Raw genomic sequence first — 57671 nt, 5'->3', positions numbered from 1 at the left:
ACTTTCGAAATCGATAAAACCGCAGAAGACATCCATTCTCAAATCGAAAATATCCTCATCGAAAAACTCGGCGAAACAGGAAAGAAAATCCACACTGCTAGGTCAAGAAATGACCAAGTTTTGACGGATATTAAATTATATCTAATTGACGAAATCAGAGAAATCACAGAACTGACAGATTCATTTTTTCAAATCCTGAAAGACAAAGCCAATCTTCACAAAGACGTTTTGTTGCCTGGTTACACGCATTTGCAGGTGGCTATGCCGTCGTCTTTCGGATTGTGGTTTGGTGCGTATGCAGAATCTTTGGTGGATGATTTGGAATTGCTTTTTGCGACGAAGAATATCATTAATAAAAATCCACTAGGTTCGGCTGCCGGCTACGGTTCGTCTTTCCCTATTGACAGAGAAAGTACGACTTACAAACTCGGTTTCAGAACTTTGAATCATAATGTAGTTTATGCCCAAATGACACGAGGGAAATCGGAAAAATTGTTGGCAAATTCATTATCGGTTTTGGCTGGAACTTTAAGCAAATTCTCTTACGATGTTTGTCTTTATTTAAGTCAGAACTTCGATTTCATAAGTTTTCCGAAAGAATTCACAACTGGAAGTAGCATTATGCCACACAAGAAAAATCCGGATATTTTCGAATTGGTGAGAGCGAGATGCAACCGACTTCAGGCTTTGCCAAATGAATTGATTTTGGTGACGAATAATCTGCCCTCAGGCTATCACAGAGATTTGCAATTGACAAAAGAAATCCTTTTCACAGCCATCGATTCTTTGAAAGAATGTCTTGAAATCCTGATTTACACGCTTCCAAACATCGAAGTGAAAGACAATATTCTGGATGATGAAAAGTACAAATACATCTTCAGCGTAGAAAAAATCAACGAAGAAGTGAAGAATGGAAAATCATTCCGAGATGCTTATATCCAAATCGGTCAGGAAATAGAAAATGGTTTGTTTGAATATGATTATAAAGAACTCAATCACTCTCATCAAGGCAGTTTGGGAAACCTTTGCCTCGACGAAATCGAATATCAATTCAATAAAGTCAGAGATAAATTGTTGGGTTGAAAAATATCGCAAAGGCGCAAGATTTAATTAAACTTGATGTTTGAAGTCGCAAAGTTTTAATTTGATTGGAATGATGTAAATCGAAGGTTTTCTTTTGCGACTTTCAGCAGTTTGTTATTAAATAATTTTGCGACTTTGCGATAGAAATATATTTTTAATCCAGTTTAAACTTGGTAGATTTTTTCACTTCAGCCAAAACAATAGAACTGTGATATTGCCCAATGTGAGGACTGTTTGAAATCACATTCACAGTAAAGTGATTGTAGGAATAAATGTCGTTGGCTAAGATTTTTAATTGATAATCATATTCGCCGGAAAGACTGATAATTTCCTGGACTTCATCATATTTTGAGATATAATTTTCGAAATCTTTGAGCGTGTTTTGAGACTGTTCTTTGAGACGAACATTGCAATAAACAACAATATTAATTCCGAGTTTTTCACGGTTGAGCAGGGCGACATATTTTTCTACAACGCCACTTTTTTCAAGGTTTTTGATACGCTCATAGGTCGGCGTGAAAGTCAGTCCGATTTTTTCGGAGATTTCCTTTACCGATAGCGTAGAATCTTCTTGTAGAAGCGAGAGAATTAATTTGTCTTTTTTGTCCAAACTCATAATATTAAGTGTCTGATAGCACTTTGCTTTTGGCGATTGGCTTAAAAAGCAACGCTTTAATAGTTAAAAATATATGTTTAAGTAGTTTCAAGTACTTGTCAATCTTTCAAAAGTAAAGAAAATATTTGATTATAGAAATTTTAAGCACAGAAGTTCATTGATTTAAATACTCACAATAATTTATTCATACATTTTTGTCAATCTGAGGTTTTCGAAGACTGAAATTACAGAGTGGAAAGCCAACAGCAAAAAGCAAATTGCTATCAGCTAATAATTACAAAAAAGTATGAATAAGATTTCATCATATCGAAAATATTGGTATCTTTGGACCCAATGAATCTGGTACAGAATTTAGCGACATTAGTGTTTGGCAAATTTGCCGACAACAACAATATTTTTTATATTTAACGAAGTCTTTTAGGCTTCGTTTTTTTTATTTAAAAATTTCAGATATGATTAAGCTTGCACGCGTCTCCACGGAGAGTATAGAAAAAATTTTACAGGAAGCACAGCAGTTTGCAGATGGTAAAGTCAGCAAAATTAAAGGTGATGTTTTCGCCGCGAACCTCTTTTTTGAGAATAGTACAAGAACCAAAACAAGCTTTGAAGTAGCGGAGAAGAAACTCGGTCTTCAGGTTATTGATTTTGAAGCTGATAAAAGCTCCATAGCAAAAGGTGAAACGATGCTTGATACGATTAAAACTTTGGAAGCTATCGGCGTGGAAGTAGCAGTTATCAGACATTCTGAAAAAAGATATTACGACCAGCTTCAAGATGCAAAACTAAGTATCGTAAATGCGGGCGACGGCGTTGGAAGTCACCCTTCACAGGCGCTTTTGGACGCTTTGACCATCATTCAGGAATTTGGAAAGATTGAAGGTTTGAAAATTGGAATCGTAGGTGATGTGAAACACAGCCGAGTTGCCAATTCAGGTGCAGGATTGTTCAGAAGAATGGGCGCGAAAGTCTATTTCTCTGGCCCAGAATTCTGGTTTGACGAAGGAATGTTGGTCAACGGAACCTATATGCAGTTCGACGATTTGGTGAAAGAAGTGGATGTTTTGATGTTGTTGAGAATCCAGCACGAACGTCACGAGAGAACTTTCAATTTCAAGTCGGAAGATTATCTTAAGAAATTCGGTTTGACCAAGGAAAGAGAAAAGAAAATGAAGCCAAACGCCATCATTATGCATCCGGCACCAATCAACAGAGGTGTGGAGATTGATTCGGAATTGGTGGAATGTGAAAGGTCCAGAATCTTCAAACAAATGCAGAACGGCGTTTTTGCAAGAATGGCGATTCTTAAATTTGACCTTGAGAATAAAGGTTTCGAGTTTGTCGACTCCCAAAATTAAAAATTAATTCACGCTTTTCGGGCGTGTTTTTTTTGAGTAAAAAAGACCGATGTCAGAAGTCTGATGACCGATGACAAAAATGAAATAAATATTAGTGAAACCTCGGACTTCGGACTTCCGTCTTCCGACTTAAAAGTAAAAATGAAAAAGAAATTAATATTAGAATCCGGAGAAGTATTCAATGGGGTAGGATTCGGAGCAGCGCAGGAAACTGCCGGCGAAGTGGTTTTCAACACAGGAATGACGGGTTATCAGGAATTGATTTCCGACCCAAGCTATTGCGGGCAAATTGTTTGTATGACGTATCCTTTGATAGGAAATTACGGCATCAATCGCGACGATTACGAAAGCATCGAACCGGCAATCAAAGGTTTGATTGTGAAAGAATTGTGTGATTTGCCTTCCAATTTCCGAACTCAAATGACTTTGGACGAACTTTTCAAAAAGAAAAATCTCTCCGGAATCTCAGGAATTGACACCAGAAGACTGACGAGAATTCTTCGTAACAAAGGTGTGGTGAAAGGAAAAATCGTAAACGCTGAAACTGATGATAATCAAACGGTTGAAGAGCTTAAACAAACCACTTTCCCAATCAACCAAGTAGAATCTGTTTCCACAAAAACTTCCTACGCAAGTCCAGGAAGAGGCTTCAAAGTGGTGTTGGTAGATTTCGGTTCCAAGTTGGGAATCATCCGCGAATTGTCTCAGAGAAATTGCGACATCATCGTCGTTTCTCAAGACACGACAGCAGAAGAGATTTTGCTAATGGACCCAGACGGCATAATGCTTTCCAACGGTCCCGGCGACCCGGAAGATGTGAAAGGTGCCTCAGAATTGATTAATGGATTGCTTGGAAAAGTTCCGATTTTTGGGATTTGTTTGGGTCATCAGTTAATTGGTTTGGCTTGTGGCGCAAAAACTTACAAACTTAAATTCGGGCACAGAGGTGGCAATCATCCGGTTTTGGATTTAGAAAAAAATAAAGTGGCAATCACTTCTCAGAATCACGGTTATGCAATCGACCAGGAATCTTTGAAGAATACGGACTTAATCGAAACACACATCGCCTTGAACGACAGAACCAACGAAGGTCTGAAACATAAAATCCATCCTTGTTTCTCAGTTCAATATCACCCGGAAGCAAGTCCAGGTCCAGAAGATGCGAATTATCTATTTGATGATTTTATTGAATTAATGGAGAAGTTTAAAGTTCAGAAATCTGTTTTCTAATAAAATAAAAGTAGTAGTGGAAAAATACAATTTAATAGGAGAAAATTACAACCAAACCAGAAAAGCTGACCCTTTTTTGACTGAAAGAATTTTTCATTTATTAAATTTAAAAAATGACGATAAAATTTTAGATATCGGTTGTGGAACAGGAAATTACACAATAGCACTTTCCGAAAAAGGACTTGATTTTATAGGAATTGAACCATCCGAAAAAATGCTTAACGAAGCGAAATCTAAAAGCGAAAATGTAAACTGGGTTTTAGGAAATGCTGAACATCTTCCATTTGAAAACAAAAGTTTCGACAGCGCAATCGCCACTTTAACCATTCACCATTGGAAAAATTTAGAAAATGGTTTCAGCGAAGTTTTCAGGATTTTGAAAAATGAAGGTCAGTTTTTAATCTTCACTTCAACTTCTGAGCAAATGAAAAATTATTGGCTCAACCATTATTTTCCAGAAATGATGAAAAAATCCATTGCACAAATGCCAAGTTTTGAAACCATTAAAAATAATCTGCAAAATACAGGTTTTGAAATCAAAAATATTGAAAAATATAATATCAAAGATGATTTGCAAGACCGGTTTTTATACATCGGAAAAAATAATCCTAAAATTTATTTCGATGCAAATATTAGGAAAGGAATTTCATCTTTTGCAGATTTGGCGAATAAAAATGAAATAGAAGAAGGATTAAAATTGTTGGAAACGGATTTGATAAAAGGAGATTTTTATAACGTAAGAAGCAATTTTAAAGAAAATAGAGGAGATTATATTTTCGTAGTAGCAAAAAAGAAAGTTCCGTAGGAACGAACAATTTTCCAAGGTTGGAATTCATTCCAGCCTAAAAGTTAAAATTCTAATAATAAGTCAAGAGTAAAAGAAAATGAAAAGAACAGACATAAAAACAATTTTAGTAATCGGATCAGGTCCCATCATCATTGGCCAGGCGGCGGAATTTGATTATTCGGGGACACAAGCTTGTCTTTCCTTGAGAGAGGAAGGTTACAGCGTGATTCTTATCAATTCCAATCCGGCGACAATAATGACGGACAAGGAGATTGCCGACAAAGTTTATATCGAACCGATTTCTCTGGAATTTGTTTCCAGAATCATCAGAAAAGAACGTCCGGATGCCTTGTTGCCAACTTTAGGTGGACAAACCGGACTTAATATGGCGGTTGAATTACAGAAATCCGGAATCTTGGAAGAATGTAAGGTGGAAGTTCTAGGAACCAAATTAGACGCCATCAACCAAGCCGAGGACAGAGACCTTTTCCGCGAATTAATGCACGAATTGAATGAGCCGGTTCCTAATTCCGACATCGTAACAACTGTTGAAGGCGCAATTGATTTTGCTAATAGAATCGGTTATCCGGTAATTGTTCGTCCCGCTTTTACAATGGGTGGAACAGGCGGTGGAATTGCCGCAACCGAACCCGAGCTCCGTGAAATTGCTGAATTGGGATTGAAATATTCTCCAGTAACGCAATGTCTGATAGAGAAATCCATCGCAGGTTTCAAAGAAATCGAATACGAAGTGATGCGTGACAAAAACGACAACGCCATCGTGGTTTGTAATATGGAAAACATCGACCCGGTTGGTGTTCACACAGGAGATTCCATCGTTGTTGCGCCTTCGCAGACACTTTCTGACAGAGAATATCAGATGCTGAGAAATGCATCACTCAAAATCATCCGAGCATTGGGAATCGAAGGTGGTTGTAATGTTCAGCTCGCTCTCGACCCGCATTCTTACCAATATTATATCATCGAAGTAAATCCAAGAGTTTCGCGTTCATCGGCTTTGGCGAGTAAGGCAACTGGTTATCCGATTGCGAAAATTGCTGCGAAAATTGCTGTTGGATTGACATTGGACGAAATCAAAAATCCTGTAACCGGAACGTCTTACGCCTGTTTCGAGCCAGCTTTGGATTATGTGGTGACCAAGTTTCCAAGATTCCCTTTCGATAAGTTTGAAACGGCTGACAGAAGATTGTCGACGCAAATGAAAGCAACAGGCGAAGTAATGGCCATCGGAAGAAATTTCGAGGAGTCTTTGCACAAAGCCATCCGTTCTTTGGAAACCGGACTTCGCCATTTGGGTTTAAAAACAAAACAGGCTTTAGCACTTACCGACGAGGAAATCGAGAGAAGAATCCGCGTTTGTGATGACGAGAGATTGTTCATCATCGGCGATGCTTTGAGAAGAGGTTATGATTGGGAACAGATTGTTGAATGGAGCAAAATCGATAAATTCTTCATCTGGAAAATCAAAAAATTAATTGATTTCGAAAAAACAATTGCAGATAACAAGTTTGAGAAGGAAACGCTTATCGAAGCCAAGAAATTAGGTTTTGCTGACCTTAATATCGCTCATCTTTGGGAAACGACGCAACGTGAAGTTTTTAATTTCAGAAAAGAAAACGGTGTGATGCCAGTTTACAAAATGGTGGATACGTGCGCCGCAGAATTTGAATCTGAAACGCCATATTTCTACGGAACTTACGAAGAGGAAAATGAAAGCGTGGTTTCTGACAAGGAAAAAATTATCGTTCTAGGTTCTGGTCCAATCAGAATCGGGCAAGGTGTTGAGTTTGATTACGCAACGGTTCATTCGGTTTGGGCGATTCAGCAGATGGGTTACGAGGCGATTATCATTAATAATAATCCGGAGACTGTTTCCACAGACTTCTCGATTGCAGACAAATTATACTTCGAACCTTTGGCGGAAGAAGACGTGATGAACATCATCGAACTCGAGAAACCAAAAGGTGTTGTGGTTCAGTTTGGCGGACAAACCGCTATTAATTTAGCAGATAAATTATCGGCTCACGGCGTTCAAATCTTGGGAACTTCATTGGAAGATTTAGACAGAGCGGAGAACAGAGATAAATTCGAGAAAGCACTTCAGGAATTAGGAATCCCTCAACCATTGGGGAAAACTTCGACTTCAAAAGAAGAAGCGATTGTGATTGCCAACGAAATTGGTTATCCGGTTTTGGTGCGTCCAAGTTATGTTTTGGGTGGACGTGCGATGGAAATCGTTTATACTGAAAAGGAACTTTCGCATTATATGGAAAATGCGGTGGAAGCCAGTCCCGACCAACCGGTTTTGATTGACCGATATTTGACGGGCCAAGAAGTAGAAGTGGATGCGATTTGTGACGGCGAAACAGTTGTCATTCCAGGAATTATGGAACACATCGAAAGAGCTGGTGTCCATTCCGGAGATTCAATCGCGGTTTATCCGCCACAACATTTGACGGAAACTCAAATCAAAACATTAGAAGATTACACGATAAGATTAGCTAAAGGCTTGAATGTGATTGGATTAATGAACATCCAATACGTGATTTCCAAAGGTGAGGTTTTTGTTATCGAAGTGAATCCGCGTTCGTCCAGAACCGTTCCTTTCTTATCAAAAATAACGGATGTTCCAATGGCGAATCTCGCAACGAAAGCAATTTTGGGAGCAAAGCTGAAAGACCTTGGTTACACCTCAGGATTGATTCCGAACAAAGAAGGCATTTTCGTAAAAGTTCCGGTTTTCTCTTTCAGCAAATTGACGAAAGTGGATATTTCTCTCGGACCAGAAATGAAATCTACTGGAGAAGTAATGGGCAAAGATTCAACCTTCGAAAAAGCCTTGTACAAAGGATTAATCGGTGCGGGAAGAAAAGTTCCGACGCACGGTTCCATCTTGTTCACAGTGGCTGACCAGGACAAAGAAGAAGCGTCTGAAATTGCAAGAAGATTTCATACGATTGGTTTCAGAATCTGGGCTACGGAAGGAACGGCGAAGTATTTCGAGGAAAAAGGAATTCAGACAAAAATCGGTTACAAGATTGGAGAGGAAGATGTCAATTTGATTGATTTGATTCAAAAAGGAAAAGTCCAATACGTTGTGAATACGACCACCAAAGGAAAACAAGCCGAAAGAGACGGTTTCCAAATCAGAAGAATGTCAGTTGAAAATGGTGTTCCTTGTTTAACGTCAATGGATACGGTTGAAGCGATTTTGAAGGTGATTGAGAGTATGACTTTTAAAATGGAAGCGATGTAATTTCCAAATGAAATAAATTTATAAACGCATCTTAATTTTTAAGGTGCGTTTTTTGTTTTAATGCTTATCTTTAATTCAAATAAATCATCAAAAAATGAAAGCAACAAACATTTTAATTTTAGCCATTTCGGCATTATCAATTTTTTCCTGCAAGTCCGTTCACGACAGATTGCAAACGGGAACCATTGTGAGAGATTGTACGGGAACTTACGTCAGAGTCGCAGAAAACGAGGATTACTTGGTCTGTAACGCAGATATTTTGGCAGCGAAAAAAGACGGCGGAAAAGTATCAGTAGTTTACGATTACACAAAAGAATGCGCAGAAAGGGACGGCAAAATAATGTGTATGATGTACCACGAAAACAAAGGAATGATACGAGTCAAAAGCATTAAATAAAATCATAATCCCTCATAAATTCATAGTTTTGAGGGATTTATTTTTAATTCATTTTAAAATATGGTTCGTTGAAATATTTGCTGGGTTTGATATAGATGATCTGCGTTTCCGCATCAAAGATCCAGTTAAACCTCTTAATCAAATCTGCTCCGAAATAACTGGTTGTCTGATTTTTAATGTCTCCGGTAAAAAATCCGGCGGATACATTTTTCAAAATAATATCATCAATAAGCGTCAATGAAGGCAAAATTCCTTGCTTAGTTGTAACGCTTTTTCCTTGAGAATTTTTCAAAGTTTTTTCACCTGTGACTTTCAGATTTTCATTCAGTTTTTTTGAATCTGCAAATTGATTACTGTAAAGCAAACCTCCGGGATAACCGGATTGTAAAAGAAAATTGGTTTCGTAAGTTTCATTATTAATCAAATTTTCACAAGCCAAAAAAATCTGACCTTGCTTATTGTAAGTGAAAGAAACCTGCTTGTAATCATTTACATCAGGCAATTGATCATAGAGGACAAATTGGTTTTTATCATAATCGATTTTATAAGTTTTCCCTTTGAAGATTCCGATTCCGATTTTTCCGTCTGCTTCCTGACCGGTCAACTCATTATCAAAAAAGCGTATGTTTTTAAATTCTCTCTTTCCGATTTTCACAGAATTGTTCTCACTGGTGCCATTTTTGTCAAAATTTAAACTCTTCGCAGGTCGCATTCTCTCAGGCGAAATAGAAGCGTCTTCCATCGCAATTTGAAACATCAGATCCAAAGAATCTTTGTCATTGACCAGCGTTTTTACAATAATGTTATTGTACTTTGTAATTCTAAAAGGAATGACTTCTTGAGCACTAACAGAATTAATGAAAAGAATAGAACATAAAAGGAAATAGATTTTTTTCAAGGTGCTTAGTTTTCATAGGTTATTAATTTCAAATTTAGTGAAATTTTAGTTCCCAAATATTAATTATTATTCCATTGTTTCCTCCCGATATTTAATGAAAATAGACTGGAAATCTTCTAGGTTAGTTTTGTCAGATTTGGTGATTTTTCCGTCCTTATAGATAGAATATGCGTTTTTGGCACTGATGTCTTTATTCTTAAAATCGAAATAGATTCCATTCTGTATTTTTCCGGAAATGTCTGTTTCCAAATAAGCTAAAGCCTTCGGCTCGAATTTGTCTGCATAGTTTCCATAGAAAAGTCTCAGCAATGCATCTTCCTGACTGAAAAAATCGCTGATATTTTCGAAAATCGCATCCAGATCAGCCAGATCGCTTTGAACATCCAATCTGTAAAAAACCTTGAAGGTCTTATCGGGATTGTCATTACCAAACAGTTGATAATTGGTGGTCAACATATTACTAGTGATGATTCCATTTGAAATTGAACGTGCTATCTGTGTTTTTTTGGGTAAATGGTCAAGGTCAAAATCAATATTTTCTACAATGATCGCAGGTTTGTCTTTGTAGAAGAAAGTTCGGACTTGTTTTTTGTTCTTTAACTGGATTTTGATCACCGAATTTTCATCTGCAGCATTGATAATTCGGATTTCGTCCTTTGTTTTGGAAATCATCAAAGCATTACCGTAATTTACGGCGGCCATCCCTACAACAATGCTGTCCAGTTCGCTGTCTTTGTATTTTTTATAAACTGTTCCGCCATCGATTTTATTTTCTGTAAAACCTAAAGGGTCACCCACTTGGCCAAAGGCGTAAAGAGAGCAGGTTATTAATGCAAATGAAGACAGGATTTTTTTCATTTTTTAGTATTTATAATTATTGAAGATAAGAATTAATCTTTTCCCACTAATTACGAAAATCATAGTTTTACTTCGTCAAAAGATTGATACTCACAGTCGCCAACTCAGAATCCGGAAATTTTTTGAATAGATTAATGTCTGGTTCCAAACCAGATTCCTTGCAAATCCTGTGGAAAACATCTACTTCTACAATGTATTGGTCAGAAAATCCGTGCGTTGCATCGTAAGCAGTTGATGCTGTTAAACCAAGATTTTTTGACGTAATTTCCGGAGAAAGTGTGTGAAGCTCAATCAAAAGCAATCCAAATTTCTCAACATAAGGTGTCCATTTTTTCAAATGATTCAAAAGATTTTCTTCGACATCACGATTGGACAATCGTTTTCCTCGGAACGCAAATGCACCAGTCGAAGTGCTGATTCTTTGGCTGTCAGTTTCAAAAACATCTTCCCAAATTCGGTTATGGTCGAGGAATGTTCTGATATTCAGCAAATCTCCCAATTCAATATTGTAGTCGGATTCCAAATCTTCGGCAAGTTGTTTCGGATTTCCAATGTCTCCCCAAATCACTTTTGCCCAAATGTCATTTTTGATGAGATTGGCGCGAGTTACTTTCAACGATGCTGGATTGTAATCCGCGCCAACCAAAAATAACGGATGTTCTTCCAAATATTTTCCGCGCAAAGTCTGCCTTTCGATGACTTCATAAAGATGTTGCAAAAGGGCGCCGTTTCCGCAACCCATATCCAAAATTCCCTTTGGTTGCTCATCGATTGGTCGGTTGAAAATCTCAATGATAAACTCGTCAATCACTTTGAAATAGGTCAAATGCGCACCACCACTTCCCCAAACATTCATCTCGCGGTTCACGTGGATCTCGTCTTCGCCATCTTCAATTTCACGGATTTCTGAGGCTTTTCCGAAAATCAGATTGTCCAATTTTGAGAACATCGGCAGATAAGAAACCGTTACGCCATAAGCTGTTGCGCGTCTGGCTAAGAAAAGTCCCGTTTCCGTGAATTGGAAATTATTTCCCTTCTTGGAAAACCAACCGATTTCTGAAAGATAATTGAGAATGATTTCAAAATAATGTGGATTTTTATGAAACTCTTCTGCGCTGAAACTCGCTTCCATAAAGTATTTGTGAAACATTCCGCTCATTCCGAGTTTGATGATGATGGGACCAACCAGCGCACCTTCGATGTGTTTTTGGATTTGATATTTTAATGAATTTCCATCTTCGTTTTCCATCAGAAAAGATTTGTATTTTTCGAAGATTGAAATCCACTTTTTGCAAAGTTCCTCGGTCAGTTCTTTGGAGTTGATGACGTTTGGGTCGGCTAGAAATTCTGCCAAATCACAGTAGATTTTTTGATAAGAAAATGCTTCTTCAGTTTGGGAATTGACTGATATTTTAACAACATCAGTTTCATTATCCAAGTGATAATCCAGAAAACCTTGAGATGCCAAAACTCTTAGAGCAACATTCAAATAACCTTCATTGGAATTGAATTTTTCATTAATCTCGGAAAGTTCTAAAGTTTGATTTTCATTAATGAAATCCAGAATATTTCTCTTTGACAAAGCCGAAATCACTGGCGCTGTCACAATACCATCCAAGTGTCTGAAAATCGATTCCCGAAGTTTTTTCTTATCCATAAAATTGTGATTTTTGTGTTTTGGAAGTTAATATTTTTCAGGAATATGAAAGAGAAAAATTGCTTGTTCATTTTTCGGTTGCGGTCAACTTATTTTTGAAAGTAAATTTGCTGAAAAATGATATGAATAATTTTAAATTTGTAGCGTTGAGCCATTTGGAATTTGCTCATTTAAATGATCTCTCCAAAGACGAGCTTTTACGGAAGAATATTGTCTTAATGACTGTAGATAAATTCCCGGGATTTCCCTGCAGAGTAACTTTGGAAGATGCTGAGATTGGAGAGGAAGTTTTTTTGATGAGCTATAATTATCATTCAGCCACATCTCCTTATCAATCGTCTGGTCCCGTTTTTATCAGAAAGAATAAAGTTTCTGAAGATTATCAGGTCAATGTAATTCCCAGAATGTTTACTCAAAGGCTTCTTTCTTTAAGAGCTTATGATAAAAAAGGGATGATGATAAAAGCAGATGTTTTTGAAGGCAATTTTTTAAAAGATAAAATTCAAGAGTTCTTCAACAATGAGAAAATTGATTATCTTCATATCCATAATGCAAAACCAGGATGTTTCAATTGTTTGGTAAAAAAAGTAGAAGATGGAGCTAAGTAACGAAATAATGTATAATGCCTCTTTCCAGAAAGATCCCGACTTCGAAGGTGTCTTTTGGATGGGCGTGAAAACGACCGGGATTTTTTGTCGCCCAACTTGTACTGCTAGAAAACCAAAACCGGAGAACGTCGAGTTTTTTGATAATACAAAAGACGCTATTTTAAAGGGTTATCGCCCTTGCAAAGTTTGCAAGCCATTGGAAAATCCAGATGAAACGCCGATTGAAATTCAGAAGCTGATGAATGAATTGTCAGACAATCCAGAACTTAAATTCAAAGATGTGAATTTGATTGGTCGTGGATTATTGCCTGCAACGGTGAAACGCTGGTTTCTAAAACACCACGGAATGACTTTCCACGCATTTCAAAGAACGTTCAAGATTAACTCGGCTTTCAAAAAGCTTCAGCAAGGTGAGAATGTTTTGGATGTGGCTCTGGATAATGGTTACGAAAGTTTGAGTGGTTTTAATGTAAGTTTCAAATCCATCATCGGAACTTCACCAAAAAATTCGAAACTTGAAAAAATCGTTGACCTCAAAAGAATGGAAACACCGCTCGGAACGATGATCGCGTGCGCTAATAAAGAAGGAATTTGTCTGCTGGAATATTCCGACCGAAAATCACTTTCGAGAGAATTGGAGGAAATTTCAAAATACTTTAAAGCGAATATTATTCAAGGAGAAAATCCGCATTTCAAAACTTTGGAAACAGAATTGGCCGAATATTTCGAAGGGAAAAGATTGGATTTCACCGTTCCACTTTCGCCTGTTGGAACAGAGTTTCAAAAGAAAGTTTGGCAAATTCTTAGAACCATTCCATACGGAACGACGAGAAGTTATCAGCAACAAGCCGACATTCTTGGCAATCCAAAAGCTGTGCGAGCCGTTGCCAATGCGAATGGCCTTAATAAAATTTCAATCATCATTCCGTGCCACAGAGTCATTGGAACCAATGGAACTTTGACAGGTTACGGAGGTGGAATCTGGCGAAAACAGAAACTTTTGGAATTGGAAAAAGCAATTCTTTTTTAATTCAAAGTTCAAAATTTATTATTCAAGGTTTAATAATTTCGTACTATCAACTATCAACTATCAACTATCAACTATCAACTATCAACCAAATGAATATCCAACCCACTTTAGAAAACGAAAATGTAAAACTCGTTCCGCTTGATCAAACTGATTATGAGCAATTATTTTCTGTGGCTTCGGATCCTCTCGTTTGGGAACAACATCCGAACAAAGACCGCTACCAAAGGGAAGTCTTCGAGAATTTTTTCAAAGGTGCGATGGAAAGTGGTGGCGCGTTCAAAATCATTGAGGCAAACACGGGCGAAATTGCCGGAAGCACAAGGTTTTATGATTATAATTCTGATGATAACTCGATTTTCATTGGTTATACTTTCTACGGAAGGAAATTCTGGGGCTCAAAACTGAATCCACAGGTCAAAAAATTAATGCTGGATTATATTTTTCAATTCGTTGATAAAGTCAATTTTCACGTTGGTAAAGACAACATCCGCTCGCAAAAAGCAATGGAAAAACTGGGTGCAAAGAAAGTGGATGAAGTCAATGTTGCGTATGCTTATGAACCAGAACGATTGAATGTCGTCTTTGAAATTAAAAAAGAGAATTATTAGAAAGTTAGATTTAATCTATTTCAATCTCTCGCAAATTTTGCAGATTCAGCAGATTATTTTGAAAAAGTAATCTGCAAAATCAGCGAGAAATTTATTACAAAAAATATTCAAATTCTAACCTCTTACAAAACCAATTCCTCAAACAATCTCTCAAAAGTCTTCTCCAAATCGAAGCTCGCTCCAGGATGCGGGCGAGAAGTCTGAATGATAGAACTCTTCACAGCCGTCAACCAGCGGAAACGCTCAGGAATTTCGAGTTGCGCAATGGAGCCTGCCGACTTTTCGCCATTGGCAATATTGACAAAAGATTCCAAATGTTTCTTCACATCATCAAAATCGATTTCCGAATGAATCACCCGAAATTTCTCCTCACAAAGATGGATTTTCACCTTGATGAATTTCTCTCTTTTTGAGAATAAGATCAAGCCAACGTTGAAGAATTCCTCACGCTCAGGCTTTGGTACCAAGCGGATCACCGCATACTCATATAACTTTTGCTCTTGCATTTTTGGCTTCATTTAAAAAGTTATCAGAATGGTCTCGCCTCAAAGTTAGGAATTGAAAGTAAACATTTTTAATTTCAGTAGGCGTCAGTTCGGTATCGTTCCATTGCAACCAATCTTCAGGAATAAGTTCTACGATCTCTCTCAAAACGTCGTCCGTCAATATCGCTTTGAATCTTTCATTGGCAGAATCCAGTTCAGAAGCTTGAGGCAGCAAAACGTGGTCTTTGATCATCACAAACGGACTCACGGCGTTCTTTTCCCAATTGTCCCAGGAATGGTGGAAGTAGAGTGAGGCACCGTTGTCGATCAGCCACAATTCCTTGTGCCACATCAGCATATTCGTATTTCGGAATGTACGGTCGATATTGGTGAGGAATGCATCCAGCCAAACGATCTCAGAAGATAATTTAGAATCAATTTTCACAGCGCCCGGATCATAAGTGATAGCGCCGGAAAGGTAATGCAAAGCGAGATTCAGTCCGCAACTGCCTTTCAGAAGGTCTTGGATTTCCTCATCGGCTTCACTGCGTCCAAAGTCTAAGGAAAGATTTGCAAAAACCAGTTCCGGAATTCGGAATCCCAACACCTGCGAGATCTTGCCACCGATCAATTCAGAGATCAAAGCCTTTACGCCGTGTCCAGCACCTCGAAACTTCAACACATATTTGAAATCGTCGTCCGCTTCCGCCAACGCCGGCAAAGAGCCACCTTCCCGCAATGGCAGAATGTAGCGCGTGACGGTAACTGTTCTTAAGGATAAGTCCAATTTGTAATTTTTTGTAAAAATAAGTTATTAAAATCAAATTTGACAAGGTCGAACCACTATGTTAGGTTTGGGCGCCTTTATCCGCCTTCCACTCCCTCCCGATTTTACATCGGGATCCATTCAAGTCGGGGCGCGCTTAGCAAAGTTGAAACATTGGTTATCAAATTGAAAATTACCCAAATTATCAAAGATGATACTCACAAACTCTCTCACGCTCCAACACTCAAACGCTCCAACCCTCCAATTCAAAACCCTCCAACTCGACATAATTTCCTATTTTTGAAAAAAATAAATCAATGTCCAGCTTCATAGACTTCGGAATTGCCTCAAAACAATATCACGGAATGAATAGAATCACACATCTTTTCAACATCAAATACCCGATCATTCAAGGTGGAATGATCTGGCATTCGGGATGGAAGTTGGCTTCGGCAGTTTCGAACAATGGAGGATTGGGATTGATTGGTTCTGCCAGTATGTATCCTGATATTCTCAGAGAAAATATTCAGAAATGTAAAGCGGCCACAGACAAACCATTCGGTGTTAACATCGCTTTGCTTTATCCAAACATCGAGGAGATCATCAATATTATTTTAGAGGAAGGCGTGAAGATCGTTTTCACATCAGCAGGAAATCCAAAAACCTACACCGAAACTTTAAAGAAAGAAGGAATCAAAGTCGCTCACGTTGTCGCGAGTTCCAAATTTGCTCTGAAATGTCAAGACGCAGGCGTAGATGCGGTTGTAGCAGAAGGTTTCGAAGCGGGCGGGCACAACGGTCGTGAAGAAACAACAACACTTTGCCTGATTCCAAATGTCAAAAAACACATTGATATTCCATTGATTGCAGCGGGCGGCATTGGACTCGGAAGTCAAATGAAAGCAGCGATGATTCTCGGTGCAGACGGCGTTCAGATTGGTTCTCGTTTTGCAGCGACGGTTGAAGCAAGTTCTCACGATAATTTCAAACATAAAATCGTTGAACTAAAAGAAGGTGACACGCAATTGACTTTGAAAGAATTGGCGCCAGTCAGATTAATTAAAAATAAATTCTACCACGATCTGGAAAGTCTGTACGAATCTGGCAGAAATGTTGAAGCGTTGAAAGAAACTCTCGGAAGAGCACGCGCAAAACTTGGTATGTTTGAAGGTGATCTCACGGAAGGCGAATTGGAGATTGGACAAGTTTCTGCTTTGATCGATAAGATCCTTCCCGTAGAAAAAGTCTTTCAAAATTTAATTAAAGAATTCAACGAAGCGAAAGTAGATTTTACTTTGTAAGAAACAAGATAAAAGGCAAAAGAATCAAGGGTGAAAGTCTCTATATACATCGCCTAACAACTATCAACCAACAACAATCAACCATATAAAAATGTTCTCCAAACAAGAAGCACAACAACTAAAGACAGAATTCTGGACAGCTTTCGGAAAGGCGTTTCCGCGAAAATGGTTGTTGTACGATACCAAGATCAAGGATTTTTCTTTCAAATTCTCCGCAGACAACAAAAAAGCGGAGGTTTCAATTGATATCGAAATGAAGGATGAGCTCTTCAGAAATGCCTACTTCGAGAAGTTTCAGTCTTTGGAAGATCTTTTGAGAGATGAAATCGGCGAATTCCAAATGGATGAGTTTTACACCTTGGAAAACGGAAAAGTCATCAGCAGAATTTGGGTGGAGAAGCACAATGTCAGCATTTTCAACAAACAAACCTGGCCGGACACTTTTGAATTCTTCGTCGAAAAAATGAATGCTTTTGAAATATTCTATTATGAATACGAGGACTTTATCAAATCAGTTTAAAATAAATACATTATACTTTTTACAGTCTACATTTTACAATTAACAATGAAAAAAATTACAATAAAAGCCAACGACTTCTTCGAATTGCTAAAACTGAAAGGTGAATCGATGTGGGATATTTTTGCACAATTAATTGGCGATGAAGAAAAAGAAATCACTTTTGTAGATGACAAAGACGAGTATCTTTTCCATTATATTTTGCCAACTACTTTGGAGAAACTTCAGGAAGATAAGGAACTTTTCTCAAAAGAATATGCTGATAAATTATCAGGCCTTAACTAGACTTTTCTTCCATTCCAGATAACCGATAATTGCCATTGCAGTGAAAATGATATATTGAATTGCTGTAATTCCTAATCCTTTGTAGATCATCATTGGAATACAGATGAAGTCCGCCACAATCCAGAAAATCCAGTTCTCAATGTTTCGTTTCGCCATAAAATACATCCCGACAAGAAAGAGCGAAGTGGTAATGATGTCCGTGTAATTCGCCCAATCCAGATGATACAATCCCAACTTCACGCCATCCATAGAAAACTGATTATCTATGTAAGGTTTTAGATAATAAACCAAACCTACGAAAGCCAAACTCCCGACGAATAAAATGCCGCCGATCTGCCAGTCTTGGTTACTGGCTTTTTTCACATCTACGTGGATTTGATCTTTCGAATGTTTTGCCCAGAGAATCCAGCCGTACACACTCATCACCGTGTAATAAACATTGATCAGCATATCGCCCAGCAATCCAAAAATGTACATAATGTAGATGAAAAGTACCGTCGAGATAATGCCCGTTGGATAAACCCAGATATTTTGCTTAATGGAAAAATAGACACTTAATAATCCGAACAAAACAGCAATTGATTCAAAATAAATAAGATAAGTTTCGTAAGAACTGTATTGAGCAGAAAGTGTCTGTAAAAAATCCATTTTCAAAGATAATTATTAAGCTTTAGAAATCACACCAAAATCCCTAATTAATAGCAATGTGCAAAATAATTTAGTTAAAAAATGTTAAGGTTGATATTTTTTTAATATTTTCGTAATTCAAAACAAACAAACAGAAGAAAAGCCCCTCATTTTTTGGGGATTAAAAAATTGAATTATGGCAAACATTTGGATTAAGAAGCCAATGGAAGCGTACGAAGCAGACATCAAAAAAAGTCAGCTGAAACGTGTATTGGGAAAATGGAGTTTAACGGCTATTGGAATTGGTGCTATCATTGGAGGTGGCATTTTTGTTTTAACAGGTACCGGCGCTTACTATAATGCTGGTCCGGCTTTGGCACTTTCATTTGTTGTAGCGGGGATTGCCTGCGTTTTTGCAGCACTTTGCTACGCAGAATTTGCATCGATACTTCCTGTAGAAGGTTCTGCTTATGCATACGCTTACGGTACAGTAGGAGAGATCTTCGCGTGGATCATCGGCTGGGGATTGATTTTGGAATATGCAATGGGATCGATGACGGTTGCCGTTTCGTGGTCCGGTTATTTTGCAAAACTGCTCAAGATGTTTGGTTTGCATTTGCCATACTGGATGACTACAGATCCCGGGACAGCTAACAAAGCCTTTGGAGAAGCTACTTCACAGATTGCTGCAGGCGGATTGCCATTAGAAAAATTACAGGCATTTCAGGAAACTATCAATAATTTCAATGCAGCACCGGCAATTTTAGATTTCAAATTGTTCCTGAACTTACCTGCATTACTAATCGTTTTGGTAGTAATATCAATCTTGGTGAGAGGAACAAAGGGTGCAGCAAAAGCCAACAACTTTATAGTAATCTTGAAAGTTTCTGCTATTATTTTCGTCATCGTAGCCGGTGTATTTTTCATCAATGTTGATAACTGGACACCTTTCATTCCGGAAGCTACAACGATAATTGAGAACGGAAAATCCGAGCCAGCCTATGGTTACAGCGGGATTATTGCTGGTGCAGCCGCTATTTTCTTTGCTTATGTAGGTTTCGACGCCGTTTCCACACAGGCAGGAGAGGCGATCAATCCGAAGAAAGACGTGCCTTTTGCGATTATCACTTCATTGGTGGTCTGTACGGTTTTATACATTTTGGTTTCATTGGTGTTGACTGGAATGATGCATTACACAGACTTTAATCCATTGGGTAAATATCCGGACGCCATCAAAGCGCCAGTTGCTTACGCCTTCGATATTGCTGGTCAGGCTTGGGCAGGTTACATCATCACGATTGCAGCAACAGTAGGTTTGATCTCTGTTTTGATGGTAATGATTATGGGACAATCCAGAATTTTCCTTGGAATGTCAAAAGACGGTTTGATTCCTTCCACTTTCTCAAAAGTAGATGCGGAGGCAGGCGTTCCAAAAAAGAATCTTTACATTTTGGGCGCAGTGATTGCAGTAGTTGCAGCCTTCACACCAATCAATGATTTGGCGCATATGACCAGTTTCGGGACATTATTTGCCTTCACAATGGTTTGTGTAGCCGTTTGGATCCTGAGAAAAAAAGAACCGAATCTTCAAAGAAACTTCAAAGTTCCAATGCTGCCGGTTGTTGCAACTTTAGGGATTTTGATCAACGTTTATTTGATCTTCAACCTTAGTCCGGAAGCTCAAAAATATTCATTGATCTGGCTGGCTTTGGGATTTGTGATTTATTTCCTTTACAGTAAGAAAAATTCCAAGATGCAGAATGGCGGATTCGGAGAGACTTTCAAAGCGGAACAAACACCTTTGGAAGAAGTGGACGTCGATATAGACAACAAACATTAACAATATAAATTCCGCCTCGTGCGGAATTTTTTTTTGGAGCTTAATCCCGCTATCCGCTATTACTCCTCGCGCCAAGTCTTTTCCCATCGCTTGCTGTGGGGTAACCGCTTCTATCGGGGCTATGGGTTTTGTTTTTCAATCACAGTTTACCACAGTTGAAGGTATTTGACAAACATTTCATAAAAAATAATTTTCGCATAGTTACACTGAGGTTCTCAAATAAGCCAATAAATAAATTACACTGTCGTGCTGAGGTTCTCGAAGCATCCAATAAATTCACAATCTTTTCCAAACTTTCATTAAATTTATAAAATGAAAAAACTAAGCTTACTTTTCCTGTTGATTTCAACCTTATTTTATTCTCAACAATTCAAAATTGACACATTGCTGACTGACAAAATCAGCATCCGAGCCATCCAGATTTGGGACGGAAAAGTTTGGTACACAGGAACAGATTCTAAGTTTGGCTATGTGAATATGAAAGATAAGGTCGATAAAAAGCAAATTGTATTTTCTCAAAAGCCATTACAATTCAGAACGCTGGCGCAAAACAAGAATCATTTTTATGCGATCAATATAGAAAGCCCGGCTTACTTTTTTCAAATCGATAAAAAAACTTTAGAGTTCAATGTTGTTTTTAATGACAACGACAGCACGGCTTTTTATGACGCCTTCAAATTTGTAGATAACGACTTTGGCATCGCTTTCAGCGATCCAACTAAAAACCAACGACTAAATATTTCACAGACCCGAAATGGAGGTGCAAAGTGGATTCAATGCAACGATTGTAAAGATTTTCCATACCTGGAGAAAGGTGAAGCTGCTTTTGCTGCAAGTAATACGAATATTGCAAGTGCCGGAAATTTCATTTGGATTGCAACAGGAGGATCTAAAGCTAGAATTTATAGAATGAAGAACAAAGATTGCTACTGGAAAGTTTTTGAAACGCCATTCATCCAAGGAACATCCTCTCAAGGCATCTATTCCATTGATTTCTACGACAAAAACTTCGGAATTGCAGTTGGCGGAGATTATACCAAACAAGCAGATAATATCAACAATATCGCAACAACAAATGACGGCGGACAAACCTGGCAAATCCAAGCCAGCGGACAAAATGCAGGCTATATGACCTGCGTCAAATTCCGTCCGAAAACCAAAGGAAAAGAAATCGTGGCAGTCGGCGATCAGCACATCAGTTTCTCATCCGATTTCGGCAAAACCTGGACGAAAATATCAGATGAAAAAAATCTCTACGCCTGCGAATGGCTGGATCACGATACGTTGATTTTAGCAGGAAAAGATAAAATCATAAGGGTGAAGTTCTCAGATAATTAATTTATTTTCTGAGTTTTACGTCCTTGCGAACCCTAAAAATATTTTCAATAAGCTCAAAGAAACCTTTGTGGCCTTTGCGCTTAAATTGAGCATTAAAATCAGAATCCCTATTTTTGCACCGAATCAATGAAACTGAAAAGAGAAATTTGAAGATGAAGAACACGGTTATTTTTGATATGGACGGCGTGATTGTAGATACAGAACCACTTCACAAAAAAGCTTACTACCAACATTTCGCAGAATTGAACATCGAGGTTAGCGCAGAATTATTCTCAAAGTTTACAGGCAAATCTACCCGAAATGTCTATCAAATGGTCAAAGATATTTTCGGAATCGAGACGGCAACGGAAGCATTAATTCAGAGAAAAAGAACCATTTTCTACGGTCTTTTCGATACAGATCCTGCACTTAGATTATTGGACGGCGTAGAAGCTTTGATCAATCAACTTCATTCCCATAATTTCCAATTGATCCTGGCATCCTCCGCAGCTAAAACTACGATTGACCGAGTTTTTAAGCGTTTCAATTTATTTCCGTTTTTTACATTTCTCGTAAGCGGAGAAGATTTTCCGGAATCAAAACCACACCCGGCAATCTTTATAGAAGCACAGAGGCTTTCCGGAAATGATAAGTCCAGTTGCATCGTGATAGAAGACAGTACCAACGGAATATTGGCCGCCAATGGTGCAAAAATATTTTGTGTAGGTTACAAAAGTGCCAACAGCAAAAATCAAAATTATGACTCAGCAGATTTGGTGATCCATCATTTCAATGAGTTGGATGTTGAGAAGCTGAAAGTGCTTTAAGAAATCCTCTTTTTGTTGGAAGATTCCACCCATTCATCTTTGCCGCAAACTGTGCATTGGCTTTTTTCGTGTGTCACAAATTCTTGTGTGTAACCGCAGAATGTACAGGAATAATGGGCGTTTGAAGCGAAAATTTTGACAGCTTTGTCCAAAGAGGTTGGCATGATTGGCAAGCCGTATTTGACCTCATTATCCTCAAAATAGAAAACACTGATTTCACCCGAAATTTCCTCAATTGCTTTTTCGACTTGTCCAAGATGGGAAACGCCTTTCAATCGCAATTCGGCAAAAAATTCGTCCTCGCCAAGAGATTCCTTTTTAAAATCTTTAATGCAAAAAACACCCTGATCAATTAGACAAATCGGTTTCCCTTCAACTAATTTTTCAAACTTTTTACTTTTGCTGATGATATAGGTGATAATGCTGTAAAGACTGATGATCATTGTGAAAACCACCAGCGCGGGCATAATTCCAACGTCTTTGTAAAACATCGGATCACCAGCAGCGGAACCTAGTCCAATAATCACGACCAATTCAAATACAGAAAGCTGTTTCACACCTCGTTTCCCAAGAAGCCGAAGTCCGAAAATGATTATGAAAAACATAATACTCGTTCTAAGAATCGTCTCCAAAAGGAAACTCCATTCTTCGGAGCCGAGTAGAATTTGTTTGAGGTCAAATGAATCGCTGGTAAGGAACATAGTTTTTGAGAAGCTATGTCAAAAAATACGCCAGAGGTAAACTGATATTAGATCGGATCATTTGATGTTATAATTTTTTACGCTCCAAAAAACGCCATAGAACTCCCGATCCAAATCGCATCTTTCTTGTTAAAATCCACATTCACCATCGCGGCTTTCGTCATTCTCACAAGATTGACTAACAACTCCGGGTCTTCTTTTTTCGGATCCCAACCAAAAAGCAAACGGATTTCCGCTTTGGAAAATTCACCATTGATGTCTTCGAAAAGTGGAGCGTAAGTCACTTTTCTTTGGAGGATGTAATTTTCTTTGTCATCAATTTGGTCAATGATTTCCTGAGTTGGATTCAGATTGACGCCACTTCCTGCGAAAGAGAAAAGTGGTTTCAATACAAAATTTTCAAGCGTTTCATTTTCTGGAAAATCAGACAAAAAATAACTTTTCGGAACAAACGCGTGTTTCAACTTTGGAAGAATATATTTTGAAACTTTGAAGAACCAATTCGGATGTGTGATCCATTCCACATCCACGTCTTCACGGAAATCAAATTCTGTTTCCAATCCTTCGATCTTATCCAATTCATCAAAGATCACACGATTGTAAATACGATTGATCGGAATTAGTTTTCCATCTTTTTCATAAAACAACTTTTTGCCTTCCTTTTTAACTTTCGTCAAACAAACCGTTTTGATTCCCAACAATTGTTCTGTCAGTGCAAAATCAATAGCGGTCTTTTGCTTTTCAGGATAGATTTCCAGCAAGATGACATTCTCAGGATTTTCATCTCCAACGATCACAGCTTTTAATTTTTCAACAAACTCTTCCTGTGAAAGCGATTTCTTCAAATCATTCAAAAAAGGATAAACTTCTGTGATCACTTCCTCAAACAACCTTTGAAATCCAAACAAACTTGGGAAAGCCTGCAACTCTATCAATTGAGGAATGATCTCGCTGTTTTCATCTTGACAAATTCCAAAATCTATCGCCAGGAAATGTGGTTTTTGTGTGTCATTCGGAACGTTGCAATTGGCGGGAATCGCTTTGCTCAATTCTTCATCAGACATATTTTTGATCTGCGAAATGATGGACTTTGAAGCATCATCCAGCCTGTTCCAAAAATCGTTAGTGAGAAAAATCGGACTTTCGGAAAGACGAAACGCGGCTTCCTGACCGCATTTCTCTATGATTAGCTCATTTGTTTTCTGATATTTTTCCTGAGAAAATTCTTTGTTGAATTGAGTTCTGTATTTTGGGATCATAGTTTGTTTTTTTAATCAACCACAAAAGTCACACAAGTTAATTGATATTTTAATGATAAAAATAAATCATAAAGATTAACTTCTTTTTAACTCTAAAAATTCTTTTGTGACTTTTGCGGTTTTAAAGTAAATGTTATTTTAACTGTAAGCTAAATTCTTGGTGATCTGCTCAGATGCAAATTTCAAGAATCTTGGAACGATCTGCGCTTGTGTCAGAACAATCTTGTCGTCATCATTCATTCTGTCGATGGTTTCCAGATATTTTTCCATTCCGAAGGTTTCGATCATTGCGGTTTTATTTTTCTCATCCTCTAGGTTTTTGATAAATCCTGTCGGATCAGCCTCTGGATGAAATTGAGTTCCGAAGATCTCATCAGAAAAACGAACCGCCATCAATGCTCTTTCCAGGTGAACCGTCGGACGGTATTTTTCCAAAGCCACAACCTTCATTCCCAGTTCATCTATCCTTTCCTGATTCGGTTCGATACATTGGTAACCTCTCGAATCTACAGCATAGAAAGGATCTGGCAGATTTTTGAACAGGAATTCTTTCTCGCCATCCTCAGATTTGTGGATTGGCATCACGCCGAAAGAATAGGATTTTCTTTTGCAAACATTCGCAATTCCAAAATGAATCACTGCCAATTGGAAAGAATGACAAATTAGAAACGCGTATTTTTTCTGTTCGCTTTTCTTGTTGTGATTCCAGATTTGATCTAGAAAATCAGCGTATTTGTTTTCCCATTCATACCCTTCACGGTGCGGATTTCCTGGTCCTCCGGAAGATAAAAATATATCAAAATCATTAATATCTGGCATCTCGTTTTTGTAACGAACGTCGAAGATCTCTACCGAAACATTATCGTCAGATTGCTGCTGAAAAGCTTGAGATAATTCTTTAATATTGCGCATCCCTTGATTCGGATGGTTGTTATTCATATCCAGAAGCGCAATTCTTACATCATTCTTACTCATATTCATAAATTTTCTACAAAATTAAGAATTTTAAATTTGAGTTAATTTTGAATGATTAATGATACCAAAATCATTTATCATTAGTCATTCATCATTTATAATTAGATCAGTCCTTTTTCGGTTTCATAGATCATATAATCCACGACTTTTTTCAGGTCACCGCCACTTTCGTTGAAGACTTTCAATTGTCGGTCTGCGCCAGTTCCCATTTTGCAAATTTCTCTCGCATATTCCACTTCTTTTCTACAACCTAAATCGTCAACAACGTCATCTATGAAAGCTAATAATTCTTCCAAAAGGTCACGGTAAGGAACGCTCGCTTCTTTCCCAAAGTCGATCAGATGTGCATCGATTCCGTCTTTTGAGGCGCGCCATTTATTTTCGGTCAATAATAATCTTCTGTAACTTCTGTAACTCGTATTCTGCTGGTGCATTTTGTAGATTTTTGCAACCAAAGATTGCATAATTGCCGCCAAACAAACGGTTTCGTCAATTGTCATTGGCATATCACAAATCCTGAATTCAATAGTAGGGTAGAAGGGATGTACTCTCAAATCCCACCAGATTTTCTTGGCATTGTCAATCGTTCCGGTTTTTACCATCAGATTCACATAAGCATCAAATTCTGCAACGCTTCCGAAATAACTTGGCAAGCCAGTTCTTGGGAATTTAGCAAAAACCTCCTGTCTGTAAGATTTGAAACCCGTTAATCTGCCAACCCAAAACGGTGAATTGGTGGACAATGCGTAAACGTGTGGCAAAAAATAACGCATCACATTTTGAATCCTAATGCCTTCTTCACGGTCTGGAATTCCGATGTGAACGTGCAATCCAAAAATCAGGTTGGACCTCGCTACATCGCCCATATCACTCACGATTTTGTCGTAACGTGCATCTTTTGTGATGACGTTATCTTTCCAATGCGAAAATGGGTGAGTTCCGCCACCAGAAACGCGCAAGCCTTGATCGTGGGCGGTTTTTACAAGATGTCTTCTGAGGTCGGTGAGTTCCTGACGTGCTTGCTGGATATTTTCGCAAATCCCAGTTTCCATTTCCACCACAGATTCGTGCATTTCGTGTTTTAAGTTTTCACTTAGAACGGCTTTTCCTCCTTCGATGATTTTTGAAACATGCGAGACGAGATCCCGCGTTTCTGCGTCTATAATTTGATATTCTTCTTCTACACCTATCGTAAATCTGTGCATATTATTTGTGTTTGTTAGTTAAAGTTAGTTAGTCGTTAGTTTATTAATGATACAATTTGGGCAGCTTAATCCGCCTTCCGCTCCCAAACCTAACGGAGTGGTTCGACGAAGGCAATCTTTTTTGCTCAAGATTTCCGTCTAAATAGAACTCGAGTACACGCAAAAAAGGATTTCCGCTCAAGTCGGGCTGCGACGATTCGCCGTTCCAAATTGTGTCATTAAATATTAGTTAGTTCAGTTTTAAAGTTTATTGGTCACAAATTTCCCCCAGTTGATATTCACTTTTCCTGGTTTATAATCTTTAGCTTTTTCAATAGCCAATTTTGCAGAATGTTCTACAATCCAAGCAAAGTTTTCTTCTCCCACAGAATTTTTGTCCGCATCCGGCGCTGGGTTACAGAAGTCAATCGCGTATGGAATGCCGTCTCTCACTGCAAATTCCACGGTGTTGAAATCGTAGCCTAATGCTTCATTCATTTTCAAAGTGTAATCTGTGATGGTTTTAAGCAATTTTTCTCTTGCTGCGCCTTCGGTTTGATGCGTAGTTGCATATCTCAAATGGTGTGGATTTCTCGGCTCGTAAGGCATAATGTGAACGTACTTTCTGCCTAAACAATACACGCGATAGTAATCCTCAAAAACGATTTCTTCCTGCACCATCATCACCAATTGCTCTGTCTCGGCGTGTTTTGCCCACATATCTTCTGGACTTTCCACTCGGTAAACATTTCTCCAGCCGCCACCATCGTGCGGTTTCATATAAGCTGGGAATCCAACGTAATCGAAAATATATTCCCAATCGTGCGGAAATTTCAAGTTTCTGAATGAAGTTTCCGAAGTGTTTGTCGGTCTTTCGTAAGACGGAAGCAATACCGTTTTAGGCAATGGAATTCCGATTTTCAGCATCAAGGCATTGTTGAAGAATTTCTCATCTGCGCTCCACCAAAATGGATTGTTGATGACGTAAGTTCCGCTCACTGCCGCATTTTTCAGATAAGCTCTGTAGAAAGGAACATCTTGCGAAATCCTGTCGATAATCACAGCGTAACCGTAATCTGCGCCTTGCTCCAGTTTGTCGATTTGAACAGGTTCTGCGATATACTCGCCTTTCCCAAGCTCATTAACTTTATCAATGAATGCCCACGGAAAAGTGTCTTCCATTCCGAATAAAATTCCAATTTTTTTTGCCATAATGTTTTGATTTTGTCAGAAGTCCAATGTCGGAAGTCTGAGGATGAATATGTTTTGTTAAATTTTTTAATTGTGATTTAGTTTTGTCATCTGTCTTCCGACATCTGACTTCCTTCTTATAATTTTTATCCGAAAAATCGTCCAATAAATTTAGGAAAAACCATTCGCCAAAGAACCCAATCGTGGTCTATCCATTTCTGCTCGTCATACCAATGGTTGATGCCTTTTGAGGTCAGGATTCCCGCCATCTTTCTCGTTGGTTCCAAGCAAATATCGCGGTCTGAAGTGCTGAGGACAATGTGCATATGTTTGTATTTCCAAGCCTCATCATTTTTCACAAATTCATCCGGACAATTGAAATAAACCAGCTCGTCCTGAATTCCATCCATAAAATTTCGAATCGAAAAAGCACCCGACAAACAGAAAAGATGCGAAACCAAATCCGGATATCTGAAAGCAAAATTCGCAGCGTGATAACCACCAAAACTTGCACCCGCAACAATAACCCGATGTGTATTATGCGTTCTCTGAATGTAAGGAATGAACTCCTGAACCAAAAACTGAACGTACAATTCATAATTTCTGATTCTGTCGTGCGCCGAAATATTTTTGTTATAAAAGCTTAAAGAATCAATGGTTTCGAGATTGAAAAGTTTTAGTTTGCCATTATCTGTGAACCAGGAAATGCTTCCATTCAAATGGAAATCTGCATTCTGAGTATAAGAACCCTGCGAAGTGGGAAACATAATAACCGGAAGCCCGAAATGTCCGGTAACTTCGACCTTGATGCTCTTCCCGAGGATGTGTGAATAGTAATCTGTATGTGTAATTTGAGGCATACTTTATTTATAAATGATGAATGATAATTGGTGAATGAGTAATTAAACTGTTGTCAGGCTGAGGTTCTCGAAGCCCTAAAAATGATTAAATTTTAAACTTTGAATTCTAAATTTTGAATCTTGAATCTCGAATTAATTCGTTGGTTTATCTTTCGGAGGTAAGATATTTAAGATTCTTTCTGTGACGATTGTTGCGGCTTCATCCAGTCTTTCCTGCACTTTTTCTTCTGTTGTTGCTTTATAAACGATTCCGATGTGATAATCGATTGGTAGGAATTTTTCAACATCGTCATTATGGAGGTCGGTTGTGTCAGAATGTTTTTCTTTCGCAAGCGCAACAATCAATCCTGCAAACAATTTCTGAGTTTCTTCGACTGTATATTTTTCATTGTCTAATAGAGCATTTTCCAGTTTTGCCCATTCTCTCCAAATGTTGACACCAGTTGCCGCTTCCACCATATCAGGAATGTGTGCGCCGCCAACTCTTGATGAAGTTTCCAGGAAATAATATTGCCCGTCTGTTCCTCTGATATATTCGCTGTGAGTTGCTCCGTTTTGGATTCCAAATTTATCCAAAACCTCTTTGTTGATTTTTTCTAAACCGATTGCTTCTTCAGAATCTTTCGCTAAAGTTTTGGTTCGGAAAACGCCGCCTTCGTGAGACACTTTCATTGGCGGAGAAAGGTATTTTGAAAAACATGAGAATACGATTTCTTTATTATAAACCAAACAATCGACGTGGTAAACATCGCCAGGTTTAAAGCTTTCCAAAAGGAATTTATATCGTTCATCCCCGAGACTTTCGACCGCCGGCCAAAGTTCTTCACTTGAATTTATTTTCTTAATTCCACTTGCTGAAGCTTCTGAACGAGGTTTTAAAACCCAAGGTCCGGGAACATCCTGTGTGAATTTATGCAATTTTGCATCATTGAAAATCGATGAAAATTCGGGTACAGAAATCCCGTTGTCCTTTGCCTGTTGGCGCATTGCCAGCTTATCTCTGAAATAGCGGTGCGTCGTTTGTCCCATTCCAGGAATACGGTAGGTTTCACGAATCATCGCCGCTTTTTCCACGTCAAAATCGTCCAGTGCAATCACTGCATCTATCTGGTGATTTTTCATCAAATAAGCAAAACCTTGCACCAAATGATCCAGATTCCAAACCGAAGGCTCAATTTCCGGCATATAATAAACTTCGTCTATTGCGTGCCAAGGCCACGGTTTTTCTTTCAGGTTTTCGGATGTGATAAGGATGACTTTGTTTCCAAGCATTTTACACTCGTCCATAAAGTCGTAGCCTTTGTAATAACAGGAGATGCAGACAATTGTTTTTTCCATATTCGTTTATTTTTGTCGGAAGTCAGAAGTCGGAAGTCCGAAGTCTGATATTCTTACTTATTATTAGTTTTTAATTTAATTCAAAAAGTTATTCGCTAATTATAATTTTCGATAAAATCCAAAAGCAACTGCACGCCATAACCTGTCGCTGCCTTGTCTTTTGCATAACCAACATTTCCAAAAGCAACGCCGGCAATATCGAGATGCGCCCAATTCTGATGGCCTTCTATAAATTGCTCCAAAAATTTTGCTGCAACAATGCAATCCCCAAAAGGCTTCATCGAAATGTTTTTAAAATCTGCAACATCCGAAGAGAAATCGTCTTTCCAAACATCCCAAAGTGGCAAATTCCAAATCCTCTGATTGGTTTTATCAGCGGACTTTTCCAATGATTTTTTCAAATCGTCATTGTTGGAAAAGTAGGCGCCACAAGTGTAACCGAACATTCGAACGGAGCTTCCAGTCAAAGTTGCCAAATCAATCAAAACATCAGTTTTATAATTCTTTGACAAATATGACAGTCCGTCTGCAAGCGTCATTCTGCCTTCCGCATCGGTGTCCAAGACTTCAATCGTTTTTCCGTTATAAGCTGTAATCACATCGCTTGGCAAATACGCTTTTTCCGAAACCGCATTGTCCGTAATCGGCAGAATTGCAATAATATTTACCGGAAGTTTAAGCTCCGAAGCAGTAATCAAAGCGCCAATTACTGCGCTTGCTCCGCCCATATCACTTTTCATATAATGCAGATTGGCTGAAGGTTTTATGGAAATTCCGCCCGTGTCAAACAAGACGCATTTACCAACCAGACCGATGGTTTTTGCATTTTCTACCTCAGATTTATATTCCAAAATCGTGAAAGCTGCCTCTTGCGAACTTCCTTGATTGACTGCGACAAATGCACCCAAACCTTCTTCTGTCGATTCTTCACGATTCAAAACTTTATAATTCAAATCATATTTTTCTGCGGTAGATTTCAGAAATTCTGAGACTTGGTCCACCTTTTTATGGTTCGCAGGTTTGTTCAGCCATTCCATTCCAGCAAATTGTCCGTTGCAAAGTGCTTCGGTTTTTAAGGCTAAATTTTTGGCTTCGTCTTCGGAAATATTTTCAAAATGAAGTTCAAAATTCTCCTGCCAAAATGGATGCGATTTTTCAAAAGGATAGAGGTAAGTTCCTAAAAACAGGCCTTTTACAAATTCTTCGGTCAAATCGAATCCTAATTTTGAATGAACCGAAGTTGGAACAGCTTGGAGATTTTTTTTATAATCGTTCGCAAATTTGTTCGCTACAGCCTGGATTTCAAAACCTTTTGAATCTTTTCCGATTCCAATGAAAAAGTTGATTTCGTTGGAGTCAGTTTTTATGAAAACCTCGCTTTTTTTTCCGTTGAAGAAATGTTCCGTATTCGGGTAATTCGATTTTTCCTGCTCCCAATCGTCTTCGCTGAACAGGAATATATTTTGTGTGGTTGTTTCTTTTTTATTGTAGATTTTAATCATAATTAATTCACTTTTTTCATAGGAATAAATTCCTATGCTAAAATATTGGCCGTCCCGCTGGGACTTGTTGGGTTTTTAGTTTTTGATGTCATTTTCCAATTCATCTTTTGCTTTCACTGGACTTTCCAGACTGTCGATGAACAGCCATTCTACAGCTCTTGGAAATTCCTGAGACCAGAAAAATTCCTGATGTGTTCCCTGTTCATTGATATTCGTTCGGACTTCAAAATCATACAGCTTTTGAGAATTCAGTTTTTTTAAAGACTTTTCAAACAGCTTGATTCTGCTGACCATTTTCGAACCTTCTTTTCGGCCGCCATACAGATACACTTTTATCTTAAAAGGATTACTGAATCCAATCATCGGGAAATTGTTATTCGGTTCCACCCAAAGTGAAGGCGAAAATATCAACAGTTTGGAATAGACTTCCGGATACAAAAATCCTCCATAAATGCTGATCAATCCACCTAGCGAACTACCTCCGATTCCTGTATTGTCCCGGTCTTTTTTCGTCCGGTAATTTCTGTCAACCCACGGCTTCAAGGTATCTGTGATAAACCTCAGATATTTTTTGCCTTCCGCGTTTTCTGTGACGGCATTGTTGTCAAAAATATATTCCTTAATTCTGTCATCATTTCCGTGTTCAACGGCTATTACGATTAATTCTCCTCTGCCATATTCTGCAAGAAGTGCTAATTTTTTATCAATTTCCCAATTCCCATAAGCCGAACCTTCATTAAACAAATTCTGTGCATCCTGAAGGTAAAGCACCGGATAATTTTTTTCGGTTTCATAATAATCGAACGGCAAAAGCGCCCAGACTTTTCTCGTTTTTTCAAGCTGAGGAATGTAAAATTCTTCATCGATTAATTCTACCGTCGGGAAAAACTCTTGCTTAAATGGTCCCCAGTTCAGTCGCCATTTCTCAACATTGGTTTGAACTTTCTTTTCCTCTTTTCGGACTTTTCTGTTTGGTGTGATACTGTCGTATTTGTCAATCTCAACATTTTCCCAACCACCTTTTGTAAATTTGAATTCTATCTCGTCATTCAGCCATTCATCATTAATATTGATATAATAATTGCTTTCGTCCAATTTTTCCAGTTCAAATTTTGGATCTTTTGGATTCCATTTATTAAAATTTCCGGTTATGAAAATCGCTCGGTCATCATTGTCTTCTGACTTCAGAAAAAACTCCATTCTATTTTAAATTCTCTTATTGAGTTATAAATTTATAAAATTATTTCTATTATTGAAGTAATGTTGAGTATTTTTCTTTAAAAATTGGACTTTATTATTGAATATTAATCTAAGATTAAATTTCTTTAAATTAATGCAAATTATGGCTTTCGAAATAATATTAATGAAAAATAAAAAAGCCTCCGAAGAAAATCTCCGAAAGCTTGAATTTTTGTTGAAAAAAGCTAATAATTTATTCCGATTTTACAACCTCTGTCCGCTCAGAGATTCCATTTGAATTAAAGGCTTCGATTTGAAAGTAGTATGCATCAGTTCTGTCGGCTCCGGTAAAAAAATATTCGTTTTTACCGTAAACCATAATGCTTCCATATAATTTATCCGGCGATTTTCCCCAATATATTACGTAACCGTCAGCGTCAGAATTCTGCTGCCATTTGAACCAGATGCTTCTTCTTTCACCATATTTTTTTGGGTCAGCGCGCAATGGAACGAAGTTTTGGACTTTTTCAGGTTTGCTTCCCGCACCTTTTCCAAAAACACGAAATCCGCTCAAAGCAAATTTTCCGGTCGGCATTTTCAGGTTTTCCATTTTCAGAAATCTTGCTTTGGCAGGCGTTTCCAGTTCTACATAGTCGTGAGGAACATCTTTTTGATTTTTTGATTTATCGACGATGACTTTCCAGTTTTTACCGTCGTTTGAACCATAAATTTTATATTGATGCATTTTCCCCAATGTTTTTCCCATAAACTCAACATCCTGATCCGCATAATTAATTTGAATCGCGTTAATCGTCGAAACTTCTCCAAGATCAGTTTGAAACCATTCTCCTGAATTTCCGGTTTTTGCGGACCAATAGGTCTTGATATCTTCATCAACCGCAAGATTAGCCTGATAACCACCTAGCGTTGAGGAAACCTGAACTGGTTTATTATAATTAAGCAACATCCAATTGGTGAACAAGCCTTTCGAAAAATCTTTGCCCTGCGCGTATTGCGGAAGCAAAGTTGGATAATCGCCGTAAGCCGTGTTGGTGTACATCACGTCATCTTTGTCGAAGCCTGTCGGCCAGATTCCCAAACGTCTTTCAAAATTATTTTTGGTCGAGATGAAAATCGTGGAAACGTGCCACCAATTCCCAAAATTATCTTCGAAAGTTGCACCGTGACCAGCACCTCTTGCAAAACCGCCTGGTTTGTAAGAAAAAGGATTATGTTGCTGATATTCAAAACCTTCTAAAGGATTTTTTGAAACGTAAACGCCATCAGAATATCCACTGAATTCCGTTGCCGGCGCTCCATATTGAAGGTAATATTTGTCTTTGTGTTTTGTCATCCAGGCGCCTTCTACAAAAGGCTGCAGGAAAACATTGTCATTATATTCCCCAAATCTTTCCCAGCCGTGATCTTCCGGTTTTAGCCTCAAAACGGGTTTTACGAAACCTTCAGATTGCAAAGTTTTTGTTTTAACTTCAGTTCCCAGGAGCGGCCATTCGTTGCTCGATCCCCAATAAAGGTAGAGCTTATTTTTGTCCTCATCATAATGAAATGCAGGATCCCAAGCGCCCACTTTTAAAGTGTCAACGGCAATTTTCCAGTCGTCTTTTGTAGGATTTGTACTTTTCCAGATCGGAAAATCCTGTTCCCAAGTGGATCCGAAAACATACAGCGTATCTTTCATCTTCCAGACAGCAGGCGCGTTCAAATCGTGAATGTATTTATTATCTCTGAGGAATTTACGGTGGACAAATTTCCAATCGAGCATATCATCAGAATACCAATAACCTTCCTGATTAGTCGAAAATAAAAATAGTTTTTTCTGAAAATTGACAATTACCGGATCTGCAGTAGCGCGGTGTTTTCCTTGTTTTGAAAAAACCTCGAAAGGTGTGTAACCATAATCAATGTTGATCGGATTGCAATAGGTTTTTTGCTGCGCCGAAATCCAACTTAAAGAAAGAAGAAATGCCAGCGCAAATATTGTTTTTAATTTCATTTTGAAAATTTATTCTGAGATTTTACTGTACTGTTCCAGGATATTGTTCACAAATCTGAACGTATCCTGTTTGATTTTCATATTATCTTCCTGATCTCGATGCAGGAACAGAATGTAATCTTTATCATCAATAGTCAGTTTTTTTCCGGCAGATTTTGCATCATAAAATTTATCCAGTTTGTAGATGAAATACCGGTCGTTTTTCAAAGTAATGATGATCGGGAAAAATTGAGATGGTGCGACGCCAGTTCTGTTGAAATTATTGACAACATTGGCAATATAATCTTCCTCGCCATCTTGGTTGAAGTCGCCCTGATCAATGGTCATCACATCATTTTTACTAAGAAAATCTTCAAATTGTATATCCTGAACGCCGTCTGGCCTGTAATATTTCATTTCATCATTGATGTTCAGCTTGTTGGTAAAGCTGTTTTTGCTGATGATGCTTTGCAGAGTTTTGAGATCCATATCACTTCTGATGCAGGAAACAAGGCAAATTGCAATGAAAAAATAGGATAGAACTTTCATCAGGAAAACATTTAATCCAAATTAAACAAAAAAAGCCGAAAATCGGCAGTTTTTTTAATAAAATGAGTTTTTACATCAAGATTCCGTTGATGGGCTGTATGGGTGGTGGTAAATCTTTTTCATTCAGCATATCGCGCAGATCGATTTCTATCATTCGGCTGATCTGTGTGATCGGAATATCGTTGGCACTGCCTTCGAAAGGGTTTTCACAACTTTCGCCGATCTGTTCCAAAACCAGAAATACCCAACCCAACAAAATGCTGAATGGAATCGTGAACCAGATATAGATGCTGTCCAGTTTCGCAAATTCATTCAAAAAACCTAATGGGAGCAGGAGGCAGAAAAGATTGGTAAAATAAGTATTGATCGTAGAAAACTGTCTAGGATAAGGGAAATTTTTAATGCGCTCGCATTTTCCCTGCTGATCATAAAATTCTTTCAACTGATTTTCCAAAGTTGTGTAATTGAAATCATTAATTGAACCAGATTCGTGCAGTTTTCTTAGGGTTTCAGATTGTGAAGCTATTATTTGCGTCGCTCTGTTTTTCTTTTCCAGAAGGACTTTGACTTCATTTTCACTAATATAAGTTTTCAATTCTTCACCAAGATCAGATTCCCATTCCGGCACTTTGTAAAACTGGAGATATCTTCTGTTGTAAGATCTCGTTTTCACATTTTCCCAGACTTTCACTTCTCGTAATTGAAATCTCAAAGCCGTCAGCCAAGCAAAATGTCTGTAAAATAATTCTTTGTGAATCTTCTTTTCCTCTTCACAATTTGAATTCCGGATGAAATCCTTGACCATAATGGCAAAAGTTCGGCTGTTATTGATAATCGAGCCATAAATTTGTCGCGCTTCCCAAAGTCGTCCGTAAGTTTGTGTGTTTCTAAATCCTGAAATAAACGCCGTTGCAGTTCCCAAAAGCGCAATTGGAACCCACGGAACAGCCAGCCATTTCCAGCCCAAAAAGTAGAATAATAAAGTAGGGATTGTACTGATGATGACCATTTTCACGATCTTTTCCCTGGACCAGAGAATGAAATGAGAAACTTTGTAACGGTTGGATGCGTTCATTAAAGAGAATTAGATTTAATATTTTGCCTGACCAATTTCCAGTTTGTCAAACTTTCCATCGGCATTTTCGTGGAATTTGAAAAAGGTTTTGAATGTGCCCCATTTTCCAGCTTCGAAGTTTCCATAGATATCTTTTCCGTCATTCTCAATTTTGTCTATGGAAATAAATTTTTCGTGACCCAGCGCACCCGAAAAGAAATTTTTAAAATCGATTTTGTTTCCATCATCGGTCATTGTCGGGTTTTCTGTAAAGTAAGAATACCAGCTTTTGTCGCCGGATTGCAAAGCTTCGATGGCTTTTTTGACGTTGCTGTTCGTGATTTTGTCCAGATTCATTTGTTTTGTTTTTGAAGTTTGTGTTTTTATTTGATTGTCCTGGGTTTTTTGTCCGCAGGCATTAATACTCATGATTCCCGCGCAAAAAAGAATGATTGTCGGTTTCATTTTTTCAAAGGATGTTGGAGGTAAATTAATGCCAGATTTAACAGTAAAAATGGCAGCTCTATCAAAACACCTTTCCAGTCTTTTGAAGAAATCTCGAGACAGATGATTAATAAAATGCCTGCAGCCATCAGGAAATTTCCCCATATAAAAGTTTTCGGAAATAAGATTAAAACAGCACTGATGATCGTAATGGCACCGTTGATCATAATGGCTGTTTTGCTAAAATTCCATCTGGAAAAGAATTCCACCATCGCTGGTTTCGTGGTCAGCATTGCCGATCCCTGTTTGAAACCCATAAAAACGGCGGTCAAAAGTAAAATTCCGCTTAGTATTCTTAAAATCATAATTTGTGTTTTTATTTACGAATATATGATTTTTGGAGAAAAAATTAAAATTATCAAACAGTTTTTTATGATTTAATTAATCAACCCATTTCTTCTGAATCAATTCCATTAGATAATCAGGGCACTTGACTATTTTGTTGGTTTCGGAATCGAGGAAAAATAGAGTGGTGGAAGCTTCTGTTATTTTAACATTTTCTTCATTGTAAATTTCATATTCAAACTCTATTCTGATTCCCGGAATTTTTTTGACGAAGGTTCGGATTTCCAAAAGTTGGTCATAAAGTGCTGGTTTCAAATACTTAATTTTATATTCCGAAACTGGCAGGAAAATTCCCCTTTTTTCTATTTCGTCATAAGACATCCCGAGGCTGCGAAAAAGTTCCACTCTGGCAACTTCGAAATACTCGGCATAGTTGCCATAATAGACGTATTTCATCGGGTCTGTTTCTCCGTAACGTACTCGTATTGAGGTGGTTGTGTGTATCATTTGAAGCGTATAATAATTCATACAAATATATTTTTTAATAATCAATAGAGAAAAAATTTTTTTTAGAAAATTAATAATTGGATATTTGTTGTCTTGTTAAAAACTAAAATCTTACCGGAAACAGCAGCAGAAAAATGAATGAAAATTTAGGATTAATCTGGGATAGATGCCTTCAGTTTATGAGGGACAATCTAAACGCAGCGGAGGATAACACAGACCTCAAAAAGTTAGAAAATTCTTTCGACTTGTTATTTGATAAAGTTCAGCCAATTTCTTTGGTGAACAATAATCTCACGTTGCTAGTTCCCAGTGATTTTTACAAAGAATATATCGAGGACAATTACCTGTCTTTACTGTCTGCTGCGCTTAAGAAAAATATCGGTAAAGGGGTGAAATTGTGGTATTCTGTGATGGAAAACAAGCCATCAGGAAAGGAGAAGCCGATTACGATGAATGTAAAAGGAATTTCTACACAACAGCCAAAGATTCAGGAAGCAAGACCAGTTCTGAGAGAAACTGACAACATCAATCCATTTGTAGTTCCGGGAATTAAGAAAGTTAACATTGATTCTAATCTAAAGGCAGATCAGTCTTTTGATAATTTCATAGAGGGGGAAAGTAACAAGTTTGCCTCAACTGTTGCGAGATCGATTGCAAAAAGACCAGGCTCTACAGCTTTCAATCCATTGTTTGTTTACGGAGGTTACGGTGTTGGGAAAACGCATTTGGCACAGGCCATCGGTTTGGAAGTGAAAGCTTCTTATCCGGACAAAGTGGTTTTGTATCAGTCTTCCGAGAAATTCATTCAGGATTTTGTGAAGGCAGCGAAGTCTCAGAACAAAACAGATTTTCAGCATTATTATCAGATGATCGATGTTTTGATCATCGATGATATCCAGTTCCTTTCCGGTAAAGCGGCTACACAAGATAGTTTCTTCCATATTTTTGATTATTTACATCAGAATGGTAAACAGATCATCCTAACTTCTGATAAAGCACCTGCTGATATTTTGGATACTCAGGAGAGAATTATTTCCCGTTTCAAATGGGGACTTTCTGCGGAGATCAAATCGCCAAACTTCGAAACCAGAAGAAAAATCATCGTTGATAAGTTAAGCCGTGACGGTATCGAATTGACGGATGATATGTTAGATTATCTGGCTTCTGAAGTTAAGACAAACGGTGTAAGAGAGCTGATTGGCGTTGTAAATGCGGTAATCGCTTACTCTACAGTTTATAAATCGGATTTTAGTCTTGACCTATTAAAAGACACCATCAATAAGTTAGCGACGACTCAGAAGAAAACCATCAATATTCCTTATATTCAGGAGATTGTTTGCGACTATTTCGGGATTCAGAGAGAGCAGTTGTTATCAAAAACTAGAAAAAGAGAGATTGCACTTCCGAGACAATTGGCAATGTATTTTGCAAAAGAATATACCAACGCAACCTTCACAAAGATTGGTGAGGAAATGGGCGGAAAAGACCACTCAACCGTGATGTACGCTTGCGACACAATCCGTGATGTTTCGAAGATCGACAAAGAATTGAAAAAATACATCAAGGATCTGAAAGAAAAGATCGCTCAATAAAATATAAAATGTCTGAAATTTTTTTCAGACATTTTTTTATTACATATTTGGATTTCTCCGTTCATAAAGAATTGTATCCCGCCAGATTCCATCCATTCTAGAAATTTTTTCCCGATAGCCAACTTCCCGAAAACCAAATCTTTTGTGAAGTTTTACGCTGGCCATATTTTCAGGAAATACACTTGACTGCAATGTCCAAATTCCGTGTTTTTCACTTTCCACAATGACTTTTTCCATTAATTTTGAAGCAAATCCTAATCCGTTAAAATTGGGATGGATGTAAACGCTAACTTCTGCAACACCAGAGTAATTGCATCTGGAAGAAACCGGGCTTAATGCAATCCAGCCGGCAATTTTTTCATCACTTTCTATCACAAATCTGGATTGCGTCAGATGACTATTGTCCCATTCTTCCCAAGTGGGAACGGTTGTATTGAAAGTCGCATTTCCAGTTTCAATTCCCAATTTATAGATTTCAAGAACATCGTTTTGATGGCTGTCTTCCACTGGTTTTATGATCGGATTTATTTTCATTCTAAAGATTTTCTTTTGTGAAATTAAAACAAAATTCTTTTATCTGATTTCTAACTTTTCTGAATTCTTCCAAGATTTCTTCTTCTGTTCCATTGGCTTTGGCAGGATCTGGAAAGTTGTAATGTAACTTTTTTGCTTTAGTCGGGAAAAACGGACAGCGTTTTTTGGCATTGTCACAAACCGTGATTACAAAGTCAAAGTCGATGCTTTGGTACTCATTTATGTTATTGGAAGTATGATTGGAGATATTAATTCCATCTTCGTTCATTATCGCAATCGCTCGCGGATTCACACCGTGCGTTTCTACGCCGGCACTGTAAATTTCTGCTTTATCACTTGCAAAATATTTTAAATAACCTTCAGCAATTTGACTTCTGCAGCTATTTCCAGTGCAAAGTACCAGGATTTTCGTTGTCATATTTTAAAATAAATTTAACAACAGCCACTTTCAGGCGTACAACAGGCAGCTTGATTTGAATTTAATTCTGACAGATTTACTTTCATTTTTTCAGCAGGAATTCCGCAAGAATCACTTGCCAGACAAGCTGTATTTTTATTTTTCAGGATAAATGTCTTTCCGTCAAATTCAAGATCGTATTTCCCAATGGTTTCGCTTTGATATTCGACTTCAATTTCTGAGTCCTCAATTCCCAATTTTTCTTCAGAAAGCTGGATGATTTTCAGCAATTTATTTGGTTTCAGGCGATGTTCATAGTCATTCGCATTCCAAAGTTGGAAGTTGACTGTTTTTTCATTTCTTATCACGCCACCACAATCGATGAAATTTTTGGTAATCATTCCAACTTCGGTTACGTGAAAATGTTCCGGAACGAAAGTTCCATTTTCTAATTGAAATTCCACATTTTCCAAAGTAGGAAGAATGTTTTTAATGTCTGACAGTCTCATAATTTTTGATGTTTTTAATTTGTTTTATTGCAATATTACGATTGATTAAATTAAAAAAATGCTTAGCAACATTTCTCTTTGGTCACAGTGATGACGTTGGAAAAATAATTCTTCAGAATCTCAAAGGTCTTTTCATCAATACAATAGCAGATGGCATTTCCTTCAATATTCCCTTTGATCAATCCTGCATTTTTAAGCTCTTTAAGATGTTGAGAAACGGTTGGCTGGGCTAAAGGAAGTTCATTCACAATGTCACCGCAGATGCATTCATTCACTTTCATCAGATATTCAATGATGGCGATTCTCGCCGGATGTCCTAGTGCTTTGGCGATATTGGCAATTTGATTTTGACGGTCTGTGAAATGATCTGTTTTGGTCGCTCCCATTATTTTAATTTAATATTGCAATATTACGATAATAAATCAAGGAACAAAATATTTTTGAATTAAATTTAAAATCAATAAATTTAATGTTGTAATTTAAAAAGAACTGAATGAAGATTTTAATGGTTTGCCTCGGAAACATTTGCAGAAGTCCTTTGGCAGAAGGGATTTTGAAACATAAGTTAGGCGAGGATTATTTTGTGGACAGTGCTGGAACCATCAATTACCACGAAGGAAGCCAACCGGATGAACGTTCCATCAGAACCGCAACCAAAAATGGGATCGATATATCTACCCAAAAATCCAGACCGATTACAAAATCAGATTTTGATAAATTCGATTTGATCTTCTGTATGGACAAAAACAATTACAAAGACGTTCTGAAACTCGCAGACGATTCTCAGAAACATAAGGTTAGATTGATCTTGGATGATGAACTCGAAGTTCCAGATCCCTATTTCGGTGGAATCGACGGTTTTGATAAAGTTTACCAAATGCTCGACGAATCTTGCGAAATAATTGCCGAAAAAATCAAGAACAATAGCATATAACTCGCAAACAATTCTAAATTTGTAAGACAACATTTTCTTATGAATTTTGACATTGAACAAAAACCGCTGAAGCCCAAAAGATTCTATCAGCATCTTTATATTCAGGTTTTAATAGCCATTATTTTCGGTGTTTCGCTCGGTTATTTTTATCCAGATTTAGGCGAGAAAATGAAACCTTTGGGCGATGGGTTCATCAAACTGGTAAAGATGATCATCGCGCCCGTGATCTTCCTCACCGTTTCCACAGGAATTGCCGGAATGAGCGACCTGAAGAAAGTCGGACGAGTTGCAGGAAAGGCTTTCATCTACTTTTTTACATTTTCCACGTTAGCGTTGATCATCGGTTTGATTGTCAGTAATGTCGTTCAACCCGGAAAAGGACTCAACATCGATCCAAGTACTTTGAACAGTGCAGAGATCGACCAATATGTCAAAGCCGCTCACCACAACTCGATGGTGAATTTCATCTTCAAAGTCATTCCCGAAACATTGTTCAGTCCTTTGACGGGCGACAATATTTTGCAGGTTTTGTTGGTCGCTATTTTATTCGGCGTTGCCTTGGCAATCACTTCCGAGAAAAGTTATCCCATTTACGATTTCCTTCAAACCTTGACAATCCCGATTTTCAAAATTGTTGAGATCTTAATGAAACTCGCGCCCATTGGTGCGTTCGGCGCAATGGCTTTTACAATCGGCAAATATGGTTTGGAATCTTTGAAAAATCTGGCGATGCTCGTTGGGACATTTTATATCACTTCCGCTTTGTTCGTTGTTTTGGTTTTGGGAAGTGTCGCTTGGTACAACGGTTTCAATATTTTCACATTTTTGAGATATTTGAAAGACGAAATTCTACTCGTTCTCGGCACAAGTTCATCAGAACCAGCACTTCCAGGATTGATGAAAAAACTCGAAAATGCAGGTTGCGAAAAAGGCGTCGTCGGTCTCGTGGTTCCAACTGGCTACTCCTTCAACCTCGATGGTACCAATATTTATATGACTTTGGCGGCGCTTTTCATCGCACAGGCTTGCAACATCGATCTGAGTTTGGAGCATCAGCTCGGTTTGCTTTTGGTCGCGATGTTGAGTTCCAAAGGAGCGGCGGGCGTTTCTGGCGCGGGATTTATCACGTTGGCAGCCACTTTAGCGGTAGTTCCCGAAGTTCCGATTGCGGGAATGACCTTGATTCTCGGCATCGACAAATTTATGTCCGAATGTCGTGCGTTGACCAATGTCATTGGAAATGCCGTTGCCACAGTGGTTGTTTCCAATTGGGAAAATCGCCTCGACAAAGACCGTTTAAAAGAAGTTTTGAATTAACTTTGTAACCATTAGAATTTGGGCAGCTTTTCCGCCTTCCGCTCCCTCCCGATTTTACATCGGGATCCACTCAAGTCGGGCTGCAGATTCAATATAAAAACAACAGTCAAAATAAAAAGACGTTTTGAAATTCAATTGAAACAGACAAAAAATCGTTAATACATTTTACATTATACTTTTTACAAAAAACCATGCTTTACCTTCTACCAGCTTACCTTTCCGATAATTCTCCAATCGACTATTTCGCCCCAACAATCAAAGACATCATTATGAATGTCGATCACTATTTTGTGGAAAATGAAAAAACGGCAAGAAAGGTCATCAAGTTTTTTGCACCGGAAAAGAAACAGCCGGAACTGAAACTTTTTCTCCTCGACAAATATTCCGAAACAGCCGATCTGAAAGAAGCGCAAAAACTGATGAAAGAAGGCGTAGATTTTGGGTTGTTGTCAGAAGCGGGTTTGCCTTGTATCGGTGATCCGGGAAATATCATCGTCGCTTGGTCGCATAAAAACAATGTGAAGGTCATTCCTGTCAATGGTCCAAGTTCTTTCGTTTTGGCTTTGATTGCGAGTGGTTTCAATGGACAACAATTTTCATTCAACGGTTATTTGGCGATTGAGAAAGACAAGAAGAAAAAGGAGATTCAGCATTTGGAAAGTTTGGTTGAGAAAACGGGATTTACACAAATATTTATGGAAACGCCTTACCGCAACAATCCACTTTTCGAAGACTTGACCAAGTTCCTGAATCCTAATACAAAACTCTGCATCGCTGCAAATATCAACGATCCGGAAAACGAATTCATCCAAACCAAAACCATCAACGATTGGAAAAAAAATAAACCGGAACTGCATAAGATTCCGGCAGTTTTCCTCATTGGGAAATAATTGGTTTGTAATTTGACTTAGCTATTTGTTAAATTTCGTCAACCTTTAAATCAAAACTATGAATCAAACCTATCCTTTTTACCTGAAACTTTCGTCAATACTTATCAGCATTGTGATTCTCGGATTTCTTGCGATTATCGGACAGCAGATTTTGATTCCGATGGTTTTAGGTTTGCTGATCGCAATCTTGCTGATGCCGCTCAGCCGATTTATGGAAAAAAGATTAAGGCTGCCAAGAAGTGTTTCATCCATTTTAGCTAGTCTTTTGGCATTGGCGATTATTGGTGGTGTCATCTACGTTTTGTCACTCCAGGTGGCGAAGCTGGCAAATGACTGGCCGCAGTTTCAGAAGCAGTTTACGGATTTGATAGATGATCTTCAAAGTTGGATTTCCAGAACTTTTGGTGTGAGGCGAAAAGATCAGCTGTTATATTTAAATGATACGGCGAAAAAATCCATCAGTACAGGAACAGCGATTCTGGAAAAAGCATTGACGTCAATTGGATATGTCTTGATGTTGACAGCGTTTACATTTTTATTTACCCTGTTTTTTCTTTTGTACAGAACACATTTGCTAAAGTTTTTAGTCGCAAGTTTTTCTGAAACGTACCACAAAACTGTTTTTGAAATCATTGACAACATTCAGTTTATGGTAAAGAAATATTTGGTGGGACTGTTTCTCCAAATGCTGATTGTCACAATATTATCGTTAATTGCTTATACAATTATCGGCGTCAAATATAATTTTATGCTGGCAATTCTGACCGGAATTCTGAATATTCTGCCTTACATCGGGATTTTGACGGCTTTGCTGATTGGCGCTTTGATTACGTTTGCAACTTCTGGCGTAAGTCACGTTTTGTTTATTGTAATCGCGATTGTTGTAATCCATGCGATTGACGGAAATATCATTATGCCGAGAGTTGTAGGTTCTAAAGTAAAGATTAATTCACTGATCGTCATTATTGGTTTGGTAATAGGGGAAATGCTTTGGGGAATTGCGGGAATGCTTTTGACGATTCCGGTTTTGGCGATTATGAAAATTATTTTTGATCGAGTAGAAGGTCTCCAGTCCTGGGGATTTCTGATGGGTGAAGATGAGGAGGTTCCAATCTTCAAATCGACTTTTGATAAGTATTTTTTGGTTAAGAAAACTAAGATTGAAAAGGTGGAAATAGTCGCCGATCCGAAAGACGAACCGACTAAATAATCTGGAAAATTTCTAAAAATATACAAGCCCGAAGCCCGACTTGAATAATCCCGATGTAAAATCGGGAGGGAGTGGAAGGCGGATAAAGCTGCCCAAATAATAAAATTAAACTATGAAAAAACTAAGTTTACTATTCATCATCTTCTCTTGGTTTCTGAATGCTCAGACCAAGAAAGAAAATATTGAAACTATCAAAAAGTTTCAAAAAGAACTTAATGACGAATATCTGAATCCCAAAGAATCGCCTTTGCGAGGTGATAATCTGAAGAATTTTAAAAAACATCCCTTCTTTCCGATTGATTTAAAATACAGAGTGACTGCAAAATTTGTAAAAACCGAAAACCCTGTTCCATTTGAATTGCCAACATCATCGGGAAAGTTTCAAAGCTATCAGGAGTTTGGAAAAGCAATGTTTGAAATAGACGGAAAAAATTATGAATTGACGATCTACCAAAATCTTCGACTGATACAAATGGAGAAATACAAAGACCATCTTTTTCTGCCTTTCCGGGATGAGACGAACGGAAAAGAAACGTATGGCGGCGGAAAATATATGGATTTGAAAATTCCAAAAGGAGACGAAATTGTCTTGGATTTTAATCAGTCGTATCAGCCATATTGTGCTTACAATGCATTTGACTACAATTGTCCGATTGTTCCGGAAAATAATAAACTGCCTGTGAAAATATTGGCCGGCGTGATGTATGAGGATGTTTATCATCATTAATTTTCAACTTTAACTTCCTTTAACAACGCATTAGCACGAAGCTTGGAAGTTATCATTCAAATCAAAAAATTATGAGTGATAAAAAATTAGCCGGACTATGGATAGACGGCACAAAAGCAATCGTAGTGACGAATCACGATTCTCAGGAAGTAACAGAATTTGCAGTTGTTGATACGGTGAAAGCGGAAATTCAGCACGGAAATTCAAGTGAAAATGCAGCGAACAACGCAGAGCAGTCCAACAAACTGAAATTCTACAAAGAAATCGAAAAACTGATCACAAATAGTACAGATTTATACGTAACTGGTCCGGGAACTTCTCAGGAAGAATTGAGAAACCATCTTCTGGACACAGCGCAGTACAAAAATCTAAATATCAAACTAGGAACAGATTCGCAGCTCAGCGAAGAGCAGGTTCTTGAGGAAGTGAAATCCCACTTTCACGCATAAAAATTAAAAGCGATCAAACTCTGATCGCTTTTTTTATTTTAAATCCTCTCCAATTCCCCAGAGTCAATCGTGGTTTTGAAAGTTCCGTAGTTCACAGTCACTTTGCTTTTCTTAATTTCTTCAATCGTTCCTACGCTTGTGCTCCCTTTGATGCGGACGCGCTGACCAACTTTCATCCAGATTGCACGTTCTGCAACGCGTTTTTCTTCTAATTTTTCGTTGGTCTCTACGATTTTTTCCTGAACATCTTCTTTTTTCAGTTGCTGTGTAATCTTACGTTTGATGACTTGCAGACGTTTGCTTTCGTCTTTGTCAACGCCTATTTTTCGGAACTTTTCTTGTTCCAAAATTTTAACGAAATCTTTTACCACATCTTTTCGGGATTTTCCTTTTACATAACTGTCGATAAAGGATTCTATCTTGTTTCCGAATTGAAGTTTGCGATGTTCGTCCTCATATAGTTTCTGGAAATTATGAAGCTTTTGCTGAAGCTGTTCATTGAGTTTATGAAGATTATCACGCTTGTCTTCTACAGAATCTCGTTTTTCGGAAAGATCAGATTTGATTTTTTCAACCTCGAATTTTTCCTGCTGAAGTTTTACAATCGTTTTGTCGAGATTCACAATATCGTGTTCCACTTTTTTCTTGGCAGAATTGATGATGAATCTCGGAATCCTGTTTTTCTCAGCCACTTCAAAAGTAAATGAACTTCCCGCTTGCCCGACTTCTAATTTGTACAGAGGTTCCAAAGAATTTTCATCGAAAAGCATGGCCGCATTTGTAGCGGCAGGAAGATTTTCTATAACGATTTTGATGTTGGTATAATGGGTTGTGATAATTCCGAAACTCTTTTTGTCATAGAAGAATTCGAGGAAACTTTCTGCCAACGCGCCACCTAATTCCGGATCTGAACCTGTTCCAAATTCGTCAATCAATAAGAGTGATTTTCCGTCGGCTTCTTTGATCATTCCGGACATTTTTTTTAGTCGGGAAGAGTAGGTGGAAAGGTGATTTTCAATGGATTGATTGTCGCCAATGTCCGTCATTATTTTCTCAAAAAAGAACATTTCGGATTTCGGATGACAAGGAACTAAAATTCCACTTTGAATCATCAATTGTAATAATCCAACAGTTTTTAGTGTGATAGATTTTCCTCCGGCGTTTGGCCCGGAAATACAGACAATTCTGTTGTGTTCGGTTAAGGAAATAGTTTGTGAAAAGATTTCTTTTTTCTCTTTTTTATTTCTGATCCAAAGCAGTGGATGAAAAGCTTCTCTCAATCTCAAAGTCTGATGGCGGTTGATTTTTGGCAAGACACCATTAACCAATTCTGCAAATTTTGCTTTCGCCCGGATTAAATCTAAATCAAAAATATAAGATTGATAATCTGAAAGCTGCGGTTGAAATTCTGCAAGCTCCGCAGTCAGTTTTCTTAGGATTTTATCGATTTCTTTTTTCTCTTCTTCCTGATTTTCTTTCAGTTTGAAGTAATGTTTGACAACGCTTTCGGGCTGAATGTAGGTAATCGAACCGGTTTTTGAGATGCCGAGAACTCTTCCTGCAACTCTTTTCTTAAATCCCGATTTTACTGCTAAAACACGTTGATCCTCAATAATACTTTCTTTAATGTCATCCAAAAAATCACTTTGTCCGTAATTGAACAATGCTCTGTTAAAATTCTCAGTAATCGCTTTTCTGGCGTGCTGGATTTCTGTTCTTAGGACTTTCAGGATTGGCGACGCTTCAGTTTTTACTTCTCCGAAACGGTTAAAAACTTTATCGATTTTGTCAACAATTTCTTTCTTGAATTCGAGGTGTTTTATTTCTTCCAATAGAGTTGGAAATATCTCGGAAAGCTGAGGGAAGAACCTTTGCAGTTTTCCGATCTGTTCCGTCATCGTTTTGATTCTGATGAAAGATTTGTTTTCCAACCGGAAATTTTCGATCAGCATCAGTTTCAATTCTTCTTCGATATCTTCGTATTCGTCGAATGGGACGGCTGCTGCACCTTCAAAACTTGACAGGAATTCTGAGGTTTTTTTTAAGGATATTTCGGCTTCGTCAATTGGCATTGGGCGAAGTTCCATTATTTTGTCTGCCGTTTTTGGCGAAAATGCGAAAGGGGCGATCTCCGAAAGAAGTTCCGGAAATTCTAATTCATTAAGGTCTGCTTGATTGATATTCACAATGCAAATTTACAAATTTGAAAATGATGTAGAAACGTGATTTCAATGTCAAACGTTAAATCTTGCGAAGCGCGTCCCGACTTGAGCGGAAATCCTTTTTTGCGTATTGTCAAGTTCTATTGAAGTGCAAATCTTCCGCAAAAAAGATTGGGAGCGGAAGACGGATAAAGACGCCCAAATATAAAAACAACATCACCGGAATAACCAGCGATGTTGCATTGAAAAATCTAATTGTATGAAAAAGTATTATTTAAATTTTTGTTGCTAAGCTGAATGTCAGATCCAATTCATCTTTTACAACGATCATTCCGCCCATTTTTTTCGGAGGTGTGATGTTAAAATCACTGAATTTTACATTCTTTCTGCCTACCATTTTGTTATTTTCCATTGCGAATTCTACATTGTATCTTCTGCTTTGATTCATCATTTTGACTTCCACAACTGCGCTGTAGTTTTTCTGAGTTTTAGTAAACTTGATGAATTTGATCGTCATTTCCGGATACTTTTCCGCATTCAGAATCTTTTGGAAATCTCTGGTCATCATCTTGTTTCCGCAATCGAAATCTGTGACTTTTAAAATGATATTCGGTAGATTTTTTTCTGAAAAAGAATAAACGCTGCCATCATTTTTGAATTTGCTGTTGACACATTGGAAACCGTTGACGTTTGTGCTGCCGTTGATTTTAACAAAGTTTTCCTGTGCATTTGAAAAAAGAAAACATAGACTGAAAAGCAAATATAGAAGTTTCATATGTAGATATTTATTGTTCTTAAAGGTCATATGCAATCGCCTAATCTGTACTTTAATTTTCGTCTCCAAATCAGGGCGATTTCATAATGTTGGTTTTAAAAAGCAGAGGATTCCCGGGAGTTTCCTCTGCTGCTATTAACTAAATATTTAAAAAGAGATCACAGCTTCTAACATAAATCCATTGAACTTACCATCGCTTTTGATGTTTGTCGCAGGATATCCGTCGTATTTCTGATTGACGTATTCCAATTTTGTAAGAATGTTTTTAGTCATAAACCAGCCGCCGCCGATGTTGTATCTGTCCACACTGATGTCGTCTCCGCTGATCAGTTTTCCGTCCACTTTGTTGTATCGGCCGCCAAAATAGAAGTTTTCATCGGTACCAAATCTGTAAAGCAATTCTGCAGCATATTGGTTGTAAGTTCTTCTTTCGGTTTCTGTAAGATTACGTCCTGAAGCAGATTCGAAGATTCCGAAGAATTCCAGTCCTTTGTATTTAACAAAAGGATTTATCATAAATGAGGTCAATGTGTTCTGGAAATCAGGATCTACCATTCCGCTTCTCATTTGGGCAGATGATGTGGCTGCAGTGTTTTCCATCACGAAATAGTATCTTGATCCTGCTCTGTCGCCGTTGTAGAAATCCAGTCTTGGTGCTCTGGCGATGTTGTAAACAGATCCTGTTAATCTTACTCTCAGATCAGAATTGAGTTGTTTATCATAACCCAATTTTCCATAGATTCCGGGACTTGTTCCTCCTGTTGCGGTTTGGTTCAGTCTGCCATTGGTTACACCACCCATCACAATCACGCCATTTCTTCTGTAATAGACCTCTGCGAAAGGAAATGTTGCATAAGCATCCATCAGATAATTCCCAACAAACGGATTCATAATAGCATAAGCATTATCTGATCTTCTGAGTTGTGCATCACCGTAATTGATCTGATCCTGACCAACTTTGATGGTTGTGTACTTCATAATATCTTCTGCAAAACCTTTCTCAATGAAGTCCAGTTTGTCGATTTGTAAATAGCCACCTTTCACATAAGTTTCGTTGTGGTGACGGGAAGAAAGGAATGTTCTCAAGTGCAGATTTACACCGTCATACAAAGCAACGTCAAGATCTAAATTGGCTGTTGGAAGGTTGATGTTATTTCCAAGATCGAATAATTGATTTGTATTTACGCCTGTAGCATTCAGAACTGGAGTGGCGCTATTCTCGTGTTTCAATCCCTGAAATTGTAGAGCAAATGCGCCGCCTACTTTTACTCTCAAGTGATCAAAGGTTGAAACGGTATCTTTTGGATTTTCAAAAACGGTCAGTCCGCGTTTGTCTCTTGGTTTCAAATTGTCCAGTTTGCCTTCTTGTGCGAATCCGAATGTTGCGGTTAGTAAAGCTGCGATGAAGCCGGCTTTCAGTAGATTTCTTTTCATGATATTTAAATATTTAGTTGTTATGATTTTAATTTTACTCTGCTATCACATTCACTTTTACAGTGACTACATCGCCTGTTTTGATTCCCATAAATCCAGGACGCTCCATTCCGAATTCTGACAGTTTGATGGTTTCTGTTCCATCGATGATGTAAGCATTTCCTTTTTTTACGATGGACACTGGAAAGGAAACATTTCTGGAAACTCCTGCAATGCTGAGTTTTCCGGTAGCATTGCTTTTTCCAAGATTGATAGAAGAAGATGTGAAGGTTACATTTGGCGCTTTGTCAGCTTTCAAAGCTTCATAGGCTTTCTTCTCCATCGTTTTTCCTTTTTCAGCTTTCAGGTTTTTTACAGGAACTGTGAAGGTGAGGTTTGTAATGGCGTTGCCACTTGCTATCCCTGTAAAAGTTGCTGTTGAACCGGTCATTTCCCAGTCGTGCATCGGTGATGTTCCGGAAACTATGACAGTCGTAGTTTTTTGATTTAATTTTTGAGCATTTGATAATTGAGGTAAAATTGTTACTCCTAGTAAAACTGCTAAACTGATTAGATTTTTCGTTGTTTTCATTTTTATAAATTTTAAATGTTATAATTGTATTTCTTTCATTAATTATAGGACAAAGGTATAAGGTTCGTAACAATTAAAATATTATATTATGGTGACAAAAATCTTATGCATTGTTCTGATTGTATTATTGATAATAATTGTCGATAACTCTTATTGATTTTGTCTAAATGTTAAAATTTTATTAATTTAATATTTACCTTTTATTCATAGTGATTAATGAATAATCAGATATGACATTTGTTAGGTCTGGAAATACTGATGAAAATCAGTCATTATATTTTTGAAAATTTATTAAAAAAGTTAAATTATTATGAATTGTATAAATTTAATATGATGAATATCATTGCTGATGAAGGCTTTCAAATTTGTATTTTATAAAGTTGTTGTAATTGTTATTTTTGTATCTTAAACACAAATATTACAATGCACAGTCTCTTACCTTTTCTCCTGGCAATGGTCGCAGTCATCGTTATGCTGAATATGTTCGCTGCCAAACTCAAAATCGCTTATCCCATCTTGTTGGTTGTAGGCGGACTTTTTATAAGCTTCATTCCCGGATTGCCGGTTATCAAGATTGATCCGGATCTTATCTTTTTTATATTCCTTCCGCCTTTATTGTTTGAAGCCTCGTGGTCCATATCTTTTAAGGAGATGAAGAAATGGTGGCGCATCATCGGGAGTTTTGCCTTTCTGGTCGTTTTCTTCACCGCATTATCCGTGGCATTGATTACGAATCATTTTATTCCCGGATGCACGATTGCTTTAGGATTTTTACTCGGTGGAATCGTTTCTCCGCCGGATGCCGTGAGTACAGGAGCGATCACAAAATTTGTTGCAATTCCAAAATCAACTTCCACAATTCTGGAAGGTGAAAGTCTCCTGAATGACGCCTCATCACTGATTATTTTCCGTTTTGCTTTGGTGGCGGTAGGCACCGGGCAATTTATCTGGCCGGAAGCTGTCACAGATTTTTTGTGGATGGTGATTGGCGGCGTCGGGATCGGTCTGCTATTGGGCTGGCTATTTGTACAGGCACACAAACTTCTGCCTACAGACGCGCCATCAGATATTGCATTGACGATCATTGAGCCTTATCTGATGTACTGGATCGCAGAGCAGCTGCATAGTTCCGGAGTTTTGGCAGTCGTTTGTGGTGGATTGTTTATGTCGGCCAGAAGACTGAAGTTTCTGAACAGCACCAGCAGGATTCACGCCTACAGCGTCTGGGAAAGTTTTATTTTTATACTGAATGGCGTCGTTTTCCTTATCATTGGATTGGAACTTCCCGAGATTGTCGATGGTTTGAAAGAAGACCATATTCCCATAGAAACCGCAGTAGGTTATGGTGTTTTGGTGACTGCTATTTTGATTGCTGCAAGGATGATCAGTTCTTACGTAGCCTTGGTTTCCACAATGATTTTCCGTCCGAGTGTACAGCCGCACGCATCTTCTCGAACAAGACGTTGGATGATGCCACTTTTGTTGGGGTGGACGGGAATGCGCGGCGTGGTTTCTCTGGCCGCCGCTTTGGCAATCCCCGTGACTCTGAGTAATGGCGAAGCTTTTCCGCACCGGAATTTGATATTGTTTATAACATTTGTAGTGATTTTGCTCACGCTTTTGGTTCAGGGTCTTACGCTGCCTTACTTTATCAGAAGAACCGGATTTTTTGACGGTATTTTCAATGAAGAAAATGAACAGTCGACCAGGCAGAAAATCAAAAAAGAATTGAAACAGCACATTTACCAATTCCTGAAATCGAAATATGAAAACGAGCTGAAAGACCATGCTGGTCTCGAAATGTTCCTTAAACATTGGGAAGAGCGAGCAAAAGCAACCGATGACAGCTGGATGAATGCAAAGACAAAAACTATTTTTATAGAAATGCTGGAAGTGCAGCGGGATTATCTTACAGAATTAAATAAAGATCCAAAAATCAATGAGGAAATCATCCGCCAGCAGTTGTATCAGATTGATCTCGAAGAAGAACGCTTGAAGATGATTTAGATAAAATTGAGATTAAAAGCTGCTGAATTTCGGTAGCTTTTATTTATGGTAAAATAATTATCATAGATTTATTTAAAATAAAAAAGAGCATCGAAAATCTTCGATGCCCTTAACAAACTAATTTTAAAACTGAAGTAAATTATTTTTCCCAAACCTTTTCGATTTCCTCGAGAGATTTTCCTTTGGTTTCAGGAACCCATTTCCAAACGAAAAACAGGGACAGAACACTCATCACCCCATAAAATCCGTAAGTAAATGCGCCACTGAATTCCATCATAAAAGGATAAGTAGATGAAATTAAATAATTCGCTGCCCATTGCGCCGCAACGGCAATCGCAATCGCACTTCCCCTGATTTTATTAGGGAAAATTTCTGAGATCAAAACCCAACAGATTGGTCCCCAAGACATCATAAATGAAGCCGTATAAACGATGATAAATACCAAAGTTGCAATTCCGATGATTTGATAATAAGATAAAATCGCAATCGCAAACATTCCAATCGCCATTCCGACTGAACCTACGATCAATAATGGTTTTCTTCCCCATTTATCGACCGTAAAAATAGCGATGACGGTAAAGACAACATTCACCAATCCCATTACAACAGTCTGCAACATTGAAGAATCTTTGTGAACACCCATACTTTCAAAAATTCTCGGAGCGTAATATAAAGCCACATTGATTCCCACAAACTGCTGGAAAACAGAAAGCAAAATTCCAATCACAATTACGGTTTTCCCGAATGCAAAAATTTCACTCTTATGTTCAACGACAGTACTTTTAATTTCAGAGAAAATTTCTTTTCCACGTGCTTCACCATTGATTTTGGTTAGAATTTTCAACGCTTCCGCATCTTTATTAATGAATGTCAGATAACGCGGCGTTTCAGGAACGAAAAACAGAAGAATTCCGAACAGGGCAGAAGGAATTGTTAAAGATAAAAACATATATCTCCATCCGATTTCGTTGATCCATTCTACGGTTTGTCCGCTTGCGATGCCCCAGTTCACGAAGTAAACTACGAGCATCCCGAAAATAATGGCAAACTGATTCAGTGATACCAGTTTACCACGAATTTCGGCAGGTGCAATCTCACCAATGTACATCGGGCAGACCGCCGAAGCCAATCCCACACCGATTCCACCAATGATCCTATAAAAATTAAATGCCAGCAAAACACCCATCGAATGTTCGCCGTGTTTGAAGAATAAAAATTCAGGATACGCCGCTCCCAAAGCACTGATAAAGAACAAAAATGCCGAAAGCATCAATGATTTTTTTCTTCCCAGCTTCGTGGAAATCATTCCTGAGATGGCTCCACCGATGATGCATCCGATCAATGCACTCGAAATGGTCGCTCCGTGAGCCAATGAACTCAATCCCAAAGGAATGATCAGATATTCCTGAATCGATTTTTCGGCTCCGGAGATTACTGCGGTGTCGTATCCAAACAAAAGTCCTCCCAAAGTGGCGACCAACGTGAGTACAGTAACGTACAGCATATTGATCTGCGCCTTTGTTCCTGAAGAATATTTAGGACCAGAATCTATTATTTGCATAGTTTGATTTAGTTTTAAATGTTAAAAGTTTCGTACAGATTTTTTTTTGAACCACATAGACACATAGCTTTTTTCGCTGTATTTAAGAGGAAAATAGTTATATATAGACCCCTATTTTGCCTTTTTTTAATGAAATAATGCTATCTTTCTATGTGCCTATGTGGTTTATAATTTGTGAATAGACTTGTGGTTTAGTCTTATTTAAAATTATAAATACTGATTGATAATGCTCTCAAGATATTCCTGCTTTCCGCTTTCTCTTCCAACTTCACCCAATCCTTGAGCGTAAGTGGCAAGATCAGTTAAAGATAAGCTTCCGTTTTCGAAATCTTTACCTTTTCCAGAATCAAATGAAGAATACCTGTTGGTTCTGATCTCAGAATATTTTGATTTTTCTAAAATTTTATCTGCAGCCAGGAACGATCTTGCGAAATTGTCCATTCCGCTGATGTGAGCGATAAAAATATCTTCTAAATCTGTAGAGTTTCTTCTGATTTTAGCATCAAAATTTACGCCTCCACCCTGGAAACCTCCAGCCTGGATGATGACCAACATTGCCTGAGTCATTTCGTACAAATCAACCGGAAATTGGTCTGTATCCCAACCGTTCTGGTAATCACCTCTATTCGCATCGATACTTCCCAAAACGTTGTTGTCTGCAGCCACCTGAAGTTCGTGCTCGAAAGTATGTTGAGCCAAAGTAGCGTGGTTTACTTCAAGATTTAATTTAAAATCATTCAATAAATCGTACTGACGAAGAAAATTCAGACAAGTTGCCGCATCGAAGTCATACTGGTGTTTTGTAGGCTCCATTGGTTTTGGCTCGATGAAGAAAGTCCCTTTGAAACCCTGAGCTCTTGCATAATCTTTCGCCAAATGTAAAAATTTCGCCATATGCTCTTGTTCACGTTTCATATTAGTGTTCAAAAGTGACATATAACCTTCACGGCCTCCCCAGAAAACATAATTTTCGCCACCTAATTTAATTGTTGCATCCAAAGCATTTTTTACCTGTCCACCGGCGTACGCCAAAACATCAAAAGAAGGATTGGTTGCCGCACCGTTCATAAATCTTGGGTTTGAGAAACAGTTGGATGTTCCCCAAAGTAATTTCACACCAGAAGTTGCCTGCTTTTCCTTCGCATAATCAGTAATGAACTCCAATCTTTTTGTAGATTCTGTGAAATTATCTGCCTCGTCAATCAAATCATAATCGTGGAAACAGTAATAAGGAACACCTAATTTGGTGAAAAATTCGAAAGCAGCATCCATTTTTTCTGTTGCTCTTTGTTTTGCATCAGAAGCAGTTAACCAGTCAAATTGCTGAGTTCCTGCCCCGAACGGATCGCCACCAGTTGCACAGAACGTATGCCAGTAAGCAGAAGCAAACTTGAAATATTCTTTCATCGTTTTTCCACGAACAACTAAATTTTCATCGTAAAATTTGAACGCCAACGGATTGTCTGATTCTCTTCCCTCAAACTTGATTTTTTCTATTCCTTTAAAGTACTCTTTGTTTCCTGTCGTAATTGCCATTATTTTGATTTTATATTTTTATTGATTCTTAAAATTTGTCTTATGTTTATTTGGGCAGCTTTATCCGCCTTCCACTCCCTCCCGATTTTACATCGGGATCCGTTCAAGTCGGGCTGCAACTTTGTCTTTCAAAATGAACTTTAACCATTAAATCGAAACTAAGTTGCGCTTATCACTTGTTCCAATTTGTTTTTCCATTTCACATAACTTTCCCTGTACTGATCCATATTTTTAAAATCAGGAATGTAGGTGGTTGTAATATCTTTTTCGGTTAAAATATCGGTTAAGGTTTCAAATGCTCCTGCTCCGATTGCCGCTGCTCTCGCTGCTCCTGTAGAACCTGTGGTGTCAAATATTCTGATTTCAGTATCCAATAAATTTGCAATCGATTGCGCGAACAGAGAAGAACGGAATAAATTGTCTCCACCAGCTTTAATAATTCCTTTCTGTAAACCGTCATTCATCAGAATTTCAGTTCCGTAAACGAAAGAGTAGGCGATGCCCTCCAATCCGGCTCTGAATAAATGAACACTTTTGTGACGGTTAAAATTCACATTATAAGTAGACGAACCGATGTCTTTATTTTTTAAAACTCTCTCAGCTCCGTTTCCGAATGGTAGAACGATGATTCCGTCGGATCCGATTGGAATTTGTGAAGCCAGATCATTCAGTTCCTGATAAGAATGTCTTTTCTGATCCACCTGGTGACGTAACCAGCTATACTGAATTCCTGCGCCATTTAAACAAAGCATTTTCCCGATTCTAGACTGCTCTTTCGTATGATTAATGTGCGCAAAATTGTTTACACGCACAGATTCTTTAGAATGAATATTGTCTGTCACCCCATAAACGACGCCTGAAGTTCCGCCTGTTGCAGCGATCTCTCCGGGATTCATAACGTTTAATGATAATGCATTATTCGGCTGATCACCGGCTCTGTACAAAATGGGAATTCCTTCCGGTAAACCACTTTCTTCAGCGCCCTGTTTTGAAACTACACATTGTTCCGTAAAATTGTCTACCACTGTTGAAACCAAAGATTCATCAATTCCCCAATGATTCAATAATGTTTTTGAAGCCTGATGTTTTTGGAAATCCCAAAGTACGCCTTCCGAAAGTCCGGTAACGGTTGTTGTTGCTTCGCCGCTTAACTTTAAAGCGATAAAATCTCCGGGAAGCATAAACTTCCAGATCTTTTCGTAGACTTCCGGCTCATTTTCTTTGACCCATTTTAATTTTGAAGCAGTAAAATTTCCCGGTGAATTCAAAAGTTTATTCATACAAACTTCTTCACCCAAATCATCAAAAGCTTTGTCACCAGTTTCTACCGCACGACTGTCACACCAGATGATTGACGGACGCAAAACTTTTTTATCCTTGCCTACCAAAACCAAACCGTGCATCTGATAAGAAATACCGATTCCTTTGATTTCGTTTTTGTCGATATGACTTTCTGCAATTATTTTTTGAGTCAGAATACGAAGATTTTGCCACCATTGTTCCGGGTTCTGTTCTGCCCAGCCGATCTTTGGAGAATCAATAGCCATCTCGCTTTCCGGATATTTCGCGTGAGCAATTACTTTTCCGTTTTCATCTACGATGGATGCTTTTATCGA

Annotated in this window: 56 protein-coding genes (2 of these 56 running past the window's edge); 23 read left to right on the top strand and 33 right to left on the bottom strand. The window is 38.1% G+C overall.

All coding sequences use genetic code 11. The features are described from left to right. Window positions 1–1083, top strand: the 3' portion of a protein-coding gene (argH, locus tag LUD75_RS01425; protein WP_232703940.1) for an argininosuccinate lyase. 222 nt of this gene lie to the left of the window's left edge; only the last 1083 of its 1305 coding nucleotides appear in the window; its start codon lies off the left edge, out of view; it ends in the stop codon at window positions 1081–1083. Window positions 1084–1237: 154 nt separating this feature from the next. Here argH and LUD75_RS01420 read toward each other — a convergent pair whose 3' ends face one another. Further along, window positions 1238–1699, bottom strand: a complete 462-nt coding sequence (locus LUD75_RS01420; RefSeq protein WP_034967340.1) for an Lrp/AsnC family transcriptional regulator — start codon at window positions 1697–1699, stop codon at window positions 1238–1240. 452 nt (window positions 1700–2151) lie between these two features. Here LUD75_RS01420 and LUD75_RS01415 point away from each other — a divergent pair, with 452 nt between their 5' ends. The 5 genes from LUD75_RS01415 to LUD75_RS01395 all read left to right on the top strand — a co-directional run bounded on the left by LUD75_RS01415 (window position 2152) and on the right by LUD75_RS01395 (window position 8745). Continuing rightward, on the top strand, window positions 2152–3054 hold the full coding sequence (locus LUD75_RS01415; protein ID WP_034967344.1) for an aspartate carbamoyltransferase catalytic subunit: 903 nt from the start codon (window positions 2152–2154) through the stop codon (window positions 3052–3054). A 141-nt stretch (window positions 3055–3195) separates the two neighbouring features. Further along, a complete protein-coding gene (gene carA, locus LUD75_RS01410) occupies window positions 3196–4284 on the top strand; it encodes a glutamine-hydrolyzing carbamoyl-phosphate synthase small subunit (RefSeq protein ID WP_232703939.1) in 1089 nt (362 codons plus the stop codon). Window positions 4285–4300: 16 nt separating this feature from the next. Next, window positions 4301–5089, top strand: a complete 789-nt coding sequence (locus LUD75_RS01405; RefSeq protein ID WP_232703938.1) for a class I SAM-dependent methyltransferase — start codon at window positions 4301–4303, stop codon at window positions 5087–5089. Between the two features lie 79 nt (window positions 5090–5168). Next, the gene (gene carB / locus LUD75_RS01400; RefSeq protein ID WP_232703937.1) at window positions 5169–8348 is read left to right on the top strand and encodes a carbamoyl-phosphate synthase large subunit; all 3180 of its coding nucleotides are present in this window, start codon (window positions 5169–5171) and stop codon (window positions 8346–8348) included. Between the two features lie 94 nt (window positions 8349–8442). Then, window positions 8443–8745, top strand: coding sequence for a hypothetical protein (locus tag LUD75_RS01395; protein WP_232703936.1), 303 nt, complete (start codon window positions 8443–8445; stop codon window positions 8743–8745). A 43-nt stretch (window positions 8746–8788) separates the two neighbouring features. On the opposite strand, the gene LUD75_RS01390 is transcribed toward LUD75_RS01395, so the two are convergent. The 3 genes from LUD75_RS01390 to LUD75_RS01380 all read right to left on the bottom strand — a co-directional run bounded on the left by LUD75_RS01390 (window position 8789) and on the right by LUD75_RS01380 (window position 12158). After that, window positions 8789–9643, bottom strand: coding sequence for a hypothetical protein (locus LUD75_RS01390; RefSeq protein WP_232703935.1), 855 nt, complete (start codon window positions 9641–9643; stop codon window positions 8789–8791). Between the two features lie 66 nt (window positions 9644–9709). Beyond that, on the bottom strand, window positions 9710–10501 hold the full coding sequence (locus tag LUD75_RS01385; protein ID WP_232703934.1) for a hypothetical protein: 792 nt from the start codon (window positions 10499–10501) through the stop codon (window positions 9710–9712). Between the two features lie 67 nt (window positions 10502–10568). Beyond that, entirely contained in the window at window positions 10569–12158 is a 1590-nt protein-coding gene (locus LUD75_RS01380) for a class I SAM-dependent methyltransferase (RefSeq protein ID WP_232703933.1), read from the bottom strand. A 122-nt stretch (window positions 12159–12280) separates the two neighbouring features. Here LUD75_RS01380 and LUD75_RS01375 point away from each other — a divergent pair, with 122 nt between their 5' ends. The 3 genes from LUD75_RS01375 to LUD75_RS01360 all read left to right on the top strand — a co-directional run bounded on the left by LUD75_RS01375 (window position 12281) and on the right by LUD75_RS01360 (window position 14404). Next, window positions 12281–12766 (top strand): DUF1203 domain-containing protein, encoded by a 486-nt coding sequence (locus LUD75_RS01375; protein WP_232703932.1) that lies wholly within the window; start codon window positions 12281–12283, stop codon window positions 12764–12766. Beyond that, the gene (locus LUD75_RS19160) at window positions 12753–13796 is read left to right on the top strand and encodes a methylated-DNA--[protein]-cysteine S-methyltransferase (protein ID WP_317207303.1); all 1044 of its coding nucleotides are present in this window, start codon (window positions 12753–12755) and stop codon (window positions 13794–13796) included. The genes LUD75_RS01375 and LUD75_RS19160 overlap by 14 nt, the downstream gene beginning before the upstream one ends. Window positions 13797–13885: 89 nt before the next feature. Then, entirely contained in the window at window positions 13886–14404 is a 519-nt protein-coding gene (locus LUD75_RS01360) for a GNAT family N-acetyltransferase (RefSeq protein WP_232703931.1), read from the top strand. A gap of 122 nt (window positions 14405–14526) precedes the next feature. On the opposite strand, the gene LUD75_RS01355 is transcribed toward LUD75_RS01360, so the two are convergent. Together LUD75_RS01355 and LUD75_RS01350 are read right to left on the bottom strand one after the other, a co-directional pair. Next, on the bottom strand, window positions 14527–14910 hold the full coding sequence (locus LUD75_RS01355; protein WP_232703930.1) for a DUF3037 domain-containing protein: 384 nt from the start codon (window positions 14908–14910) through the stop codon (window positions 14527–14529). Then, window positions 14888–15676: a HipA family kinase gene (locus LUD75_RS01350; RefSeq protein WP_232703929.1), complete on the bottom strand. Its 789-nt coding sequence runs from the start codon at window positions 15674–15676 to the stop codon at window positions 14888–14890. The genes LUD75_RS01355 and LUD75_RS01350 overlap by 23 nt, the downstream gene beginning before the upstream one ends. A 344-nt stretch (window positions 15677–16020) precedes the next feature. Between LUD75_RS01350 and LUD75_RS01345 the strand changes: the two genes are divergently transcribed. The 3 genes from LUD75_RS01345 to LUD75_RS01335 all read left to right on the top strand — a co-directional run bounded on the left by LUD75_RS01345 (window position 16021) and on the right by LUD75_RS01335 (window position 17758). Further along, the gene (locus tag LUD75_RS01345) at window positions 16021–16956 is read left to right on the top strand and encodes a nitronate monooxygenase (protein ID WP_232704904.1); all 936 of its coding nucleotides are present in this window, start codon (window positions 16021–16023) and stop codon (window positions 16954–16956) included. A 91-nt stretch (window positions 16957–17047) separates the two neighbouring features. Further along, a complete protein-coding gene (locus LUD75_RS01340) occupies window positions 17048–17476 on the top strand; it encodes a DUF4268 domain-containing protein (protein ID WP_232703928.1) in 429 nt (142 codons plus the stop codon). 45 nt (window positions 17477–17521) lie between these two features. Then, window positions 17522–17758, top strand: coding sequence for a hypothetical protein (locus LUD75_RS01335; RefSeq protein WP_232703927.1), 237 nt, complete (start codon window positions 17522–17524; stop codon window positions 17756–17758). On the opposite strand, the gene pnuC is transcribed toward LUD75_RS01335, so the two are convergent. Continuing rightward, entirely contained in the window at window positions 17744–18406 is a 663-nt protein-coding gene (pnuC, locus tag LUD75_RS01330) for a nicotinamide riboside transporter PnuC (RefSeq protein ID WP_232703926.1), read from the bottom strand. The genes LUD75_RS01335 and pnuC overlap by 15 nt on opposite strands. A gap of 175 nt (window positions 18407–18581) precedes the next feature. Here pnuC and LUD75_RS01325 point away from each other — a divergent pair, with 175 nt between their 5' ends. The 3 genes from LUD75_RS01325 (at window position 18582) to LUD75_RS01315 (ending at window position 22369) form a co-directional block, all read left to right on the top strand. After that, on the top strand, window positions 18582–20225 hold the full coding sequence (locus LUD75_RS01325; protein WP_317207302.1) for an amino acid permease: 1644 nt from the start codon (window positions 18582–18584) through the stop codon (window positions 20223–20225). Window positions 20226–20537: 312 nt separating this feature from the next. Continuing rightward, complete coding sequence (locus LUD75_RS01320; protein ID WP_232703925.1) at window positions 20538–21563, top strand: glycosyl hydrolase; 1026 nt, start codon at window positions 20538–20540, stop codon at window positions 21561–21563. 152 nt (window positions 21564–21715) lie between these two features. Next, window positions 21716–22369: an HAD family hydrolase gene (locus LUD75_RS01315; RefSeq protein WP_232703924.1), complete on the top strand. Its 654-nt coding sequence runs from the start codon at window positions 21716–21718 to the stop codon at window positions 22367–22369. On the opposite strand, the gene LUD75_RS01310 is transcribed toward LUD75_RS01315, so the two are convergent. The 15 genes from LUD75_RS01310 to LUD75_RS01240 all read right to left on the bottom strand — a co-directional run bounded on the left by LUD75_RS01310 (window position 22366) and on the right by LUD75_RS01240 (window position 37450). Further along, window positions 22366–23070: a YetF domain-containing protein gene (locus tag LUD75_RS01310; RefSeq protein WP_232703923.1), complete on the bottom strand. Its 705-nt coding sequence runs from the start codon at window positions 23068–23070 to the stop codon at window positions 22366–22368. The two genes, LUD75_RS01315 and LUD75_RS01310, sit on opposite strands and share 4 nt — an antisense overlap. Before the next feature lie 77 nt (window positions 23071–23147). After that, complete coding sequence (locus LUD75_RS01305) at window positions 23148–24329, bottom strand: hypothetical protein (protein ID WP_232703922.1); 1182 nt, start codon at window positions 24327–24329, stop codon at window positions 23148–23150. A gap of 138 nt (window positions 24330–24467) precedes the next feature. Continuing rightward, window positions 24468–25304: a GMP synthase gene (locus LUD75_RS01300; protein ID WP_232703921.1), complete on the bottom strand. Its 837-nt coding sequence runs from the start codon at window positions 25302–25304 to the stop codon at window positions 24468–24470. A gap of 101 nt (window positions 25305–25405) precedes the next feature. Next, window positions 25406–26509 (bottom strand): carboxylate-amine ligase, encoded by a 1104-nt coding sequence (locus tag LUD75_RS01295; protein WP_034967396.1) that lies wholly within the window; start codon window positions 26507–26509, stop codon window positions 25406–25408. A 240-nt stretch (window positions 26510–26749) separates the two neighbouring features. Then, window positions 26750–27700, bottom strand: coding sequence for a glutathione synthase (locus LUD75_RS01290; RefSeq protein WP_034975672.1), 951 nt, complete (start codon window positions 27698–27700; stop codon window positions 26750–26752). Window positions 27701–27825: 125 nt separating this feature from the next. Next, a complete protein-coding gene (locus tag LUD75_RS01285; RefSeq protein ID WP_232703920.1) occupies window positions 27826–28539 on the bottom strand; it encodes an alpha/beta fold hydrolase in 714 nt (237 codons plus the stop codon). A 132-nt stretch (window positions 28540–28671) separates the two neighbouring features. Next, window positions 28672–29877: an ATP-grasp domain-containing protein gene (locus tag LUD75_RS01280; protein ID WP_232703919.1), complete on the bottom strand. Its 1206-nt coding sequence runs from the start codon at window positions 29875–29877 to the stop codon at window positions 28672–28674. 95 nt (window positions 29878–29972) lie between these two features. Beyond that, entirely contained in the window at window positions 29973–31379 is a 1407-nt protein-coding gene (locus LUD75_RS01275) for a leucyl aminopeptidase family protein (RefSeq protein WP_232703918.1), read from the bottom strand. A gap of 75 nt (window positions 31380–31454) precedes the next feature. Beyond that, entirely contained in the window at window positions 31455–32579 is a 1125-nt protein-coding gene (locus tag LUD75_RS01270) for an alpha/beta hydrolase-fold protein (protein WP_232703917.1), read from the bottom strand. Between the two features lie 232 nt (window positions 32580–32811). Then, window positions 32812–34572 (bottom strand): discoidin domain-containing protein, encoded by a 1761-nt coding sequence (locus tag LUD75_RS01265; protein ID WP_232703916.1) that lies wholly within the window; start codon window positions 34570–34572, stop codon window positions 32812–32814. A 9-nt stretch (window positions 34573–34581) separates the two neighbouring features. Further along, a complete protein-coding gene (locus LUD75_RS01260; protein ID WP_232703915.1) occupies window positions 34582–35100 on the bottom strand; it encodes a hypothetical protein in 519 nt (172 codons plus the stop codon). A gap of 70 nt (window positions 35101–35170) precedes the next feature. Continuing rightward, window positions 35171–36175, bottom strand: coding sequence for a bestrophin family ion channel (locus LUD75_RS01255; RefSeq protein WP_232703914.1), 1005 nt, complete (start codon window positions 36173–36175; stop codon window positions 35171–35173). A 15-nt stretch (window positions 36176–36190) separates the two neighbouring features. Next, window positions 36191–36619 carry a hypothetical protein gene (locus LUD75_RS01250; RefSeq protein ID WP_232703913.1) on the bottom strand — a complete coding sequence of 143 codons (429 nt, stop codon included), beginning with the start codon at window positions 36617–36619 and terminating at the stop codon, window positions 36191–36193. Beyond that, a complete protein-coding gene (locus LUD75_RS01245) occupies window positions 36616–36963 on the bottom strand; it encodes a DoxX family protein (RefSeq protein ID WP_232703912.1) in 348 nt (115 codons plus the stop codon). Before LUD75_RS01245 ends, LUD75_RS01250 begins: the two co-directional genes overlap by 4 nt. Window positions 36964–37039: 76 nt before the next feature. Beyond that, a complete protein-coding gene (locus tag LUD75_RS01240) occupies window positions 37040–37450 on the bottom strand; it encodes a thioesterase family protein (RefSeq protein ID WP_232704902.1) in 411 nt (136 codons plus the stop codon). 134 nt (window positions 37451–37584) lie between these two features. On the opposite strand from LUD75_RS01240, the gene dnaA reads away from it, so the two are divergent. Beyond that, window positions 37585–39042, top strand: coding sequence for a chromosomal replication initiator protein DnaA (gene dnaA, locus LUD75_RS01235; RefSeq protein ID WP_232703911.1), 1458 nt, complete (start codon window positions 37585–37587; stop codon window positions 39040–39042). A gap of 39 nt (window positions 39043–39081) precedes the next feature. Here dnaA and LUD75_RS01230 read toward each other — a convergent pair whose 3' ends face one another. The 4 genes from LUD75_RS01230 to LUD75_RS01215 form a co-directional block, all read right to left on the bottom strand. After that, complete coding sequence (locus tag LUD75_RS01230) at window positions 39082–39576, bottom strand: GNAT family N-acetyltransferase (protein WP_232703910.1); 495 nt, start codon at window positions 39574–39576, stop codon at window positions 39082–39084. A 1-nt stretch (window position 39577) separates the two neighbouring features. Next, the gene (locus LUD75_RS01225) at window positions 39578–39994 is read right to left on the bottom strand and encodes an arsenate reductase ArsC (RefSeq protein ID WP_232703909.1); all 417 of its coding nucleotides are present in this window, start codon (window positions 39992–39994) and stop codon (window positions 39578–39580) included. A gap of 14 nt (window positions 39995–40008) precedes the next feature. Next, window positions 40009–40482, bottom strand: coding sequence for a DUF6428 family protein (locus LUD75_RS01220; RefSeq protein WP_232703908.1), 474 nt, complete (start codon window positions 40480–40482; stop codon window positions 40009–40011). A gap of 62 nt (window positions 40483–40544) precedes the next feature. Then, on the bottom strand, window positions 40545–40868 hold the full coding sequence (locus tag LUD75_RS01215; RefSeq protein ID WP_232703907.1) for a metalloregulator ArsR/SmtB family transcription factor: 324 nt from the start codon (window positions 40866–40868) through the stop codon (window positions 40545–40547). 107 nt (window positions 40869–40975) lie between these two features. Between LUD75_RS01215 and LUD75_RS01210 the strand changes: the two genes are divergently transcribed. The 6 genes from LUD75_RS01210 to LUD75_RS01185 all read left to right on the top strand — a co-directional run bounded on the left by LUD75_RS01210 (window position 40976) and on the right by LUD75_RS01185 (window position 46009). Next, the gene (locus LUD75_RS01210) at window positions 40976–41416 is read left to right on the top strand and encodes a low molecular weight phosphotyrosine protein phosphatase (protein ID WP_232703906.1); all 441 of its coding nucleotides are present in this window, start codon (window positions 40976–40978) and stop codon (window positions 41414–41416) included. Between the two features lie 39 nt (window positions 41417–41455). Beyond that, the gene (locus LUD75_RS01205; protein ID WP_232703905.1) at window positions 41456–42733 is read left to right on the top strand and encodes a dicarboxylate/amino acid:cation symporter; all 1278 of its coding nucleotides are present in this window, start codon (window positions 41456–41458) and stop codon (window positions 42731–42733) included. 191 nt (window positions 42734–42924) lie between these two features. Continuing rightward, window positions 42925–43623: an SAM-dependent methyltransferase gene (locus LUD75_RS01200; RefSeq protein ID WP_232703904.1), complete on the top strand. Its 699-nt coding sequence runs from the start codon at window positions 42925–42927 to the stop codon at window positions 43621–43623. Between the two features lie 58 nt (window positions 43624–43681). Further along, window positions 43682–44833 carry an AI-2E family transporter gene (locus tag LUD75_RS01195; RefSeq protein ID WP_232703903.1) on the top strand — a complete coding sequence of 384 codons (1152 nt, stop codon included), beginning with the start codon at window positions 43682–43684 and terminating at the stop codon, window positions 44831–44833. A 112-nt stretch (window positions 44834–44945) separates the two neighbouring features. Then, window positions 44946–45560 carry a DUF1684 domain-containing protein gene (locus LUD75_RS01190; protein WP_232703902.1) on the top strand — a complete coding sequence of 205 codons (615 nt, stop codon included), beginning with the start codon at window positions 44946–44948 and terminating at the stop codon, window positions 45558–45560. Between the two features lie 71 nt (window positions 45561–45631). Beyond that, a complete protein-coding gene (locus tag LUD75_RS01185; protein ID WP_232703901.1) occupies window positions 45632–46009 on the top strand; it encodes a hypothetical protein in 378 nt (125 codons plus the stop codon). Window positions 46010–46047: 38 nt separating this feature from the next. On the opposite strand, the gene LUD75_RS01180 is transcribed toward LUD75_RS01185, so the two are convergent. The 4 genes from LUD75_RS01180 to LUD75_RS01165 form a co-directional block, all read right to left on the bottom strand. Next, the gene (locus LUD75_RS01180) at window positions 46048–48195 is read right to left on the bottom strand and encodes a MutS2/Smr-associated SH3 domain-containing protein (protein WP_232703900.1); all 2148 of its coding nucleotides are present in this window, start codon (window positions 48193–48195) and stop codon (window positions 46048–46050) included. 250 nt (window positions 48196–48445) lie between these two features. Further along, complete coding sequence (locus LUD75_RS01175) at window positions 48446–48946, bottom strand: YceI family protein (protein WP_232703899.1); 501 nt, start codon at window positions 48944–48946, stop codon at window positions 48446–48448. Between the two features lie 147 nt (window positions 48947–49093). Beyond that, complete coding sequence (locus LUD75_RS01170; RefSeq protein WP_232703898.1) at window positions 49094–50380, bottom strand: hypothetical protein; 1287 nt, start codon at window positions 50378–50380, stop codon at window positions 49094–49096. A gap of 34 nt (window positions 50381–50414) precedes the next feature. Then, window positions 50415–50951, bottom strand: coding sequence for a YceI family protein (locus tag LUD75_RS01165; protein WP_232703897.1), 537 nt, complete (start codon window positions 50949–50951; stop codon window positions 50415–50417). A 423-nt stretch (window positions 50952–51374) separates the two neighbouring features. Here LUD75_RS01165 and LUD75_RS01160 point away from each other — a divergent pair, with 423 nt between their 5' ends. Continuing rightward, window positions 51375–52958: a Na+/H+ antiporter gene (locus tag LUD75_RS01160; protein ID WP_232703896.1), complete on the top strand. Its 1584-nt coding sequence runs from the start codon at window positions 51375–51377 to the stop codon at window positions 52956–52958. Between the two features lie 139 nt (window positions 52959–53097). Here LUD75_RS01160 and xylE read toward each other — a convergent pair whose 3' ends face one another. From xylE to LUD75_RS01145, 3 genes are all read right to left on the bottom strand, one after another. Next, entirely contained in the window at window positions 53098–54519 is a 1422-nt protein-coding gene (gene xylE, locus LUD75_RS01155; RefSeq protein WP_076557925.1) for a D-xylose transporter XylE, read from the bottom strand. A 207-nt stretch (window positions 54520–54726) separates the two neighbouring features. After that, window positions 54727–56055 (bottom strand): xylose isomerase, encoded by a 1329-nt coding sequence (xylA, locus tag LUD75_RS01150; RefSeq protein ID WP_232703895.1) that lies wholly within the window; start codon window positions 56053–56055, stop codon window positions 54727–54729. A gap of 158 nt (window positions 56056–56213) precedes the next feature. Then, window positions 56214–57671 carry the 3' portion of an FGGY family carbohydrate kinase gene (locus LUD75_RS01145; protein WP_317207301.1) on the bottom strand. The gene runs 36 nt beyond the window's last position, so 1458 of the gene's 1494 nt are visible here — the last part of the coding sequence; the start codon falls outside the window, past its right edge; it ends in the stop codon at window positions 56214–56216.

It is taken from the genome of Epilithonimonas sp. JDS, from assembly GCF_021261315.1.
Lineage (GTDB): Bacteria > Bacteroidota > Bacteroidia > Flavobacteriales > Weeksellaceae > Epilithonimonas.
Note: the sequence above shows the minus strand (reverse complement) of the source record. Positions and strands in the feature narration are given on the sequence as shown.

Excerpts from the sequence above, each read along its gene's own strand:
- LUD75_RS01420 (WP_034967340.1), bottom strand. The coding sequence starts at position 1,699 with ATGAGTTTGGACAAAAAAGACAAATTAATTCTCTCGCTTCTACAAGAA.
- LUD75_RS01415 (WP_034967344.1), top strand. The coding sequence starts at position 2,152 with ATGATTAAGCTTGCACGCGTCTCCACGGAGAGTATAGAAAAAATTTTA.
- carA (WP_232703939.1), top strand. The coding sequence starts at position 3,196 with ATGAAAAAGAAATTAATATTAGAATCCGGAGAAGTATTCAATGGGGTA.
- carB (WP_232703937.1), top strand. The coding sequence starts at position 5,169 with ATGAAAAGAACAGACATAAAAACAATTTTAGTAATCGGATCAGGTCCC.
- LUD75_RS01395 (WP_232703936.1), top strand. The coding sequence starts at position 8,443 with ATGAAAGCAACAAACATTTTAATTTTAGCCATTTCGGCATTATCAATT.
- LUD75_RS01385 (WP_232703934.1), bottom strand. The coding sequence starts at position 10,501 with ATGAAAAAAATCCTGTCTTCATTTGCATTAATAACCTGCTCTCTTTAC.
- LUD75_RS01380 (WP_232703933.1), bottom strand. The coding sequence starts at position 12,158 with ATGGATAAGAAAAAACTTCGGGAATCGATTTTCAGACACTTGGATGGT.
- LUD75_RS01375 (WP_232703932.1), top strand. The coding sequence starts at position 12,281 with ATGAATAATTTTAAATTTGTAGCGTTGAGCCATTTGGAATTTGCTCAT.
- LUD75_RS19160 (WP_317207303.1), top strand. The coding sequence starts at position 12,753 with ATGGAGCTAAGTAACGAAATAATGTATAATGCCTCTTTCCAGAAAGAT.
- LUD75_RS01360 (WP_232703931.1), top strand. The coding sequence starts at position 13,886 with ATGAATATCCAACCCACTTTAGAAAACGAAAATGTAAAACTCGTTCCG.
- LUD75_RS01355 (WP_232703930.1), bottom strand. The coding sequence starts at position 14,910 with ATGCAAGAGCAAAAGTTATATGAGTATGCGGTGATCCGCTTGGTACCA.
- LUD75_RS01345 (WP_232704904.1), top strand. The coding sequence starts at position 16,021 with ATGAATAGAATCACACATCTTTTCAACATCAAATACCCGATCATTCAA.
- LUD75_RS01340 (WP_232703928.1), top strand. The coding sequence starts at position 17,048 with ATGTTCTCCAAACAAGAAGCACAACAACTAAAGACAGAATTCTGGACA.
- LUD75_RS01335 (WP_232703927.1), top strand. The coding sequence starts at position 17,522 with ATGAAAAAAATTACAATAAAAGCCAACGACTTCTTCGAATTGCTAAAA.
- pnuC (WP_232703926.1), bottom strand. The coding sequence starts at position 18,406 with ATGGATTTTTTACAGACACTTTCTGCTCAATACAGTTCTTACGAAACT.
- LUD75_RS01325 (WP_317207302.1), top strand. The coding sequence starts at position 18,582 with ATGGCAAACATTTGGATTAAGAAGCCAATGGAAGCGTACGAAGCAGAC.
- LUD75_RS01320 (WP_232703925.1), top strand. The coding sequence starts at position 20,538 with ATGAAAAAACTAAGCTTACTTTTCCTGTTGATTTCAACCTTATTTTAT.
- LUD75_RS01315 (WP_232703924.1), top strand. The coding sequence starts at position 21,716 with ATGAAGAACACGGTTATTTTTGATATGGACGGCGTGATTGTAGATACA.
- LUD75_RS01310 (WP_232703923.1), bottom strand. The coding sequence starts at position 23,070 with ATGTTCCTTACCAGCGATTCATTTGACCTCAAACAAATTCTACTCGGC.
- LUD75_RS01305 (WP_232703922.1), bottom strand. The coding sequence starts at position 24,329 with ATGATCCCAAAATACAGAACTCAATTCAACAAAGAATTTTCTCAGGAA.
- LUD75_RS01300 (WP_232703921.1), bottom strand. The coding sequence starts at position 25,304 with ATGAGTAAGAATGATGTAAGAATTGCGCTTCTGGATATGAATAACAAC.
- LUD75_RS01295 (WP_034967396.1), bottom strand. The coding sequence starts at position 26,509 with ATGCACAGATTTACGATAGGTGTAGAAGAAGAATATCAAATTATAGAC.
- LUD75_RS01290 (WP_034975672.1), bottom strand. The coding sequence starts at position 27,700 with ATGGCAAAAAAAATTGGAATTTTATTCGGAATGGAAGACACTTTTCCG.
- LUD75_RS01285 (WP_232703920.1), bottom strand. The coding sequence starts at position 28,539 with ATGCCTCAAATTACACATACAGATTACTATTCACACATCCTCGGGAAG.
- LUD75_RS01280 (WP_232703919.1), bottom strand. The coding sequence starts at position 29,877 with ATGGAAAAAACAATTGTCTGCATCTCCTGTTATTACAAAGGCTACGAC.
- LUD75_RS01275 (WP_232703918.1), bottom strand. The coding sequence starts at position 31,379 with ATGATTAAAATCTACAATAAAAAAGAAACAACCACACAAAATATATTC.
- LUD75_RS01270 (WP_232703917.1), bottom strand. The coding sequence starts at position 32,579 with ATGGAGTTTTTTCTGAAGTCAGAAGACAATGATGACCGAGCGATTTTC.
- LUD75_RS01265 (WP_232703916.1), bottom strand. The coding sequence starts at position 34,572 with ATGAAATTAAAAACAATATTTGCGCTGGCATTTCTTCTTTCTTTAAGT.
- LUD75_RS01260 (WP_232703915.1), bottom strand. The coding sequence starts at position 35,100 with ATGAAAGTTCTATCCTATTTTTTCATTGCAATTTGCCTTGTTTCCTGC.
- LUD75_RS01255 (WP_232703914.1), bottom strand. The coding sequence starts at position 36,175 with ATGAACGCATCCAACCGTTACAAAGTTTCTCATTTCATTCTCTGGTCC.
- LUD75_RS01250 (WP_232703913.1), bottom strand. The coding sequence starts at position 36,619 with ATGAAACCGACAATCATTCTTTTTTGCGCGGGAATCATGAGTATTAAT.
- LUD75_RS01245 (WP_232703912.1), bottom strand. The coding sequence starts at position 36,963 with ATGATTTTAAGAATACTAAGCGGAATTTTACTTTTGACCGCCGTTTTT.
- LUD75_RS01240 (WP_232704902.1), bottom strand. The coding sequence starts at position 37,450 with ATGATACACACAACCACCTCAATACGAGTACGTTACGGAGAAACAGAC.
- dnaA (WP_232703911.1), top strand. The coding sequence starts at position 37,585 with ATGAATGAAAATTTAGGATTAATCTGGGATAGATGCCTTCAGTTTATG.
- LUD75_RS01230 (WP_232703910.1), bottom strand. The coding sequence starts at position 39,576 with ATGAAAATAAATCCGATCATAAAACCAGTGGAAGACAGCCATCAAAAC.
- LUD75_RS01225 (WP_232703909.1), bottom strand. The coding sequence starts at position 39,994 with ATGACAACGAAAATCCTGGTACTTTGCACTGGAAATAGCTGCAGAAGT.
- LUD75_RS01220 (WP_232703908.1), bottom strand. The coding sequence starts at position 40,482 with ATGAGACTGTCAGACATTAAAAACATTCTTCCTACTTTGGAAAATGTG.
- LUD75_RS01215 (WP_232703907.1), bottom strand. The coding sequence starts at position 40,868 with ATGGGAGCGACCAAAACAGATCATTTCACAGACCGTCAAAATCAAATT.
- LUD75_RS01210 (WP_232703906.1), top strand. The coding sequence starts at position 40,976 with ATGAAGATTTTAATGGTTTGCCTCGGAAACATTTGCAGAAGTCCTTTG.
- LUD75_RS01205 (WP_232703905.1), top strand. The coding sequence starts at position 41,456 with ATGAATTTTGACATTGAACAAAAACCGCTGAAGCCCAAAAGATTCTAT.
- LUD75_RS01200 (WP_232703904.1), top strand. The coding sequence starts at position 42,925 with ATGCTTTACCTTCTACCAGCTTACCTTTCCGATAATTCTCCAATCGAC.
- LUD75_RS01195 (WP_232703903.1), top strand. The coding sequence starts at position 43,682 with ATGAATCAAACCTATCCTTTTTACCTGAAACTTTCGTCAATACTTATC.
- LUD75_RS01190 (WP_232703902.1), top strand. The coding sequence starts at position 44,946 with ATGAAAAAACTAAGTTTACTATTCATCATCTTCTCTTGGTTTCTGAAT.
- LUD75_RS01185 (WP_232703901.1), top strand. The coding sequence starts at position 45,632 with ATGAGTGATAAAAAATTAGCCGGACTATGGATAGACGGCACAAAAGCA.
- LUD75_RS01175 (WP_232703899.1), bottom strand. The coding sequence starts at position 48,946 with ATGAAACTTCTATATTTGCTTTTCAGTCTATGTTTTCTTTTTTCAAAT.
- LUD75_RS01170 (WP_232703898.1), bottom strand. The coding sequence starts at position 50,380 with ATGAAAAGAAATCTACTGAAAGCCGGCTTCATCGCAGCTTTACTAACC.
- LUD75_RS01165 (WP_232703897.1), bottom strand. The coding sequence starts at position 50,951 with ATGAAAACAACGAAAAATCTAATCAGTTTAGCAGTTTTACTAGGAGTA.
- LUD75_RS01160 (WP_232703896.1), top strand. The coding sequence starts at position 51,375 with ATGCACAGTCTCTTACCTTTTCTCCTGGCAATGGTCGCAGTCATCGTT.
- xylE (WP_076557925.1), bottom strand. The coding sequence starts at position 54,519 with ATGCAAATAATAGATTCTGGTCCTAAATATTCTTCAGGAACAAAGGCG.
- xylA (WP_232703895.1), bottom strand. The coding sequence starts at position 56,055 with ATGGCAATTACGACAGGAAACAAAGAGTACTTTAAAGGAATAGAAAAA.